The sequence below is a fragment of the Streptomyces sp. NPDC085931 genome (assembly GCF_044540565.1).
Lineage (GTDB): Bacteria > Actinomycetota > Actinomycetes > Streptomycetales > Streptomycetaceae > Streptomyces.
Genome location: NZ_JBITSK010000003.1, coordinates 57,008 through 113,474, shown reverse-complemented (window position 1 = coordinate 113,474; position 56,467 = coordinate 57,008). Strand labels below are relative to the sequence as shown.

Here is a 56,467-nt window from a genome sequence, read left to right as displayed (position 1 = left end):
CGGACAGCCGGTGCCGTACGTTGCCGGTGGGGAGGCCTGTGGTGGCTTCGCCGAAGGAGCGGGTATCGGGCCGGCCGCGGAAGGCCACGGTCACGGCCTCCCCGGAACTGGCGGTGGAACGGCTGGCGCACTGCGGGCGGCGACAAGTACCCCACGCGTCCCGGCAGCGCCCGCCCTTCCACGGGCTGACGAACCTGCTCGTCCCCGGACATCTCCTCCGCCCCTTGCGGGTCGAAGAGTGCGCTGTGGCCGTCACCTAGTTCGTCCAGAGCTGTCCTGATGGCCGGGTAGGTATCGGCAGGACGCCGCGCGTTGCCGGCCTCGGCAAAGGCCGCTCGCCGAGTTCCGTCCCAGTCGACATGGTCGCGGCGAAGCGCATAGTCCTCCATGAGGTCCAGCGCGGTGGACAGGTAGGCCCGCGCCTTTTCTGACATTGCAGGGCCGGGAGGCGACGCATCCCCTGCCGAGCACCCGGCGCCTGCAACGAGCGCACATGCCAACGCGGCAGCCCGTAAACGCGCCCTGAGGTCTCGGCAGGCGGGGAAAACAGACGCCGGTCAAGAGGCCTTGGCTGCTTCCGATACGACGCCGTTCTCTTCTCCAGCCGGATAGGGTCGGCGAGTTCGGTCAGCTCCTCCGAGCGCCGCACATCCGACCAGGCGTACGTTCCGTCCGTGCACGGGACGGCGCGTTCCTCGGGGCGTCCGACGTTCCAGGGTCGTTACCGGAACAACTGGCTCCGCGGCGCTGTCGAGTTGTCGTGATTCAATTCGCCTACTGCGAGCCTGACCAGCTCGTTCGCGCCGTCTGCGCGACAGTCGCAGGGAGCACGGTGAACTCACGGGGGATTCCATGGCCATCGGCCAGAGCCGACGTTCTGCGTCCGGCGCGACCTGGTACGGGATACTCCGTCCTCGTGGTCGGCGGGGCCATCGCACCGCAAGTCCGCACTACCGCCTGTCCGGTCGCCGCAGCGGACGGCGACTGCACCACCTGGGAAGCACGGCTCCATCAGCGGTGGAAAGGCCGGAGCCTTCCACCCCGGGTAAGCCGGTCCGCGGCAGGCGCAGCCTCTTGGTCGTACTGGCGGGCGCCGTGGCCATCAGCGTTGTGGCTACCTGCCGGCAACACACTCGACAGTGACATCCAGGCCGGGCTCGAGGTGACCAGCCCTCACGCTCAGGTTGGCAAGGAGTACTGGGTCGCACTGCCCACGGCCGACAACGTCTCCGGCCAGCCCTTGACACTGCTGCGCGGCGAAATCGCGCAGGTCCCCGACGGACTCGACATCGTCGCCTACAAAGCCTTCTGGGCGGCCCGCGTCCGCGTGACCGGCAAGGTCACCGGCGAACTGACCGGATGCCGCTACTACTACCGCCAGGACGACACGGAATACCGGCAGAACGTGGCCTGCATCTCCCGCATCCGCCTCGGACCACCTCTGGACTAGCGGCCGTTGTCCGGGGGCCCGCCGCACCCGTCCTCCTGGCGGCCGTGCCGCGTCATCCATACCGACGGCCCCGGGGCGTGCGAGTCCGGCACGGGTGTAACGCCTGCCGCCCGAAGCGCCAAGTACGGATGAAGCGCAACCGACGACGAGGGGATCCGAGTGACAGGGAACCGGGGCGGGCCTGCCGAGGCGGCGTGCGACCCACAGCTCTTCGAGGAGTTCTACCGGCGCCATGTGGACGCCGTGACATCGTTCGTGGCCCGGCGCGTCACCGACGCGCACACCGCGGCCGACCTGACCGCCGAGATCTTCCTCGCGGTCCTGGACTCGGCGCACACCTACCGCCCCTCCAGGGGCAGCGAGACCGCGTGGCTCTACGGCATCGCCCGCAACGTCGTCTCGTCCGAGTACCGCCGGGTCGCCCAGGAGGCCGAACGCGTCCGGCGGATCTCGGGGCGGCGGCTGCTCGAGGCCGACGACATCGTCCGGCTGGAGGACAAGCTCGACGCGCAGAGCCCGGCACGCCGAGCGCTGGCCGCCCTGAAGCGGCTTCCGCCGGGGGAACGGGCGGTGCTGGAACTGATCGTGGTCGACCAGCTCACGGTCACCGAGGCCGCGGCGGCACTCGGTATCCGCCGCACCACGGCCCGGGTCCGGCTGCACCGCGCCCGCAAGGCCCTGCGTCCGGAGGCCGCGGGGTTGCCGCCGGGACTGGGACCGGGGCCGCGCGGCGGGTCACTGTCGTTCGTCAACGGAGGAACAGGGGGAGAGGCATGACCGCGAGGACGACGTTCGAGGACCGCCTGCTGACGGAGCTTCAGGGGGAGATCATGCGGCGGGAACGAACGGCACCGGAGGCGGAGGGAACGCCGGCTGGCGGGGCCGCCGACACAACGGCCGGGCACGGCGCGGGAGGTGGCTCCGGGGCCGGCGCGGGGGGCCGGCCCCGGACCCGGGGGCCACGGCGCCGGCTGGTCACGCGTCCCCGGCTCGTCATCGCCGCCGGGGTCTGCGCGCTGGCGGGGTTCGGGGTGACCCTGGTGCCCGGCTCGCCCGCCGTCTCGCCGGCGTACTCCCTGGAGCACCACGACGACGGCAGCGTCACCTTCAGCCTTCACCGGGTGGGGATCGGCCCCGGCGCCCAGAAGGAACTCGCCGCGAAACTGCGGGCCGCGGGGATCCACGTCACCATCGACAACCTGAAGCCGGGCTACCGGTGTGCACCGGAGCGCGGCGAGTCCCTCGGTGTCGTCGGGGCCAGTGCCGTCCTCGACCTGCCCGGGACCGACGCCCCGAAGAGCGCGCCGTCCCTTCCGGACGACTGGCCCGGCATGAGCGTCACCATGCACCGCGGCGACTCCCTGGGCATCGAGAACCGGCCAGTCGGCGCCAAGGACGACAGCAGGCTCGTGCGGAGTGAGGCCTACTTCCCCTTCAAGGGCAGGATGACCCCGTGCGAACCGGAGCGGGACCCGCTGAACAGCTAGGGCCCGTCCTCGAACGGATCGTGCCCGCGGCGGGAACGACGCGAGACTGCCATCGCATCGTGCTGATCTTGGTGGCCCACCCCGGTCCTGCCGTTGCCGAAACCGTGCGGCAGGGACCGCGGGTGCGGTGGCCCGACCGGGCTCAGTCGATCGTTTTGATCACCTGGGCGGGCACTCCGGCGACCATGGTGCCGGCGGGAACATCACGAGTGACCACAGCGCCGGCGGCGACCACCGCCCCGGCACCGATGGTGACCCCTTGCGTGATGATGGCACCGGTTCCGATCCAGACGTGGTCCTCGATGACGATCGGGGCGAAGGAGAGGTACTCGCGGCGCTCGGCCAGGGGCAGGGGATGACCTCCGGTGATGAGGCTGACCTTCGGGGCGATCATGACGCCGTTCCCGATACGGATGCCTCCCTTGTCCATGAAGGTGCAGTTCTGGTTGACGAAGACGTTCTTCCCGAACGTCGTGTTCAGCCCGTACTCGGTGAAGAACGGCGGGTAGATCCTGACCGATTCCGGCAGCGGGCCACCGAACACCAGGGAGAGCAGCTGGGCGCGGCCCTCGCTGTCGCTGAACGGGAGCACGTTCAGCCGGGACGTCGCATCGGTCACCTCCGCGACCCGCTCCGCGAAGCGCGCGAACTCAGGCGTCCGGACATACATGACCTGCTCTGTACGAGTGCACATGCGCTGATCCCACCACCGCGCGCAGCACTCGATCAAACAACTCCGCGCTCATCGGAGACAACCCATGGTTGTGCGGCCGGGTGGGCTGGGGGAGCGGTCAGCGAGGCGGTCTCCAAGCGGAAGGTCTTGCCACCCCACGTTCCTCGTCGCGCCCCCGGCGTTCCTCGGGCCGTAGGATCTCCTCATGTCAGAGCTCAATCTGCGGCGTTTGCGGTATTTCCTGGCTGTCGCTGACACGCTGAGCTTCAGCCGGGCCGCGGAGGAGCTGCACATCGCCCAGCCCGTGCTCAGCCGGCAGATCGCGCTGCTGGAACGGGAACTCGGTGCCGTCCTGCTGGAGCGCTCGACGCGAGGAACCGCTCTCACCGACGCGGGCCGGCTCATCGCGGAGGACGGGCGCCAGCTGCTGAGGTCGGCCGGTGCCCTGGAACGGCGTGCCCGCCAGGCCGCCCAGGGCATCGAGCAGCTGGCCATCGGCTTCATGCCGGGCCTCCAGGTCACGCCGATCGTGCAGGGCCTGCGGCAGTCGTTCCCCGAGATCCGGATCGAACTCGTCCGCACGGGCTGGCACGACCAGGTGGAGACGATCCTCGACGGTCGCGTCGACCTGGGGTTGGTGCGCCTGCCCGTCCCCCGGCGGGGGCTCCAGGTCGAGCCGCTGTTCCGGGAAGCGCGGGTCGCCGTCCTGTCGGCTTCGCATCCCCTCGCCGCCGCCGAGGAGCTGAGTCCGCACGTCCTCGCCGAGTACGACCTTCTCCAGTCCCCGGACGCGGCTCCCGAGTGGCGTGAGGCCCGCCTCGCGCGCGGTCTGCCCGTGCCGACCGGAGGCGATCACCCGCATGAGGTGGAGATCAAGCTCGAACGGGTGGCCGCCTCGTCCGGGGTGGCGTTCCTCCCGGCCTCGACGGCCCGGTTCTACACCCGGCCCGACGTCGTCGTGCGCCCGGTGCCGGGGCTGGCGTCCGGGACGGTCGGTGTGGCCTGGGCGGCGGGGCGCGACTCGGCGGTGCTGAGCCGCGCCATCACGCTGGCTCATACCCTGCGGGCATCACTCACGACGGAAAAGGTCTTGGACGGGGAAACAGCCGCCCCCCGACCCTGAAGGCATGACCATCACTTCTTCTTCCCGCATCGTCGTCCTCGGTGGAACCAGTGGCATCGGTCTCGCCGTCGCCCGGCGCGCGGCCGCCACCGGGGCGGCGGTGACCATCGCCTCGAGCCGGGCGGCCTCGGTCGAGCGCGCTCTCGGGCAGCTCCCGGCCGGTGTCGTCGGACGGGCCGTGGACGCCGGTTCCAGCGACGCGGTCGCGGCTTTCCTCGACGAGATCGGCCCGTTCGACCACTTCGCCTACACCGCCGGTGAGAACCTCACCGGTCTTCCCCTGGCCGACTACACCGTCGACCGTGCGAGCGAGTTCTTCGGACTCCGTCTCTTCCACGCACTCGACGCCGTCCGTCTCGCCGTGCCGCACCTCGCACCGGGCGGGTCCGTCACCCTCGTCAGCGGCACCGCGGCCTTCAAGGGCGGTCCGGGGTGGACGCTGGGGGCGGCGGTCTCCGGGGCGGTGCTGTCCGCCGCACGCAGCCTCGCGGTGGAGCTGGCGCCGGTCCGGGTGAACGTCGTGGCCCCCGGTGTCGTGCGCTCGCCGTTGTGGTCCGGTATGAGCGAGGCGGACCGGGAGGGCATGTACGCCGGTCTCGCCGCGTCTCTGCCCCTGGGCCGCGTGGCGGATCCGGACGACGCGGCCAAGGCGTTCCTGGCCCTCATGGACCAGGATTACGTGACCGGCACGGTCTCGATCGTCGACGGCGGCACGCTCGCGGCCTGAGCGGGAGGTCCGGGCGGGGCGCCCCACGGGACGACTCCGCCCGGAACCGCGTACTCGTCGATCACCACGCGGCACAGAGGCAGGAAGCAGGCACTGGCATCCGGATCAGCGGCGCATCACCAGGGCATCTCCCCGTGACGGTCACGGAAGGTCCCGGTCGGTCCGTCCGCCCCGATGGTGGCGAGTTCGACGATCGCGTCGGTCCCCTCGGTCACCGTCTGCGTGCCGCTGTGCCCGTTGAAGTCGGTCGCGGTGTAGCCCGGGTCGGCCGCGTTCACCTTCACATCCGGCCAGGACTTGGCGTACTGCGTGGTCAGCATGGTCACGGCGGCCTTCGACGCCGTGTAGAGCGGCGCGAGGTAACGGCCCTCGGGGCGCCCGGGGTCATGGGTGGCCGCGAACGAGCCCATGCCACTGGAGACGTTGACGATGACCGGGTTGGCGGACGTGCGCAGCAGAGGGAGGAACGCATGCGTCACCCGGACGATCCCCACGACGTTGACGTCGAACACCTCGCCGGCGTCAGCGGCCGTGATCTGGTCGGCGGGCTTGTGTGTCCCGGGGACACCGGCGTTGTTGATCAGAACGTCGATGCCGCCCTCCCGCGCCCGGACGTCGTCGGCGGCCGCAGCCACCGACGCGTCGTCCGTCACGTCGATCCGGACGAAGCGGGCGCCGAGTGCCTCGGCGGCCGCCTGGCCGCGCTCCGGATCGCGAGCGCCGATGAGCACGGTGTGGCCGGCCTCGATCAAGCGGCGGGCGGTCTCATAGCCGAGGGACTTGTTGGCTCCGGTGATGAACGTTGTCGTCATGCGTTCACTCTCGGCTTGTGACGAGAGCACAGCCAGTGCCCTGGGTGACGGTAGGACGGCCAGTACCAGGCACAGCGGCTGTCCGGCGTCCACAATGGACGGGTGGACGAGACTCTGGGCACGGCATTGCGCCGCTGGCGTGACCGGCTGTCCGCTCTGGACGTCGGACGGCCTACGCGGCCCGGACGACGGGCGGTGGGGTTGCGGCGCGAGGAGCTGGCCGAGCTGGCGGGACTGTCGGTCGACTATGTGGTGCGGCTGGAGCAGGGCCGTGCGACGAGTCCTTCGGCGCAGGTCGTCGCGAGCCTGGCCAGGGCACTGCAGCTGCAGCCCATGGAGCGCGATCACGCCTACCGGCTGGCGGGCCTCCTCCCTCCCCAGGAGGGGATGATCTCCACGCATGTGCCGGCAGGGGTCCAACGGATGCTTGCTCGCCTCGGGGAGTTCCCCGTGGGCGTGTTCAGTGCCGACTGGACCTTGCTGTCCTGGACCCCCGCATGGGCAGCGCTGCTGGGCGACCCCAGCGCACGGACGCACGTCGAGCGGAACCTGGTGCGGGCGGTCTTCGCCACAGGGCCCTCGGGGCTCGCGGCCTGGCCCGTGCTCCAGGACGGCGACGCCCTGGGCCCGGCCCTCATCGCCGATCTGCGCTCGGCTCTCGTCAACTACCCCCGGGACAGTGGACTGATCGGCCTTGTCGAGGAACTGCGTTCCACCAGTGCGGAGTTCGCCCGGCTGTGGGACGAGGGCGCGGTCGGTCCGCACGTCTCGGCCCGCAAGACCATCGTTCACCCCCAGGTCGGCGAGGTGACGTGCGACTGCGACGTGCTCACTGTCCCGGGCTGCGACGTCCGCCTCGTCGTGTACACGGTTCCCGCAGGCTCCGTCGACGCGGAGAGGCTGGAGTTCCTGCGGGTCACGAACGGTGTCCGCGCCGACGGCTCCTCCCTCCGGAGCCCGGTCTGTTCTCCACGCCGTGACGACCGGGCCGGCCGGATCTCGGGCCCGGTTCCGCATGTTCTTCCTGACCGAAATGGCGAAAACTATGTGTGAGAAGTCCCGCCAGGGTTCGGAGGACTTGGCCGCCCCCTACACGCCGAGGACTTGACGCCGCACCTCCGGCTTCCATTCGACGTACTCCACCTCGACTCCCCCCTGGTGACGGGCGTACAGGAACCGGCCGGTCGCACTGGTCGCCTCCTGCGTGGTGATCTCGGCGCCTGCCTCGTCCAGTGCGACGCGCGCCTCGTCCAGGTCGGAGACGATCACCGTGGCCGTGGCGTGGGCATACCGAGCACGTTCTTCGGCGGGTCCGGCGATGACCAGGAAGTCACCGACGGCGGCGATCTCGATCTCGTCGAAGGCGAAGCGCAGGTGCGGACGCTTCCCCGTCAGGCGCTCAAGCAGGGGGAGGGTCGTGCTCAGGTCGTCGGCCCAAAGGCGGGCGTACGTCTTGAGGATCACCGTTGCTCCAGGGGTCCGTCCAGGCTGCCTCGGTCTCCGGCAGATACGGACCAACCGTAGGAGAGCATGCTTCGAGCTGGAAGAACGCACCTTTCGGTGAGAGGGGCACCTGGTGGTAACCGAGCAGCCCGCCCGTGATCCGGCCGACACGGCTCTCACCCGCGCCGACTCGTTGGCCTGTGAGGTGTTCGCGGGCGCGGGCGCGGCCAACAAGTAGGTGTTGCTCATCAACGTCGTGGCCGACCGCACCTTCCGGTTCACCGAAGCCGGCCAGGCACTGAGCACACGCTCATGCCGTTGATCGTGTGCCTGCTGCTTCCCGGCGAAGCGTTCCAGCGAGCCTCCTACGGGAACTGTTCCTCCTCGCGGCCGACGTCCTCGATCGGGCCGAGCATCGTCCAGCCGGGGCCGAGAGGGCGGGTGGAGCGGAAACCGTGGGCCTGCGCGTACTCCTCGGCCTCCTCCGCGGTGTCCTCGGGGGCGCGCATGATCGTGTAGCGCGGGGGATCTTCGTGGTAGAAGCGGTAGAACGTGCGGCCCTCGTCCTTGGACTGGTAGAGGATCACGCTGACGCCCCAGAGGGCGTCGTACACCTTCTGGTCGCGCGGGGGTGTCGTCGTGCAGGTGTCGGAGGGGCGGCCGGGCTCGCGCACGCAGGTCCGGTACAGGCTCCAGTCGATGCGTTCGGCGCGCGGATGTTCCGCGATCAGCCTTCGCATCCGGGCGTCGGCCCGGGCGAAGGCGTCCTCGCGGCGGTCGTACTCCTGCTGCAGCCGGTTGAAGCGCTGCTCGTCGAGGCCGCTGCCGAAGTAGGCCTGAAGGCCCGTGAGGACGGCGACCCGCCAGGCCAGGTACCCGGCCGTCACGACGAGCAATGTGACGATCAGTACCCGGCCCGGCGAGCGCCTGTGGGCCATCAGGCCGGTGAGGTCAGAACGTGCCGCTGATGGGGATCTCGATGTCCGCCTGCGCGATCGCCGGGGGGTACTTCCCGTCGAACCGGTCATAGTGCTGGAGCGTAAACCAGTCGATGAAGCCGTACTCCTTGATTTCGTCGTCCGGGTCGAGACCGAAGTGGTCGTAGGAGTGGAAGACGAGCTTGCCGGAGAACGAGTTGCCCTCGACCTTGTAGTCCTTGAGCGCGATCGTGTGGCCGTGGAACTGGTGGATCGCGATGGAGAGGGCGCGCTGGTTGGCGTCCCAGAGCGAGAAGTCGTACACCGGGTACTTCACGTCCTGGCGGAGGAACTCCTGGAAGAGGAAGTTCTTGGAGAGGTCCTCCTGGACCTTGAGGTGATCGGTGCGGCCCTGGTTGTCGATGAGGGACTGCCGGATGATCTGGCCGGCCTTGTCGGTGTACGTCTTCTCCTGTGGTGAGGCGCCGACGGCGCGGGAGAGAGCCGTGCCGGAGCCGCGGTAGAGGTAGCGGCCGGGGTCGAAGTTGTCGTCGACGGTGACCGTGCCCGCGCTCTGGCCGCCGCGGCCGTAGCGGAAGGCGTCGCGGAGGTCGTCGACGGACCGGGCGTAGTCGGCGTCGGCGCCGAGCTTGCCGAAGTTCATGATGTCGTTGAACTCGGCCCACATCAGGAACTCGGGTGTGATGCGGGCGACCCAGAACTCCCACCCGAGGTCGGTGAGTTCGTCGAAGTCGTAGTCGTTGAAGGTGAGGTCGTCGGCGACGCGCGGGTCGGCCGGGACGGGCGGGTGCTGGGGGTCGGGGGCCTTGCGGCGGCCCTCGCGGAAGGACGACTGGTGGATCAGCATGTCGGCCGGGGGCGGTTCGACCGGGTCACCCGGGTCCGTGTCGTCGGCGGGGCCGTCGGAGAGGGTCCGCTTGCCGGGGGCCTCGGGGCCTGCCTTGTCGAAGACGCGGCTGTCGAGGACGACGTACTTGGCGGAGCCGGCCGTGCCGGTGGCCGTGATCGTGCTGCCGCTGCGCTGCTGGCCCGGTTGCCTGACGAGGTGGCGGGCCTTCTCGTCGTAGCGGTAGAGGACCGGTGCCGTGCCCTCCGTACGGTCGGGGTCGAGGCGGAAGATGAGCCTTGCGGCGTCGTCCGCGGGGGCGGAGACCTGGAAGCCGTTGACGAGGTAGCCCGGAGTGGACGCCGGGAACTCCCGCTGCTCCGCAGGGAGCCTGGTGACCTGGAAGCCGCCGACCTGCTTGGGGCGCAGGCCCTCGAGGGTGACCTCGACGGCGGCGGTGCCGCCGTCCGCGCGGCGGGTCACGTCGAAGGCGGAGTTCTTGGCGCGGGGGGAGGCGTCGAGCTTCATCTCCTCGCCGTCCTGGACGCCGTCGCCGTCGGTGTCGGCCTTGGTGGGCTCGGTGCGCAGCTTCAGCTCGCGGGCGTCCGCGAGGCCGTCCTGGTCGGTGTCGGCGCGGGTGGGTGTGGTGCGGAGGCCGAGCTCGCGGACGGCTGTGAGGCCGTCCTTGTCGGGGTCCTCGGCGCCGTCCTTGGTGCCGTCGCCGTCGGTGTCGGCCTTGAGCGGGCTGCTGAAGCGGTAGCCGAGTTCGGCGAAGTCGGAGAGGCCGTCACCGTCGGTGTCCTCGGACTTGGGGTCGAGCTTGGCGCGCACCTCCAGGTCGTCGGGGAGGCGGTCGCCGTCGGTGTCCTCCGTCGGTGAGATGCCGTGCTGGGCGAAGGAGGCCCAGGTCGGGGTGTCGACCTGGGCGCCGGGCTCGGCGCGGTACCAGACGGTCTCGGTCCTGCCCGGCTGGAGGGTGTTCGTGGGGCCGACGCCCTGGAGCGTCGTGTGCGCGTCCTGGGGGGCGGCGAGCTTCGCGGCGGAGGTGTCCGTGATGCGGTCGGAGAGCTCGAAGGTCAGCGACCATCTGGAGACGGGATGGTCGGAGACGTTCTCGAACTGGAGCCGGGCGACGTACGAGCCCTCCGTCGCTCTCCCGCGGAGGGCGGCCGGGACCTGGCTCCATGCCGCGTCGCCGGGGGCGACCTGGCGGTAGGAGACGTCGACCGTGTTGTCGCGGTAGAGCGTCGCCCCGTCCGTGGCCGCGCCGTCGCCGGAGGTTCCCGCGGCGGCGGGCACGGCTGCGCCGAGGAAGAGGAGTAAGGCCGCGCCCAGGGGCACGGCGGCGCTTCTGTTCATGGGGCCTCCCATGTCTGAAGCCATGTCCGAAGACATGCCTGTTGTCTCGAAACTGCTGTTTCAATCACGGCAGTTCGGGATCGAACGGGGAAGCTAACACGCGTGGGTGATGGGCCCCAAGGTGTAATAGAGGCGAGATTGAGACGTTTGGGGAAGGCCGTCCGTCGTTCGTCAGTGAGCCTCTCGTTTTGGAGCCGGCTGGCCACGAGGACCCCGTACCTGCCGAAGACGGCGAGGCCGTGAGCCAGGTCCGGAACGATCAGCCGGCGGCCACGGTGATCATGGACTGTCCGGCAGGAGGCTGCCGTTTCCCTGCCGACTGGTGGGTGTTCACCCGCCGTGCGGCTGGAGCTGCCGCTGGTCGGGCGGCCGGGGTCGATCGGGGCTTTAGGGTCGGGTCGGCAGGGGGGGACGGCATGAGCGAAGGCGAGGCGGTACCCGGCGCTCACCTGCATGTCGTTCGTGATCGCGGGTATGGCGCTGGGCCGCCTCGACCTGTCCTCCGGCACCGTCCGGCGGCGCCTGGCCGCAGTCGGCGCCTCCCTCACCGTGGCTGCGTACGGCATGTCCTTGCTGCTCGCCGGCGGGAACGCGCTGAGGAGCACGGCGGAGGACGGGTCGTCGTCCGGCGGCTCCGGTTCGATGCCGCCCGGCAGCGGTTCGATGCCTCTCGACGGCGGGTCGTTCCCCGACCGGCCGGTGTCGTCGCTCCTGTCGGCCGGACCGCACAGCGGCACCACGTTCGACATCATCGGCAGTGTCGGAGTCGCGATCCTCGTGATCGTGGGCGCGACGGTGCTGATGGACCGTCTGCCGCGACTGCGGCGCCTCGCGAAGCCGGTCATCGCGGTGGGCACCATGTCCCTCACCGCCTACGTCGGCCACTTCGTCGCCCAGTCCGTGCTGTCCACGCCCGCCGGGACCAGCACGCAGCAGTCATGGTTGCCGCTGATCATGTACGTCCTCGGTGCGATCGTGTTCGCCACGACCTGGTCCCGCTTCTTCCGCCGCGGCCCCCTGGAGTACCTGCTCAACGCCGCCACCAAGCCGGCGCGGCACATCCGTTGACACCAGGCCGGGGTGGGACGCCCTCCCGTCCCACCCCGGCCCGGGCCGCTCATGGTCCCCGGGTCACGTCGTGCGGGGCCCTGACTCCCGCGTGAGTCGGGAGACCAGTTCGAGCCAGCCGTCCTCCAGCCGTCGCAGCGGGACGTCGCACTGGCTGTTCAGGTGCCGCAGAAGGGCCGGCTCGAGATAGCCCAGCAGGGCGTGGCTGAGCAGTTCTGCGTCTGCTTCCGGTGCGGCCAGGCTGAGCAGGGCGCTGATCCGCTCGTGATACAGGCGTCGCGGTGCGCGCTGGTAGCGCTGGTCGGGGGAGGGCTCGGCCGCGATGTGCAGCTCCATCTCCTCGGCGTAACGCCGTATCGCGGCCACCCCGAAGGCGTGAAGCCGGTCGATGGCCTGGTCACGGCCGTCTTCCGGGTTCAGGCCGCTGAGGTGAGCGGCGCGGAACGTCTCCTCGGAGCGCTGCAGCAGGGCCTGCAGCAGACCGGTGCGGTCGCCGAACCGGCGAAAGACCGTGCCCTTGCCGACGCCCGCCGCGATGGCCACCGCCTCCATGGTGAGGTGCTGCAGTCCGCGCTCGCGCACTATCCGTGCCGCGGCGTTCAGCAGCCGGGCGTGATTGCGTGCCGCGTCCACGCGCAGGGGTCTGCTGTCCTCGCGAGGTGAGCGGGGCGGTGACCCTTCGCTCTGAGCGCTGCCCGCCGTGCCCGGACCGGAGCAGGGGTGCGCCGGGGGAGCGGTTTGTCGGTGCGGTGCCGTGTGTGTGATCGTCTCGACGAGATCGAGGGCAAGGCCCGCGGTGTGCAGCGCGGCCGCGTCGGGTTTCTCGATCTGCGGCAGCAGGTCGGCCAGCAGGGTGAGGAAGCGCCCGCCGTTGTCGTGGATGGCCGCCATCGAGCCTTCCCACAGCGCGGCCCGGACGCTGACCGCGGTGAGCGACCCGGTCCCGGCGGCCGACCGCGCGAGCAGCTCGGCCAGACGATGCTCGAGGCCGGTCGGCTGCCATGTGCCGTGGCGGAAGTCCCGTATCAGTGCCGCGAGTTCTCCGGCGTTGTCGAGGGGGGAGTGCGCCCGAGGGTGGGGCGCATCAGGGGTGGTGGGCATGCGGAACGCTCCCGGGCGGGTACGGGGGTGCGGGCACCGTGGGCATGGGTGTGGTCAGCCGGTGGCGGTCGGGTGAGTCAGGGCGGTGCGTCGGGCGCGACCGTGTGGACCTTCGGCCGCGTGCGCGGCGGTGAGGCTGTGGCCCGCGGCACCGGGGAGGCGCTCTGCGGCTGCAGGAACGCCACCCCGGCCGGGCGGCCTGGCCCCGAGATCAGTCGCCGGGAAGCAGGACGGTCTCGTCGCCTTCGAACCAGGCGTTGTCGATCGTCAGCCGGCTGATGCGCCAGGTGCTTCCCTCGCGCGTCAGGTCCGCGTCGTAGCGGTTCATCATCAGCGCGTGGCGGGTCCGGTCCGGCTTGGGGCCTTCCCCCGGCAGGTAGTGCTGGGCCATGGCGTAGCAGTTCACGTGGGCGGTGTCGCCGTCCACGGTGGCGCGGATGTTGCTGATCACGTGGCTGGTGTCGAGCGGGCCGACCGCCGGGATGAGCGCTCCCACGACGGTGTCGCGCGGCTTGAGCGCGGGGAAGTCGAGGCCGATCTTGCTCGTGGCCGGTGTCAGGTCGACCATGGCGTCCTCGGTCAGGGACGAGGCGAGCAGCTCGGCGTCGCCGTGGTCGAGTCCGGCCGTGTAGCGGTGCAGTGCGTCGGCGATCGCGGCCTGGTCGGTCAGCAGTTGCAGCCTGTCGTCGGACATCGGGCGCTCCTCGGGGGGAATGTTGTGGTTCAGGCGGAAGAGGTTGTCGGGGTCGAAACGCGTCTTGATGCCGCGGAGCCTGCGGTAGTCGGCTTCGTCGTAGGCCGCGCGCACGTCGGAGGCGCTGGTGTCCTGGGCGGCCATGAAGTTCAGATACCGTCCGCCGGTGGACCAGGGGCGCATGCGCTGCACAAGCCCGTCGGCGTAGGCGTTCATCGTGATGAAGGCATCGGGTGCTCCGACGCCCACGATCCAGAGTGCGAACGCGGCGTCCCGGTGTCCGACGGCGTTGTCCGCGTCCCGGGCCAGGGCACCGCCGAGGTGACGCAACTCGACGAAGTGCACCGGGCAGTTGGCCGTCGGGCCCGCTGCGGCCAGGATCTCCTCGACGGCCTCGGCGGGCAGTGAGTGCAGCATCGCGGTGCGTTCCATGAACGGTGCCGGGTCCACCGGGTCGTTGTGGATCTGGGCGAAGGACGCGTACGGCATCGGCCCCAGAGTGTCCGCGAGGACGGGCGCGGCCGCCCGCAGCGGCGCGACCAGCCGGGTGGCCTCGTCTTCCGGGCCGAGGTAGGAGATGCGCACGTGCACGGCGAACCGGTCGGCGAGGAAGGGGGGTACGCCGGGCAGGGCCGGCAGGCGCAGCAGGGCGATCGACGAGCTCAGTTCATCCGGGGCCCCGGCCGTGACCTGCGCGTAGGCGTGCAGGACGGCTCGTGCGTCGGCACCGTCGAAGAAGAGGCCGCCCGCCCACAGCTGCTGTGCCGGGAAGAGGGCGAACTCCATGGCGGTGACGACTCCGAAGTTGCTCTTGCCGCCGCGCAGCGCCCAGAACAGGTCGGGTTCCGACGTGGCGTCGACATGGCGCAACTCGCCGTCGGCTGTCACGACCTCCAGGGAGGTGACGTGGTCAGCCGCCCAGCCGTGCGCACGGCCCATGGTGGGGCTCAGACCTCCGCCGAGGGTGTAGCCGATGACTCCGACGAGCGGTGAGGAGCCGTTGAGCGGGGCCAGCCCGAACGGGGTCGCCGCGTCTATCACTTGCTGCCAGCGGGCTCCGGCCGTCACGCGGGCGGTGCGGGCTGCCGGGTCGATGCTGACCTGCGCCATGCGGTGCGTGGTGATGAGGACCGCGTCGTCGGCCGGGACGGTCGCCTGGTGCCCGGTGGCCATGACGGCCACCGGCAGCCGCTGCTGGGCGGCGAAGCGAACGGCGAGCTGCACGTCGGCGCTGTCGGCGGCCCCGACGACGAGGCGAGGGTGGTGGGTCACGGCAAGGTTGAAGGGCGCGCACTCCGCGGCGAACCCTTCGTCCTCCGGTCCGAGTACGGGGCCGGTGATCTGCGCTGCCAGAGCGGCGCGGGTGTGTGAATCGAGCATGCGTGTATTGCATCGAGCCGCTGTCGACGTGGCGTCGATGGCGTGTCGACAGGCCGTTTCGCAAGGCCGTCTCGCACGCGGCGCAGGTCGTCATGCGCACGACTCTCACCCGGGTGTGGTGCGCGGCCCGTGCGGGTGCCTCGCCTCGCGCGGCCGCTGCGCGGATCAGGGCAGCGAGAGCGACACCATGTCCCCGAGAGCGTCCGGAAGATCAGTGATCTGGTCCAGTACCGCGCGCAGATCCTCTTCGCTGACCGTGGTCTCGCCGGTCAGGCAGTGGCGCAGCAGCCGGTGCAGCGCCTGCTGGCAGTGCTCGTGTCCCAGCCCGTTGAGGGCCTGGCGCCGCGCGAACGCCTTGACGAGCCCGAGGAAGTGGTAGTCGCCGTTCCCGCCGGCCTCGACCACGTGCGCGTCGACGAGGGCTTCCATGACGGCCGTGGCTTCGTTGAGGGGCAGGTCGAGCAAGGCCGCGGCCATGGCGGCGTCCAGCCGGCCGCAGTCGGGAACGGCGGCGAGATGGAAGGCGTTGCGGTGGAAGGTGTCCATGCGCGCCTGGGCCTCACGGAACGGTTTGTCGACGATCTTGCAGTCCTCGTGCATGACGACCGGCTGGCGCAGATCGTCCTCGAGTTGGGCCAGGATCCGGTCGATCGTCCACGACGGCCGGGCATCCAGCCGGGCGGCCGCCACGTGCACCGAGAGCGGCTGGTAGGAGCAGGCCTGCACCAGGCGACCGGCCGCGTCCCGCTCCGCGAACACCCGCCGCGTCCCGGAGATGGCGGCGAGCAGTTCCAGCGCGTCCTGGGGCTGCAGAACGCCGAGGCGCAACCAGGGGATGCCGGGCAGGTCGATGATGCGGCGCGCACTGGTCATGACGACGGCACAGCCAGGGGAGGCCGGCAGCAGGGGACGCACCTGCTCACCGCTGGACACCGCGTCCAGGACGATCAGCAGACGGCGGCCGGACACCGTCGTACGCCACAGCGCGGCCCGTTCGTCCAGCGATTCCGGCAGCCGGGACACCCCGACCGCACGCAGGAACTGGCCGAGCACCTCCAGCGGGCCGACCGGATCCTTGAAGCCGCCGAGGTCGGCGAAGAGCTGCCCATCGGGGAAGAGATGCCTCTGGGTGTGTGCGACGTGGACGACGAGCGCCGTCTTGCCCATCCCGCCCAGGCCGGTGATGCCGACGACCGGAGCGTGCGCGGCATCGCGCAGCAGCGAGGACAGTTCCGCGATCTCCGCCCGCCGCCCGGTGAACACGGCCAAGTCCGCCGGGAGTTGAGCCGGAACCGGCGCGGGCGCGAGGGGCGAGGACAGCTCACGGCCCGCACCGGCGGGCGCTTCCTCGTCCTCGCGCAGGATGCGGTCGTGCAGGGAGCGAAGGGAGGGCCCGGGGTCCACGCCCAGTTCTTCGCGCAGCAGCCGCCGTGTGTGCTGGAAGGCGGCCAGGGCCTCGGCCCGGCGGCCGGCCCGGAACAACGAGAGCATGAGCTGCTCGTGCAGCCGTTCCCGCAGCGGGTGCTCCACCGCGGCCGCCCGTATCTCGGACGTCAGGTCGGAGTGTCCGCCGACCTCCAGTTCCAGATCGAACACCTCCTCCAGGGCGGCCAGCCGCAGCTCCTCCAGCCGGTCACGCTCGAGCTCGAAGAAGGGGCCCCGGACACCTGCCAGGGCCGGGCCCTGCCACGTGCCGAGGGCCTGACGCAAAAGGTCGGCGGCACGCGCCGCGGCGCCGGCGCGCCGTGCCCGGTGCGCCTGGGCGGTCAGCTCCCGGAACCTCCTCAAGTCGTACGTCCCGTCGCGAACCGTGAGCCGGTAGCCACTGCCCGTCGATTCGATGACCGCCGTGTCGCCGAGAATCGGGCGCAGACGATAGACGTAGGTGCGTACGGTGCCCCGAGCGCCGCGCGGCCCGTGCTCACCCCACAGGGCCTCCACGATCGCCTCGGTCTCCACCGGGCGCCCTTCATGCAGGAGCAGCAGCGCGAGCAGTCCACGCTGCTGGGGGGACCCGAGGTCGACCTCCTCGTCGCGGCGCCATGCACGAACAGGACCAAGAACCGCAAGACGCATCACGCGACCGCACCCTTCTTTCTCATGCGTGCCCCGTTCCGGCCCGGCCGATGAGGCCACCGCGCGGAGCAGTCCGCCAATCCCTGCATTCAGGTCCGACCGGTATTCAGGTCCGACCTGCATTCAGGTCCGTCCCCGGCTGGACCACCCCACACCGGCGCGCCCGACCTCGCAGCATGGCCGGGCAGCAGGGCCAGTATCCATGCCCGCGGTCGTACCGGGGCCATCGCGCTTCCGCACGCGGAAGGGCGATGGCCCGTTGCCCGACCGTGCTCACCTGGCACCACCGCTCGGCAGGGCGGACACCACGGTCAGGTCCACCCCCGAAGCCGTCACGCGGCCGAGGAGGCGAGCGCTTCCCTCACGGCGGCGAGACCGGCGGCATGCGGGACGATGGGCCGGTATCCCAGCTCGGCCACGGCTTTGTCGGTGCGCAACGTGCACGACTGTCCGACGAACCACCGAGCGGGTACCGGCACCACCTTCGCCGCGGTCTCGGCGTCCATGTCGGGGATGGCCGCGTCGACGCCGTAGAGCGAGAAGACCGTCTCCAGGAAGTCCCGCAGGACGACCCGGTGCTGGTCGGTGACGAAGTACGCCTGACCCGGCCGGCCGTGCCGCCATCCGAGGATCAAGCCCTCGACGGCGTTGTCCACGTACGTCACGTCGGTGGTGTACCGGCCGCCGTCGATCCAGGCGAACTGCCCGGCCTTCGCCGCAGCGGCCAGGCCCTCCGTCAGGCTGCTGTCAGGACCCCAGACGAACCGCGGCCGTATGGAGACGGTGGTGAAGCCCGGGGCGTCGGCGTCCAGCACGATCTGCTCGGAGATGGCCTTCACCGCGCAGTAGTCGGCTTCGGAGTCCGGCCGCAGCGGTGCGGTCTCGTCCACGTCCAGCAGCGGTTCGCCGGCCAGGAGCGCGGCCTCGCTGCCGCAGTGGACGAACGTGGCGACCCCCGCGGCACGGGCTGCTTCCACAGCCGCTCGGGTGCCCCCGACCGTCACCCGCTCCTGGCGCTTGCGGTCGGCGGTGATGTCCGTCTCGGCCGCGAGGTGGAACAGCACCTCACTGCCGGCCACCGCGTCCTGCCAGCCGGCCGGCTCCGTCAGCTCGCCCTGCACCGGCTGCGCGCCGAGGGCCGCGACCTTGTCGGCCGACGCCGGGCTGCGGACCAGTGCGCGGACCGTATGACCGTCGCTGACAAGGCGACGGATCAGAGCCCGTCCGATGAAACCCGAACCACCCGTGACGAATGCCTGTGACATGGGAGCCTTCTCTCTCGTATAAGACGCTCTCCCGCTCGCTGCGGGCGGGAAGCCATGTGATGTTCAGCGATCACGGGTTGCCCGCTGTTCCCTCGAATTCATTCATAAATGAACGGCTATCCAAAGATTTTTTGGATACCTCATCCGCCCTGCGGTCACTCGCCCGTGACCACGACGCCTTCGTCGAGCTGGGTCTGCACGCTGCGGGGGACCCGTACTCCGCGACGGCGCAGCCCCGCGATGAACCGCGCGACGAGCGGATCGGGCTCGGCGGAGGTCACCGCCATCAGTTGCCTGGTCCACCGCGGTGAGAACGCGCGGACCGCGCCCGGAAAGCCCCCGCTGAGCGCACTCACCGGGCAGACCGCGACCCCCAGCCCGGCGGCGGCGAGCTGGGGTGCCGTGGACGTGACGGACGTCCGCATGACCGCCTCCGGATGGACCCCGGCCCGGGCGAAGGACTGGTCGAGCCAAGCTCCCAAGGCGTTGCTCGCCGTGTAGTGCACGAGCGGCGCTCCGTCGAGATCCTGGAGGCGTACGGAAGCCCGCTCGGCCAGCGGGTGGCCGGTGGGCGCGGCCAGCACGATCTCCTCCTCGGCGACGGCCGTGACCCGGAAACGGTCGGACGGAGGGTCCGGCAGCACCGCGACGTCGACGTCGTCGGCCTCGACCAGCCTCAGTGCCTCGTCCATGACGGCGAGCTCATGCAAGGTGATGGCCACTTCCGGGTGGCGCCGGCGCCAGTCGCGGAGCACCGGGGCGAGCAAGGCCACGGTCAGGCTTTGCGCACAGCCGATCCGCAGCGATCCGCCCCCGGCCTCTCCCACCGCCCGAGCCGACCGGACAGCGGCGGCGGCCGCCTCGACCGCCCGCCGGGCGTCAGCGACCGCGACCCGCCCCGCGGCGGTGAGCCGCACCCCCCGTGCCTCACGACGCAGCAGAGCCGTGCGGGCCTCGCGCTCCAGCGAGGCGATCTGGTGGGACACGGCCGGTTGCGAGGAGTGCAGCAGCAAGGCGGCCTGAGTGATCGATCCGGTGTCCGCGACAGCGATGAGGCATTCCAGCGCGCGAAGAGAAGGCATTCGGAAATTCTATGTGAGCCCCATGAGGTATCGATGGGCCGACGAAGGCGGCGCGACGATCAGTCATCCCCTGCTGACGTGGTGGGCGACCGCAGCCCGCTCGCTTCTATGGGGTGGTGGGGGGCGCTGTAAAGGGGTGCGTTGAGGGCTGATCCGGCTTCACGGCGGAAGCTGACGCTTCGTCATGAGGTTGCTGGCGGGCCTGCCGTCCAAACGCGGAGGGTAGTTGATCGTGTGCGTGAGGTCATTCCTCCGGCGGGGGTGCTGGGGGCGCTGGGGGTATTCGGGAGGGAAGACCATGACGATGCCTTGGACGCCGCGGCAGCGAGCAGAGGATCGTCCGTGCGCCCGCCTCGACGTGCCCCCACGACGGTCAGCCGAAGTGACCCACCGGTCCTGAGCGCCTCTGCGACCTCCGACCTCCGCAACCTCCGCGACCCATGAGTTTCAACCAACGGCCGCCCTCAGCAGGAGGCCGATCAACGGTGAAGGAACGAAGATGAGCACTGCTCAAGCGGGAACCGCAGCCGGCGGCGACTCCGCCTCCACGATCAGCACGTTCGCGGGGACCGGTACCGCGGGTGTGCCTAAAGGGGGCAAGGAGTCCGCTCGTTCGGCTCAGCTGAACGGCCCGTACGGCGTCGCGGTCGACCGCGACGGGACCGTGTACATCTCCGAATACAGCGGGCACCGGATCCGGAAGGTCACAACGGACGGCCAGATCAGCACGGTCGCGGGGACGGGAAGCGCGGGACGCGGGGCAGAGGGCGTCCCGGCCGTCTCGGCCCCGCTGCACACCCCGCGCGGACTCCTCGTGGACAGCGCGGGCGACCTCTACATCGCCGATTCCGGCAACAACCGCATCCGGAAGATCACGATGGCCGACGGCAAGATCCACACCGTCGCCGGCACAGGCACCGCGACCTACGGCGGTGACGGCCTCTCCGCCACCGCCGCCCATCTGAACCACCCGATGGGTCTGGCGGTGGACAGCGTCGGCGATCTCTACATCGCCGACTACAACAACCACCGGATCCGGAAGATCACCACGGCCGACGGGAAGATCCACACGGTCGCCGGGACGAGCACCGCCGGCTTATCCCCTGACGGCACCCTCGCCACCGCCGCCCAGCTGAGGAATCCGACGGCGGTGGCGGTGGACAGCGCCGGCGATCTCTACATCGCCGACCACGCCAACCACCGGGTGCGGAAGGTCACGAAGGCCGATCAGAAGATCAGCACGGTCGCCGGCACAGGCGCCACGACGTACGGCGGTGACGGCGGCCAGGCGGCCTCGGCACCCCTGTACTCGCCCATGGCGGTGGTGGTGGACAGCGCCGACACCCTCTACATCGCCGACACCAACAACCACCGGGTCCGCAAGGTCGCAGCGGACGGAACGATCAGCACGGTCGCCGGCACGAGCACCCCGGGCCCCGACGGTGACGGCGGCCCGGCCGTCAAGGCTCAGCTGAAGAGCCCGCACGGGCTCGCCGTGGACTGCGTCGACAACCTCTATATCGCCGACTACGCCAACCACCGGGTGCGGAAGGTCGCGTCGGCGAGGATGACCGGACTGCCCGAGTCGGGCACGGTGGTGTCCTGGGCCAACGTCCGCAGCAAGCTGCGGTTGGCGGTCGTGCGGGAGTCCACCGCGGACGGGGCCGAAGTGCACCAGACCCTCACCGCTCCGCGGGATCACCAGCGGTGGCGGCTGGTCGTGGCCGGCCAGGAGGACGGCGAGGTCCTGTACCGGATCGAGAACCTGCGCAGCGGCAAGGTCATGGAGGTCGTCGGGGCGCAGGAGAGGTGGGGGGCGGTCATCGCTCAGCGCGCTTACGAGGGTGCGGACGCACACCACCAGCAGTGGCGGCTGATCCCGGTGGGCTCGGTGACCGACACCCCGCGCACGTTCGAGATCGTGAACCGCAACAGCGGTCTGCTGCTGCGGGTCGACACCAACGCCCGTGCGGTGATCCGGCAGGACGCGGCGGAGGGTGATCACCGGGCGCGGCAGTGGCAGTTGCTGCCCGTCTGACACGAGAAGGGGGCAGGGGCGCCTCGCCCCTGCCCCCTCTCCCCGTGGAGCTACTCCGACGCGGGTGGCTTCTCCGCGGTGGCCTTGGGTGCCTTGGGCGCCTCCGCCTTGGGTTCTGGCGCCTTGGGGGGTTTGGTGAAGTCGCTCTTCTTCGGCTTGTCCTCCAGGTCCGTGTCCTTCTTCAGGCCGTCGTGCTCCGTCACCGTGGTGCTGGCTTGGTTCATGCCGGCGGACGCCGCGGCCGACACCGAGCCGGCATGGGGTTGCTGGGCCTGGGTGGTGGCTGATGCCTGGGTGGTCCGGATGAAGGAGCCGAGGAAGCCCAGCACGACCCGCGCTTCGGGCGACTCCTCCTGGACGACCTTCGCCCGGGCGGAAGCCCCGTGGATCGCGCGGGGCAGCAGGCTCGTGCTCGTGTCGTCGTAGGTGCCGTCCTCAGCGTCCTCGAACACGTCGAGGTCCGCACTCGGTTCTGCCTTGACCTGCTGGGCGTTCACGGCGAAAAGCCCGGCGCTGTTCTTCGCGAAGTCGAAGATGTTGTCGAACACCATGGTCGTCATCCTCGTCGTGGTCGTGGTCGTGGTCGTGGTGGCGGCGTGCCGCCCGGTCACGGCCCCTTGTAGAGCGCGCGTGGGCTGTGGGTGAGGCTCTCGGCTTCGAACATCGTGTGATGGACGTCCAGGGCGGAGACGACTTCCATTCGCCCTTTGATGCGGAACTGGCCGCCGGCCAGGTCGATGTCGCCGATGTCACGGGCGACGACATGGGCCGATCCCGGAGTTCCGGGCTGCGGGGGAGTCAGAACGGGAACCGGAACGGCGTACTGCACCGCGATGAACCCGGCGAAGGTCACGGGAATCTCATACTCGAAGTGCCTGTGAGCCCGCCGCTGGGTGGCGATGGTCTCCACCCGGGAATCTGCCGGGACCTTCCCGGAAATCTGCGATTTCGAGGTCCAACTGGTCGTCAGGGAGCCACCGACACTGGCCGCGAGGCCCAGAGCCAGTTGCGCGTTGAGCGACGCACTGCCGGTGGCGCTGCCTTGCGTCGTGAACGCCACCGAATTCGTCACCGAGTTCGACGCGGAGTTGCCCGCCGAGTTCGTCGTGGCCGTCTCGGTGGCGTTGGCGTTGTCGACGCCGACACTGTCCTTGCTGTTCTTGTTGGTGACCGTGTTGGCGTTCTTGTTCGCCATGTCGTTCCGCAGCTGCGTTCCGAGCTGAGCTTGGAGATCCATCTTGAGCTGGTTCTGCAACTGCAGTTGCAGTTGTGCGCCGACGCTGCCGCCGAAGGTGAGTTTGGCGTCCCCGTGCAGCGACCACGTCACCCCGTTCGACACGGTGAAGTCGACCGAGTCGGTGAAGGTCATCTCCTGCGCCTGGCTGCGGTTGACGTAGGCGCGCGAGGAGAACGTGTCGGGACGGGGCGGAGTGATGTCGCCCCGCTCCTCGATCAGCGGTTCACCGAGGTTCATGTAAGCGAGCCATCCCAGGTCGAATGCGGAGCCGGCGAACGCCGGGGAGCTCACCTTGTTGATGGAGATGCCGGTGGGGCGGTGCGTCACGCCGCTGTTGTCGGTGTGGACCAGACCGGCGTGGTTCAGCAGGGACGGCAGGTCGACGCCGAGTTCCCGCAGGTTTTTCTTCGTCAGTGGATGCCGCTTGAACCGTTCCAGGTTGTACGCCGTGGAAGGCATTCACCCGTCCTTGACTCATCTGGCCGAAAATAATCGGCGAAAAGGCAACAGGCATCTGCGCACTTTCTTCGGAGCCTGAAGGTATCAGGGTCTGAAAAATCCCGGAAGAGGATTTTTGTCATCGCGCCCGAACGGGTGAATGTGGGGTTGGCGGGGGTCCCAACTCGGCTATGCGGCACGTAAGTTGAAGCGCTGTCGGCCACCCGGTCGATGGCTTCCCGAGATCTCCTTGCACGCATGGATTCCGCGCTCACGAATGCGCCGTGTGTGACGTATGTGATGCGGTTCCTGTTCACGCCCGAAGGAATTGGGTGGAGGAGGTCAGGGGCAGGGGCGATGCCGCCCGGAATCACCGCACGGAGCGCATGACTCATTTTCCGTCACATCCACAAACAGGTGAGGTTCAGCGATGTACACCCAAGAACGCACCACGATGTCGAACCTCGTGGTCGGCGGCCCGGTGGCGGTCAACAGCTACGACAACGCGATCGTGGCCGCGCTGATCGAGAACCGGCCGGTCATGCTCGTCCACGCCTTCAACGGCGGCTATCTGCGCCCGGCCGAGCTGAAGGAGGACAACCACACCAAGGGGGTCAAGCTGACCACCACCCTCGACCCGGCGACCAAGGAGGCCAACGGCCACCTCTGGCACCTCACCCCGGCCGGCTTCTTCGGCCAGCGACCCCTCTACTTCCTCGAAAGCGCCGCAGGCCAGGTGACGCCCAAACCCGCCGGCGCGGGCACCGGCCCGGGCGCCGTGGACGCCGGGCGCGGTGACGACGGCGCGCCCAAGCCGCAGCGCCGGCGCATCACCGTCCACCAGGACGCCCCCAAGCCCACCTTCGACACCCTCCAGGTAGGCCTGCCGGACAAGGTGGGCGACCAGTGGCGCGGGAAGAACGGCGCACCCGAGGACACCCAGCTCTGGGTCGTCACGGTGACACCGTGGGGCGGGATCACGTTCGTGCCGATCACCCACCCCGACGCCATCCTCGGTTTCAAGGACCACACGGTGGCCGCCGACAGCGAGGTGCGCGTCACCTACAACTGGGGCGGTGACTTCACGGGCACGGTCATCAACACCTTCTACCCGCGGCTGCCCAACGAGTGGAACGTCCCCTACCACCACGTCTTCACGTGAGCCGCCACAGCCGACGCGCCGCATCCGCCCCACACCCACGCCCCAACCGCCTGGAAGAGGCACCACGATGCCCGTGCCCACGGAAGAACTGAAACTCCAGATCGTCAACGCCGCCACAGGGCAAGCCCTCGGCGCCAAGGCCGTACCGGGCGCGGACGGAGCACTCGTCGTCCGCGACTTCCCCGACGGCGGCCCGAGCCCGGAGCAGTGGCAGCTCAGCCCCGTACAGGCCGCGCAAGGACAAGACGACCAGAGCTACGTGATCCGCAACGCCGCCGGCGGCAAGGTGCTCGACGATCCCGCCGCCGCGGACCGCGGAGTCCGCCAATGGGATGCCGCAGCCGGCAGGAAGGGCCAGCAGTGGCACCTCGTGCCCGTCGAGGGCGAAGCGGGCCTCTACTTCATCGAAGGCGCCACCGACGGCAAGGTCCTCGACCTCGACGACCCCGGTACCGAGCACACACGGGTCGTCCTGCGCGAACGAGACGACAGCGCCGCCGGCCAGCGATGGCGGTTCGTGACGGCCGAACCCGAGCGCACCAGCGACCCCGTGCTGCGCTACGCGCCCCTGAGCCACTGGAACGGCCGCCGGTCCTGGCGCCTTGCCCGCTCGACCGCGCTGCGGCCGGCACCCGGCGCGTCACCCTCCTTCAGCGACGTGCTGCTCGTCCTCCGGCGCTTCGGAAGCGACCAGGACGCCGGCGGGTGGCAGCGTGCCGGAGATCCTCGCTGCCCCAGCGGACAACCGGGCTGGTGGGCCGGGCTCGGTGAGCGGGTCCTCGCCGACACCACGGGCGCGGGCCTGGCGGACATCGTCGGACTCAAGCCCGGAAAAGGGACGGTGGCGTCGGCCGGCCAGGGCGACGGGACCTTCGCCGACGACGAGCGCGTCCTGCACCCGCCCACCCCCTCCCCGAGCCCGAAGGACCTGTGGACCCTCGCGGACACGACGGGCGACGGCAGGCCCGACGGCGTCGTGCTCGCCGCCGACGGCGTCCGGCTGTTCCTCCAGGACGAGAAGGGGAGGTTCGCGCCCGCCGCTGGCGGCCAACCGGTCCTCAAGGCGTTCGGACACGGTCCGCAGGCCGGGGCCTGGCAGGCCGACAAGCACCCCCGTCTCCTCGCCGACACCACCGGCAGCGGCAGGCTCGACATCGCCGGCTTCCACGACGACGGCTTCCGGGTGTCGCTCCAGGACGCCGACGGCACCTTCGCGCCCCTCGCCGGCGAACCGGCCCTCAAGGCGTTCGGCCACGACGAGAAGGCCGGCGGCTGGCGGGCCGACAAGCACCCCCGCTTCCTGGCCGACACCACCGGCGACGGCAGGCTCGACATCGTCGGCTTCCACGACGACGGCGTCTGGATCGCCCTGCAGGAGGAGGACGGTACCTTCGCCGAACCGCTGTACGTCCTCGACGACTTCGGAACCGACCAGGAGTGGACCTCGGTCGAGGAGTGCCCCCGGTTCCTGATCGCGACCACCGGCGGTGAAGGAGTGGACATCGTCGGGTTCGGCCCGCAGGGCGTCGTCGTCGCACGGGGGCGCGGCGACGGCACGTTCGGGCCCTCCCGGCTCGTCCTCAACGACTTCGGGTCCGCCCAGGGCTGGACGGGGAAGAAGCACCCGCGCTTCCTCGCCGCCGTCACCGGTGACGGCACTCCGGACATCGTCGGCTTCGGCGACGAAGGCGTCTGGGTGTCGCACAACCGCGGCGACGGCCACTTCGAGCGGGCCCAACTGGTGTGCCGCGGCTTCGGGTACAACGACGACGCGGGCGCCTGGCGGGTCGAGCACCACCCCCGCTTCGTCACCGACATCACCGGTGACGGCCGCGTCGACATCGTCGGCTTCGGCGGCCCGGGCGTATACGTGGCCCGCAACCTCCACCGCCGCTTCCGCACCCGGTAAACCCCGAGAGGGACCTGCACCGCAAGCCCTGTCAGGCATCGACGGACGGGTGTCGCGCCCGGTGACCGCGGGGGAGAGCGTCGAACGACGCTCTCCCCCGCGCCGCTTACGGCGAAGCGGACTGGGCGCCGGACGATCAGGACCGGCCGGCTCAGTAGCCGTAGATCATCTTGTAGGCGACCTCGGGGAGGAACTGTCCGGCCGTGGAACCCTGCCCCACCCCGCAGTTGCCGTCCGACTCACCGGGCACCTTGATCCACAGGAGCATCTCGGCGCCTCCGCCGAGCCGGGTGGGTGTGCCGATGCGGCGGCCCGCGGGGTTGCACCACTGGCCGTCGGAGCCGTTGCCGTTGCGGCTGGTGTCGACGACGAACGGCTTGGTGTAGCCGTAGCGGGAGCTCAGTTCGCGGTTGACGGCGTTGCCGTAGGCGGTGTTCTCGGCGGTGGGGATGTAGTTGGAGATGTTGAGCGAGAAGCCGTGCGCCTGCCGGAGTCCGGCCTCGTGCAGGCGCCGGGCCATGGTGGCCGCGTCGGCCCAGCGCGGGTTGCCGGCGTCCATGTAGACCCAGGTGTTGGGGGCCTGGCGGCTGAACTGGGCGAGGGCACCGCTGAGCATGCCCTCGCGTTCGTCGATCTGTGCCTGGGTCATGCAGCCGTAGTCCCCGAGGGAGTCCGGTTCGAGGAGGACGAGGGCCGGGCGGTTGCCGATCCCGCCGGCGAACTGCGCGATCCAGTCGGCGTAGGCGGCCGGTGAGGCGGCCCCGCCCGCGGAGTGCCCGCCGCAGTAGTCGCGGTGGTAGATGTTGTAGGCGACCAGGAGCGGCAGTTTGTCGACGCGGTCCGCCGCGCCCACGTAGGCCCCCGTGGCGGTGCCGATGGTGCCGCTCCAGGAGCCGAACCAGCGGGCCGTCGGCGTGTTGGCGATGGAGGCGTTGATGGCGGCGGCGCGGCCGTCACCGGGGTTGGCCGCCACCCACCGCTTCGCGCTGGAGTCGGGGTCCACGTAGAACCCGTTGGTGAGGGTGGTGGGGTCGGCCGCGTGGGCGGAGGGCGCGGTGGCGAGGGCCAGTGGCACGGCGGAGACGGCAGCGGCCAGGGCGAGCAGTGTGCGGCGCAAGGCGGAACCTCGATTCGGGGTGGGGGTGGGGGCGATGAGCGGTGGTGCGCTCCACGCGTCGCTCAGGGCGTGGACAGGTCGAACCGCGTGACGCGGACCGCGCCGCCGAGCGCCTGGGTGGCGTGGTTGAAGAGGGCGAAGCGGTAGCCCATGAAGAAGCGCCAGTCGTTGCCCAGGGAGAAGACCGGGCCGAGACGGGTGAAGGTCGTGCCGTCGGTGCTGTAGGAGAAGGTGCCGGGGCGGGCCGAGCCTGGGCGGATGTCCGCGGCGGCGCGCAGCCAGATCCGGTTGCCGCCGGGCAGGGGCGCGCTCGCGCGTTCGGTGCCGGTGCCCGTGGTGTTCCAGTTGCCGTCCATGGTCAGCCCGTCCACCATCACCACGCGCGTCGTGCCGCCGTCACGTTTCAGCCCGATCCACGCGGAGGAGTCACGCAGCAGCGCGAGTCCGGCCCGGTCGCCGTCCCGCATGCCGGAGTGGTCGAGCTGGACCGTGGCGGTGGACGTCGGGCCCTGGATGCGGTGCGTGAGGGTGTTGCGGGCGCCGTAGAGGTCGTGGGTGACGGTGGCGGTCCGCAGCGTCAGGCCGTTGCCGGCCGACCACTTGGTGTTGTCCGGGTTGTGGTTCCACTCCCACCTCGTACCGAGCGCGGTGCGGTCGAAGGTGTCGACGCCGGTGAGGGGAGCGACCTGACGGGGTGGGGCGGGCACGGCCGGGTTCGGGTACGACGTGCCCCAGGCGCCGTCGACCAGTTGGACGACGGGCCAGCCGTCCGTCGTCCAGGTGACCGGCGCCAGGGCGGGCATCCGGCCGCCGGGGTAGGCGTCGACGAAGGCCAGGTAGTACCAGGCGCCGCTCTGCGTCCGCACCAGCCCGCCCTGGTGCGGCACACCACCGCCGGGAATCGGTCCGCGCAGGTCGAGCAGGACCTGCCGCACCGTGTACGGACCGAAGGGGCCGCTCGACGACTTGAGGATGTACTGACCGTTGGCGGGGCGGGTGAGGAAGATGTAGTACTGCCCGTTGATCTTGTAGAAGCGGGCACCCTCGAGCGTGCCGATGCTCGACGGTGTCGAGAACACCTGCTGCGATCTGACCTGGCTGCGGCCGTCGGGCGAGAGCTGGGCGACGTGGATGGTGGTGTTGCCGTAGGCCACGTACAGGGTGTCGTCGCTGTCGACGAGCAGTCCGGCGTCGTAGTAGGGCGTGCCGATGGTCGTGAGCCGGCTCCACGGGCCCTCGGCGGCGGTGGCCGTGTAGACGTAGGTGCGGGCGAAGTCGATCTGGCCGAGCCAGTAGAAGGTGCGGTTGCTCGGGCGGTAGGCGAGCGTCGAGGCCCAGATGCCGCGGACGTAGCCGCGTGCGCCGTTCAGGTCGTACTTGGCTCCGAAGTCCAGGACGGGCACCGAGTGTCCCGCGATCTCCCAGTTGACGAGGTCGTACGACCGCAGCACGGGTGCGCCCGGTGAGTAGTGCATGGTCGAGGCGGAGGCGTAGAACGTGTCGCCGACGCGGATGACGTCGAGGTCCGCGAAGTCCTGCCAGATCACGGGGTTGGTGTAGGAGGCGGCGGCCGCCGCATCGAGGGCGTGGGAGGCTGCCGGGGCGGCGGAGGCCCGGGTGGTTGCGGTCGGCGGCAGCAGTGCTCCGGTGACCAGGCCGGTGGCGGCCGTCAGCGCGTGTCGGCGAGTCACAGGATGACGAGGGCATGACATGTCTGTCTCCTCGGGCTGGGGTGCCGCTGTCCGGGGCATGGTGGAGCATGTTCGATATATAGAACGCCGATCGACTTATCGAGCACCCTGGATGATAGGAGGCCGGTCGGCGGCGTCAAGCGTTCTCGCAATATTCGGCACATACATCGAAACATTTCGAGCGGGCCGCGGGCACAGCCGCCCGCGGCCCACCCAGGCCGCTGTCTCCAGGTGACGGGTTACGGGTCGGGTGTCACGGGAGCGTGGTCCACTTCTGGTTGTTCTGGCCGTTGCAGGTCCACAGGATGACCGGGGTCCCGTTGGCGGAGCCGGCCTCCTTGGCGTCGAGGCACAGCCCGGCGCGGACGTTGCGAATCGACCCGTCGGAGCCGACCGTCCACTTCTGGTTGTCCTGGCCGTTGCAAGGCCAGATGACGACCGGCGTGCCGTTGGTGGTGCCACGGCCGGAGGCGTCCAGGCACTTGTCGCCGTAGACGCGGATCTCGCCTCCGGCCCAGCTGGTCCAGAGCTGGTTGGCGGCGGTGTGGCAGTCCCACAGCAGCGTCTTCGACCCGGCCGCGGTGGCGGCGCCGTCCACGTCCAGGCAGCGGCCGGACCCGCCGCCGCGCAGGCGCCCGGTGGTGGAGGCCAGTGGGCTGCCACCGGTCATCCTGTACACGGCGACACCGTGTGCCGGGACGCTCGCGGAGATCTGCCCGGAGGTGCTGGACGTGCCGCCGGTCCACAGGTCGGTGAGGGTGAACGACCCTCCGGCCAGGCCGACTTGGGCGGCGTCGGTCGTGATGGTCGTGGTGCTGCTGCCTCGGTTGAACAGGCCCACGGCGACCGAGCCGTCGGACAGGCGCTTGGCGAACACCTCCGTGTCGCCGTCGTCGCGCACCCGGCGACCGCCCGCGCCCAGCGAGTCCTGGTTCACCGCGAGCAGGCGCGGGTTGCGCAGGATCGCGCTCACGTCAGCGGACATGGTGCGGATGTCGTTGCCCGCGATGAGAGGGGCGCTCATCAGCGCCCACAGCGCGAAGTGGGAACGGGACTCGGTCAGTGACAGACCGGGGCGGCCGACCACGAGCATGTCCGGGTCGTTCCAGTGCCCCGGCCCCGACTGGGCCGCCAGCGGCGCGGTGACGTCCAGGACGTTGCCGACGCCCATGGGGTAGCTGTTGGTGTTGCCGTTCTGCCAGATGTCGAGCAGGTCCTCGGTCGTCCGCCACAGGTCGGCCACTTGGCCCCAGTTGTACTTGTCGCCGGTGGGGGAGTGGAAGCTGTTGGGGTTGATGCTGTAGACGATCGGACGGCCGGTGGCGCGCAGGGCGTCACGCATGAGGGTGAACTGCGCGACCTGCTCGCTGAGGGTGCCGCTGCCGGAGCACCAGTCGTACTTGAGGTAGTCCACGCCCCAGGAGGCGAACGTGGCGGCGTCCTGGGCCTCGTGACCCTTGCTGCCGGTCGAGCCGGGGTAGGTGCCCACGCCCTGGGCGCAGGTCTTCTCGTTGGGCGCCTGGTAGATACCGAACTTCAGGCCCTTGCTGTGGATGTAGTCCCCGAGCGCCTTCATGCCGCTGGGGAACTTGGTCGGGTTGGACCGCAGGTTGCCCGCCGCGTCGCGCTGGGGGTCGAACCAGCAGTCATCGACGACGACGTACTGGTAACCCGCGGCCTTCATGCCGGAGGAGACCATCGCGTCGGCGGCCTGGCGGACCTGGGCCTCGGTGATCCCGCACCCGAAGCTGTTCCAGCTGTTCCAGCCGAGCGGCGGGGTGAGCGCGGGGCTGCCCGGCGCGGCCTGGGCGGTCGTGCCGACGGAGGCCGTGACGCAGGCACTGAGCGTCAGCGCGGTGGCCGTGAGGAGCCGCAGCAGTCGTCTGTGCAAGGAAACCATGGGGTTCCTTCCTGGCCCGCGAAGCGGTCACCGCTTCGCGGGCCTGATCGACAGGTATCGACAGGTCAGGAGTGTGCGGTCATGTGCGCGCCGGTCAGCGTCGCAGGGTGAGGAGGCCCGGCCGGTACGGCAGTTTCACGTAGTCGATGCCGTCCGACGCGGGGCTCCTGCCCTGGTAGAGGAACTGCAGGTTGCAGGGGTCGACGGTCATGGTCTGGTCGGGGGTGGTGCGGACCAGGTCGCCGTGACTGATGTCGTCGGTCCAGGTGGCGCCACTGTTGGCCTTGCCGGCGAAGGGGCTGCTCTCGCTGCCGGCCTGCGGGGTCCACGGACCGTTCAGACTGGAGGCGGTGAAGGAGCGGAAGTAGCGGCCGTTCGCCCCCATCGCCTCGACGATCATGAGGTACTGGTTCTGGCCCTTGATCTTGTACACCTCCGGCGCCTCGAACAGCTTCTCCTTCGTGTCGCTCATCACCGTGGTGTACGACGAGCCGAAGCTGCCCGGGAAGGCGCCGATCGGCATGGTCGACTTGTAGATCTTGCCGTTGTCATCGGCGAAGAACATGTACATGTTCTGATCGTCGGCGATCACGGTCGGGTCGATCGGGCCGCCTTCGGGGAGGCTGCCGGTGAACAGCGGCTGCGGGGCGGACCAGCCGTTGGGGTCGGTGGGGTCGCTGGACGTGCGATAGGTGAACGGCCAGGCGGTACCCCAGCCGTTGGAGGTCAGCACCCAGATGTTCCTGGGCGCGAAGTAGAACAGCTTGGGCGCCACTGCCAGGCCCGGGTTCATCGCGGTCTGGCCGGCCGTCGCCATGTCCGACCAGTTGGTGAAGGGACGGAACGCCATCGTGCCCCACGACGAACCGTCCGAGGTGGTCGCGTAGACCAGCTGCTTGCCGTGGTACGGCACGGTGGTGAAGTCCTTCAGTGCGACCCAGCCGTTCGACGGTTGCGCCAACGGGCCGGTCGACGACCACCGGTACGCCGACGGAAGAGCACATGTGCCGCCCGGTGGCGCGGACAGCCCCGTCCACTTCTGGTTGGTGCCGCCGGTGCAGTTCCAGAGCTGCACCGGCGTGCCGTTGCCGGTGGCACCGCCGCTGACGTCCAGGCAGAGCCCGGACTCCACCGCGACGATCGTGCCGTCGGAGTTGACCCGCCACTGCTGGTTCGCGCCGCCGTGGCAGGCCCAGATCTGCACCCGCGTACCGGCCGTGGTGGCGTGGCCGGGCACGTCCAGGCACTTGTCGCCGTACACGCGCAGCCGGTTGTCGTCCGTCAGCGTCCACTGCTGGTTGGTCCCGCCCGTGCAGTCCCAGATCTGCAGCTTCGTGCCGTCCGTCCGGCCGGCGTTCGGCACGTCGAGACATCGGCCGGAACCGGCGCCGCGCAACGCGCCGCTGCCGGCCGCCTGAGCCGGACCGGCGGCGAGTGCCGTCGCCGAAGCGACCAGGGCCGCGAGCGCGACAGCCAGATGTCTGCGGCCGAAACCACGTGTGCGCATGGGGGGTCTCATTCCTTGAGTGAGCGGTTGCCGCGCTGCACCCCGGATGTTCGATATAGCGAACATTGGTCGAAGTGTCGCGCAAGCGGGAGCGGGGACAGCGATCACAATGCGTTTAGAGGGGGTCAGTCTTGAGCCGGGAACCGGCCGGCCGCGGTGGAAGTGCCCCCGCTGGCAGGCCACTTGCCGCCGCGCACCTCGCGGCTCGGCGTCGAGCGGACAGGCGGGGCGCCGACGGTGGCCCCGGCCATGTGCATGCGGCGCCGTCTGCTCACGGAGGAAGACATCTCACACCTTTCGACGGGGAAGGTGGCTGCCCGGTCTTCGGTGCGGGCACGTGCTCGTCCCTTGCTGCCTCCGTTCGATCGACCCTCTCGAGCGACGCATGGGATGGATTAACGGGTACGAACGTTGCTCCTGTCTAGTCTCGCGACGGGGAAGACTTGACTACCCGCGGGTTTCGTCCGACTTGAGCCCTGACACTGCGTCAAACATGGCTGTGCCATGCGGAGATGACCGGCGATGGTGTCGGAGAACGAATGTTGGCCGGAAACCGGCACCATCCCCTGTCTCGCACGGACCGTACGCCCCTGCAACTCGGCCCCACCGCGCGCGGACTTCTGCGGTCCGCGCGATGACGAGATCCGGCCGGATGCACACGAGTCGGTCCGCAACCGGGCGCCGGAATATCGAGTGGCGCCGCGCTTCCGCGGCGTGGGAGGCTCGGAGCACACCGAAGGGGTGTAGCTCAGCTGGTCAGAGCGCCGGTCTCCAAAACCGGATGCCGCAGGTTCGACTCCTGTCACCCCTGCTCGACGACCGACCCGCCGCCCGCCCGAGATGGCCGAGCGCTCCCCCCCCGGGGGCTACCGGAGGCTCCGTTCGGCGGGCCGGTTCCGCGCCGAGGGGATGCGCCTACTCCGCCGCCGTCGCAGCCGGCCGGTCCTGCCCGGCTGCCCACTCGGTGACGAGGGCGCGGAAGGCCTCCGGGTCGCCGATGACCTCTTCCACGCGGTCCCGCTGCTGGTACAGCCTGTAGTAGCGGGCACCGATGGCATCAGGGTCGGCCACTTCGTCGCCGGGGATGACGCCGGAGGCGATCGTCACCGTGGCCGCGTGGATGCCCTGGGGGCCGAGTTCGGCGTGCAGGGCGTGCGCCCAGTTGCGCAGGCCCGCCATGGCCAGGCCCACGTTGGCCAGGAACGGCGCGGCGATCGTGGAGGACACGCCGGTGGTCAGCAGCAGTGTCCCCACGCCACGGGCACGCATCTGCGGCAGTACCTGTCCGACGGCCGTCACCGCGCCCAGCACATGCAACTCGAACTGCGCGCCGGCGGATTCCACCGTGGTCTGCGCGGCGGCGGTGATCGGTCCGGTCGGGCTGGGACTGTACTCCAGGACATCGACCGGTCCCAGCTTCGCCGCAGCACTGCTGAGGGCGCCGGCCAGCGCGTCACGGTCCCGGATGTCGGCGGGGAACGCCGCTGCTGTGACGCCGAGTTCGGTCAACTCTCCCACCAGAGCGTCCAGGGTGTCCTTGCTCCTGGCGATCAGCCCGACCTGGAAGCCGTGGCGGCCGAAAGCCCGGGCCACGCCCATCCCCAGTCCTGGTCCGGCACCGACAATGACGAGCGTCTTCGCCACCACAACATCCCTTCCCGCCACAGCGGTTGGGCTGGGTGCAGCCGCGACCGGCCCGCCAGGCAGTTACTCTTTGTCAGTAGCAGCATGATTTGTCACCGCCCGGCCGGTGGCAAGACGGCACATTCATGTCGGTGACGCACACGGAGGTAACCCATGACGCCCCCCGGGAGCACCTCGTCGGCCGGGCAACACCGCGCTGCCACACCCCAGGGGCAAGAAGACGCAGACGGTCGCGAGCCGGACGACGAGGTATGCCGACAGGTACTGCGGATCCTCGCCCTCATCGGCGACAAGTGGAGCATCCTGGTCATCGGACAACTACGCGACCGCACCCTGCGCTTCAGCGAACTGCACCGCGCGGTCACAGGGATCTCACAGCGCATGCTCACCCTGACCCTGCGGCAACTCGAGCGCGATGGTCTCCTCACCCGGACGGTGCACCCCAGCGTGCCCCCGCGCGTCGACTACGCGCTCACCCCACTCGGCGCAACGCTGCTGGACTCCGTCGCCGCCCTCGCCGACTGGGCCACCACACACCGACGAGAGATCAACGACAACCGCCGCCGCTACGACGCCTCCCGCTCACCACGAACACAGCCGTGACCCCACCCGCCTCATTCCGCAGGGCGGGCATGGATGGCCTCGCTGATGGTCCGCACCGCCTGGTCGACACTGCGCACCGTGGACTCGGGGGAGAGCTGTTCGGATCGGTGGATGAATGCTGTGGAGCCGCGCCGGCTGCCGCAGTAGTCGACGATGCCGTGCTCGATCTGCGTGCGCAGGGCCTTCTCGTATCCGTGGCGCTCGTACGCACCGGAGTCGTCGCCTGCGATGGGGAGGAGATGGGTGGTGAGGTTCTGCAGTTTCGGCCGCAGGCCCGTAGCGGGGGAGTGCTCGAAGGCCCAGCCGTTGACGAAGACGCGGTCGATCCATCCCTTCAGCAGTGCGGGCATCGACCACCAGTACACGGGGAAGACCAGCACGAGATCGGTGGCACGCTCAAGACGACGGTGCTCAGCCGTCACGTCGGCCGGATACGTGCCGCCCTCCTGGTACGCCCGGCGATCCGCCGCTGTGAACCGGGGGTCGAACCCCTCCTCGGACAGGTCGGCGATCTCGACCGGGACCGGTTGCAGCGCCGCCTCGAGTCGTCCCAGCACGTAGTGCGTCAGGGACCGGGGGTCCGGGTTGGCGGCGACCAGCAGGGCGTGCATCGATGGCTCCAGTTGTGTGGTTGACAGGTGGTGAGGAAGTGCGGGGCGGTCCGCGGCGTTCCGCCTCGCGGGGTCCGGTACTCCAGGCGAAGGACCCGCGGGACTCAGCGCCGCCAGGCTTCCGCTGCCGCCGCTCGCAGGACGAAGTCCTCGAAGGTCCGCGGCGCGCGTCCCAGCACGGTGGCGACGTCGTCCGACATCCAGGCAGTAACCCCGCGCTCCAGCAGCACGAACATCTCGGCAAGGTGCTGGGCCTCCTCCTCGCGCCAGCCCTCCCGCACCAACATCGCCGTGTACTCGGCCGGGGAAACGCGCCGGTAGACGATGGGCCGCCCGGACGCCCGGGAGATCAGCTCGACCGCCTCCGCCCAGGTCAGCCCGCGCGGCCCGGTCAGCTCATAGACTCGACCGGCGTGCCGGCCGGACTCGGACAGGACCGCGGCCGCCACGTCGGCGACGTCCTCGACGTCGATGAACGGCTCGGGGACCGCGCCCGCCGGCAGCGCCAGCTCGCCGGCGGCCAGCGGGGCGCGGAAGGGGTGCCCGTCGAAGTTCTGGGCGAAGTTCGAGGCACGCAGGACGGTCCATTCCAGCGCCGAGCCACGTACGGCCTCCTCGGCCGAGCGCATGTCCAGTCCGAACGGGGAGTCGCCCCAATCGTCGGCGCCGTGGCCGGAGAGCAGGACCAGGCGCCGTACGCCGGCCGCTTCGGCCCGCACCACGAAGTCGTGCACCGGACCGGGCACGGGCGGGGGTACCACGTAGGCGACGGTGACGCCGCGCAGGACCTGGTCCCAGCCGGTCGGGTGGAACCAGTCGAAGGGGACCTGACTGGACCGGGAGGCGGCGCGCACGGGTGTGCCGCGAAGCCGCAGCCGGGCGGCCACCCGCCGGCCGGTGTTGCCCGTCGCGCCGAGAACGAGAGTGATGCCGTTGCTCATGCCAGCGAGTCAACGGCACCCACCCGGACGATTCCATGGGTGATGAGCCAGAACACCTAAGTGATCGTCTGAATCGCTTAGCCTTGGCGGGTGGATGCTTTCGGTGACCTCCTGCGCGGAGTGCGGGCCCAGGGCTCGTTGTTCGGCAGCTCGACCCTGACTCCGCCCTGGTCGCTGCACTTCGTGGACGGTGCGCCGCTGACCTTGTGCACCGTCCTCTCCGGAGGCGGCTGGATCGTGCCGGAGCGCCGCCCGCCCGAGCGTCTGGGCGTCGGCGAGACACTGATCGTGCGGGGCCCCGAGCCCTTCCTCTTCGTCGACGAGGTGGGCACCCGGGCCGAACCCGTCGCCTGCGGCGCGTTCTGCTCGACGCCCGAGCAGGGCGGGACCCGCTACCGGCTCGGCTGGCACGACGCCGGTACCGGCGGGGAGGACACCACGACCCTGGTCGTCGGTGCCTATCCGGTGCGCGGCGAGATCAGCCGCAGGCTGCTGGACGCGCTGCCCGCCGTGCTGCGCGTGGGGTCCGGCGACGGGCCCGACCCCGTGTGGGACCATCTCGCCGCCGAGGTCGCCGCCGACACGCCGGGTCAGCAGGTCGTCCTGGACCGGCTGCTGGACTGGATGCTGGTGTGCGCCCTGCGCGAGTACTTCGACCGGCCCGGCGGCACTCCGCCGGGCTGGTACTCCGCCGGGCGCGACCCGGTGGTGGGCGGCGCGCTGCGCCTGCTGCACGGGGAACCGTCGGCGCCGTGGACGGTTGCCTCGCTGGCCGACCGGACGGGAGTGTCGCGGGCCACGCTGGCGAAGCGGTTCACCGACCTGGTCGGCGAGCCGCCGCTGACCTACCTCACCCGCTGGCGCATGACGCTCGCGGCGGACCTGCTGACCGAGCGCGAGACGATGACCGTCGCCCAGGTCGCCCGCGCCGTGGGCTACTCCGACGCGTTCGCGTTCAGCGCGGCGTTCAAACGGGTCCGCGGCATCAGTCCCAGCGCATACCGGCGCACCGCGACGGCCCCACCCCAGCCGCGCTCCGCGCAGCAGGCCGAGGTCGCCTCCCATGGGCTTGGGCGGTCTGCCCAGCCGTAGTGCCCCGGTCGAGCGGCCTGCCGGTCCTTGCTCCGAACCGGAGCCGATGCCGGGCGGGCTGTCCGGCATCGTGCGGGGCCGAGCGGGTGACGTCCTGCCCTGCGCCGAGGTGGAGCCCGTCGACGCGTTTCAGCCGTGCGACGCGGACGCCGGTGCCACCGGGTCGAGTCGGTAGGCATTCCCGTGAGCGATGACGCGACCCGCGGTCGGTGGCGGGAAGTGGGTGCCCAGGACGAGGGTGTCGGTGCCGGCGACGGAGTCGAGCAGCCTGCGGCGGGTGGTCTCGGCGAGACCCGGGTCGATGTCGACGCAGCTGCCGATGCCGGGGTGGGCGAACTGCACGGGGTGGTGCACGCAGTCGCCGGTGATCAGCGCCCGCTCGCCGCCGTCCGTCAGCTCGACGGTGACGTGGCCGGGGGTGTGACCGGGGGTGGGTAGCAGCCGTACCCCGGGGGCCACTTCGGTGCCTTCCCCGGGGACGTCGACCAGGTCGAGCAGCCCGGCGTCCTCGACCGGCAGGACGGAGTCCCGGAACATCTGCCGGCGTGATTCGTCCATGGCGTACCCGGCCCAGAACTCCCGCTCGGTGCGGGAGGTGAGGTAACGGGCGTGGGGGAACGTCGGCACCCAAGTGCCGTCCTGTTCCCGTGTGTTCCAGCCGACGTGGTCGGTGTGCAGGTGGGTGAGGATCACCAGGTCGACGCTGTCGGGGGCGAACCCGGCGGCGGTCAGGCGGTCGAGGTAGCCGGTGCGCAGGTCGTTCCAGGCGGGGTTGGCGCGCGGCTTGCCGTTGCCGATGCCGGTGTCGACCAGGACGCGGAGGCCGCCCGCTCGCACCGCGAAGCTGTGGCTGTTGAGACGGATGCCGTGCTCGGCGTCCACGAAGTCGGGACGGAGCCAGCTCTGGCGGGCGACGACGTCCGGGGTGGCGTCGGGCAGCAGCCAGGGGCCGGTGGCGGGCGGAAGCTCGGTCTCGTCGATGCGGTGGACGGTGATGCGGCCGACCCTCCAAGCGGCGTCGAGGCGGGGCTGCGGGGCCGTGGCCGGGGGGTTCTTCATGCGCGGATGTCTTCCTGTGTGCGAAGCGGACGACCGGGCCGGGCGCACCCGGCGACGGTGAGGGTCAGGCGGACCAGCAGGGCGGCGGCCAGGACCGGGACGTGCGGCGCAGGACACGCCTTCCCCTTCTCGACGTCCGTGCGGGGCGCGAGTGCACGAACGATTAAAGCTATGCGTTTGATTTAAGGCACGGTAGGCCCTATCGTCCGTTAACGCAAATGATTGGCTTTAGGAGGCCATGTGTCCGCACCGGACCTCACCCCCCAGGAAGCGGCCCGCTGGGCAGAGCGCTGCGGGCAGCCGTTGCCCGCCGATCGGCACGCTCAGGTGGCTGCCACCGCGCAGTACATCCACTCGGTGGTGGCCCTCCTGCGCGAACTCGACTTCGGCGACGTCCCGCCCGCCGCCGCGTACCGCGTCCACGACCGCGAGGAGGAGCAGTTCGATGCAGCCGTTTGAGTTGTCACTCTCCTCGGCCGCAGAGGAGATCCGTCGCCGGCGGCTGTCGCCCGTGGAACTGGTCGACTCGGTACTGGAGCGCGTGGAGCGGGTGGAACCGCGGCTGGGGGCCTACGTCACCGTGACGGCCCACCGGGCCCGCCAGGCGGCCCGCGCCGCCGAGCGAGCCGTGAGCGAGGGCCGGGCGCTCGGTCCGCTGCACGGTGTGCCGATGGGACTGAAGGACCTCATCGACGTCGCCGACGCCCCCACCACCGCCAGTTCCCGCGTCCGGGCCGGCCATCGTGCCCACCGCGACAGCACGGTCGCGGCCCGGCTCGCGGCGGCCGGGGCGGTCCTGATCGGCAAGACGCACACCCACGAGTTCGCGTACGGCCTGACCACCCCGCAGACCCGCAACGCCTGGAACCCGGACCGCGTCGCCGGTGGTTCCAGCGGCGGATCCGCCGTGGCCGTCGCGGCCGGGGCGGCGACCTTCGCCCTGGGCACCGACACCGGCGGCTCCATCCGGGTGCCCTCCGCGCTCAACGGGGTCGTCGGGCTGAAACCGACCTACGGCCTGGTTCCCCGGCACGGGGTGACCTCACTGGCCTGGTCGCTGGACCACGTCGGCCCGATCACGCGCACGGTGGAGGACGCCGGGCTGGTCCTCGCCGCCCTCGTCGGCCACGACCCGCGCGACCCGGCCGGCCTGGACGGCGCCGCCCCCCTCGACCACCGGCCCGCAGGCGGAACCGACCTGGCGGGCCTGCGGGTGGGCGTCCCCGTCAACTACTACTTCGAGCACGTCGACCCGGAGGTGGAGTCGGCGGTACGGCGGGCCATCGAACAGCTGCGGGAGCTGGGTGCGCGACCGGTCGACGTCGAGATCCCCCTGACGCGGTACATCCAGGCCACCCAGTGGGGCCTGATGGTTCCCGAGGCCACCGCCTACCACGAGCGCACCCTGCGCGCGGCCCCCGACCTGTACGGAGCGGACGTGCGCATCCTGCTGGAGGCCGGTGCACTGATGTCCGCCGGGGACTATCTGCGCGCCCAGCGGGCCCGCACCCTGATGCGCCGGGAATGGGCGCGCATGATGACGGACATCGACGTGATCGCCGCGCCCACCGTCCCGCTGACCGCCGTACCGGCCGGCCAGGAAACGGTCACCTGGCCGGACGGTACCGTCGAAAGCGTCTCCGACGCCTACGTACGCCTGTCCGCTCCCGCCAACATCACCGGCGTTCCCTCGCTGTCGCTCCCGGTCGGCCGGGACCGGGCAGGGCTGCCGATCGGCATGCAGCTCCTCGGACGGCCGCTCGCCGAACAGGTCCTGCTGCGTGCGGGACACGCCTACGAAATGGCCTGCCCCGCTGCGGAGTTGGCGCCGGTCGCCTGACGCGCGGGTGCCGCCCCTCCGTCGGGGGAGGGGCGGCACCCGGCGCTCGGCTCAGCGTCCGTCGTCCGGCCACACGCCGGAGCGGAGCAGCTCCGCCAGTGCCCGCGCGCAGCCGTCGAGCATGCGCTCGCCCTTGGCCGCGGTCGCGCCCCGCGCGTCACCCGCCGTGCCGTTCGGCGCGAGGGCGTCGAACGGCACGGACCGGTACACCGGGGAGGCGTCTTCCGACTGAAGCCAGATCGCCGGTCCGACCGCCTGCGGCAGTTCCTCCTCGCGGACCAGGGAGGGGAAGGCGGCCAGCGCCATCGACGTCTCCCCCTCGCAGGCGTGCATGAGGGACTCCTGCGTCTCGAGAACGCCGGCGATCACCTCCCGGCCGGCGGTGAAGTAGCTGGTCACGGCCAGGGGAGCGGACAGCTCTGCGGTCAGTTCGTTGACGAGGGCGTTGAGGGCCGTGACATTGCCGCCGTGCCCGTTGACGAGCAGCACGCGGCGGAACCCGGCCCGCAGGATGGACCGGCACACGTCCCGCAACAGCGCGTGCAGCGTGGACAGGGACAGGGTCAGGGTGCCGCCGAACGGCATGTGGTGTTCGGCCAAGCCGCACCACACGGACGGCGCCACCACGACCGGCGTGGGTGCGGCCAGGGCGGCGGCTCGGCGGCAGACCTCGGCAGCGAGGAAGTCGTCCACGCCGGTCGGCAGGTGCGCGCCGTGCTGCTCGGTCGAGCCGACCGGCAGCAGCACGACCGCGTCCTGGGCGGCCAGATGCCGCAGTGCGGGCGCGGTGAGATGGTTCCAGCGGTGTTCACCGCTTTCGGGGGTGTTCGGCACGACGATGAGCCTTTCTCGGGGGCCTGGAGGAGGATCCTGTACACGCTAAAGCTAATATTTAGCCTTAGTGAGGCTACGGCGGATCCCGGCTAGACGCAACGGCTTTGCCTTAAGGTGGCTGTATGAGTCGAAAGCCGATGCTGCGCCCCGGCGGGCGCAGCGCCCGGGTCCAGCAGGCGGTGCACGGCGCCGTGCGCGAACTCACCGCCGAACTGGGCCGGGACGCCCTCACCGTGCCGCTGGTCGCCGCTCGCGCGGGCGTCACCCCCTCGACCGTCTACCGCCGCTGGGGCGACCTCCGGGAGCTGCTTTCGGACGTGGCGGTGGAACGCCTGCGGCCGGAGGCGCCTCCGACGGACCACGGGGACCTCTCCGCGGACCTGACCGCGTGGGCCGAGGAGTTCCTGGAGGAGATGTCCTCACCTCCGGGCCGCGTCTACATCCGCGACGCCCTGCTCGGCGACCCTGACGGCACCAATGCGGGCCAGTGTTCGGCCTACGCCGCCGAGCAGATCGACGTCGTCCTCACCCGGGCACGGGCCCGGGGGGAGACGACACCCGACGTCGAGACGGTGATCGACAAGGTCGTCGCCCCGATGATGTACCGCATCCTCTTCCGCCCGGAAGGGCTGGAAACCCCCTACGCCCGTCAGTTGGTGAGCGGTCTGCTCGAAACGCGTGAGCGGTCTGCTCGTAACGCGTGAGGGCGAGGCATCCACCGGCTCCACCGCCTGAAGCGGCGCCGCCGACCGGGCGAACAGGATCACGGGGACCCAGCCCCCCGCCTCGCCAGGTCCACCGCCGTGCGGACCCCGGTGGCGTACTCCGACGGGCACTCCCAGGCCGCGAAGTGACCACCGGCGGGCTCCTCCGTCCAGGACCGCACGTCGAAGAAGCGTGCCGCGAACTCGCGGGGCGCGTTGACGAGGTCCTTCGGGAAGATCGTGAAAGCCGCGGGGACGTCGATGCGCCCGGCCGGTTTCGGCCCGCTCTCGGCGTAAGGGGTGAAGGAGGTGCCGATGGCACCACTGACCCAGTACGCGGTGATCCACGTGAGCAACTCGTCCCGGGTGAACACCTGTTCCAGGTCTCCACCGCAGTCGGTCCACGCCCGCAGCTTCTCCACGATCCAGGCGGCCAGCCCCGCGGGCGAGTCACCGAGTGCCACCGCCAACGTGTGCGGCTTGGTGGCCTGTTCGTGCATGTAACCGCCCTCCGCGGCCTGCCAGCGATGACCGTGCCGGACGTACGCCCGCTCCGCGTCGGACAGGTCCGTCGGCGGGTCCACCAGGAAGCGGTACTGCGACACGTCCGTCAGGTGCAGGGCGGCGACGCGGTCGGGGTGAGCGGCGGCCAGTGCCTCGGCGACGTCGCAGCCCACATCACCGGCGGACACGACGTAGCGCTCGTAGCCGAGTTCGCTCATCGCGCTCGCGACCGCTTCGGCCATGTCCCCGGACGACATGCCGCGGCGGGCGACCGGTGCGGCGAACGGGAAGCCGGGCAGGGCCGGGACGACCACGTGCAGGTCGGACAGCAGGGGCCAGACCCTCTCGAACCGCAGGACGGAGTCGGGCCACCCGTGCAGGAGCAGCACCGCCACCGCGTCGGCGCGCGCCGCCCGCAGATGGATCGCCCGCACCGGCGCGTCGTCCCGGCCGGCGAGGACCCAGGGCAGGGCACGGAGCCGGGCTTCGTGCTCGCGCCAGTCGTAGGAGTGGGCCCAGGAGGAGATGAGATCCGCGAGGTAGTCGCCGTCGACACCGCGCGCCCATCCGAACCCGGTGGGGACGTCGACCCGGCGGTAGCCGCGCAGGCGCAGGCGCAGGTCGTCGAGCACCGACTGCTCCACGACAGGGGCAGCGGCCCGTTCCGTGCTGATCATGCTCGGTCGTCCTCTCGATCGTCTGAAGCGTGTCTCGATTCCACATCCCGGTGATGCTCGGAACGCTGTCTGGGAGGCGTCTGCCCCGGAGGGCGCACACCGAGACGATCGACCCCTCGGGTGTGGACCGGGGCGAAGCCCGGTTCATCGCTCCTCACCCTGCCCCCATCGGCAGGCACCAGTGGCCGGGCTCTGCCATTAGGCTCTCGTCGCTGTGGATGCCCGAGAGCCGCAGCTCGAGCTCCGCAGGTCGTGCGGACGGCCGGCGAACCGCCGCACCGCGGCCGTTCCGGGAGGGGAAACGTGATGATCGCTGAGGAGTACGGCTACGAGGTGCTGCCGGGCGTGGCAGTGGACACCCCAGGCGTCGAGGACGTCCTGCGGCGACGTGAGCGAGGCCTCCGGTGGGGTGTCCTGGCGCTGGCCGCCGAAGCGCTGCTGTTGGTGGCCGTCCTTTCCGTGGCCGGTCCCGGCTCGGCCCCGGGCTTGGTCACCACCGCTTGCCTGGCGCCCGTCCTCGCGGCCACGGCCGTCCTGACGCTGCTGTGGCGCCGGGCTCGGCGTCGGGAGCGGCTGGTGATGTCCACCTACGCCTGGCAGGTCTGGCCCGTGCGGACACAGGACGTCCGAGTGGTCGCCGCGGAGGGAGAGCGGGCCCAGGGCCGTCGCTGGGGGACGGACGGGCGGGTGGTGCTGCTCCAGCCGGACGGCCAGAGCCACTGCTCGTTCCCCGTCCCCGCGGACGGCTGGGACGGGCCCGCCCCGCGCGGCCCCCGTCCGGCGGACCGGGTGTGGTTCGCCGGCGACACCCGGTTCGGTGGCATGGTCGCCGAACCGGGAGGGCTGCCCTTCCGCTACGTCGTCCGTTCGACGCCGGGCAGGCGCCGTGGCATCGGAGCGGAAGACGAACTGGCCCGCCGAACGGGCCTGATGCCGCGGAGTCGGCGGCGGTAGGCGTCCCCGACGCTTCTCAGCCGATGCGGCAGCAGCGAGATCTACGCCGAACCGAACGCCGAACGCGGCCGCGGCACTTCACGTCAGGGCATCACGGCATCACGGAACCATGGCGCGGTCACTGCTTGCGGGCGAGACCGCCGTGTTCGGCGATGACTTCGGGGGCCGGGTCGGTGGGATCGGGTCGCCAGTAGGGGACTGGGACGACCGTCGAGCACGTCTTCGCCCGCATGAACGGGGCACCCCTTAGCGTCTGTCTCGCAGACGAGATAAGAAGTCCGGGTCACAACATAAGGTCCGACCCCTCTGACAGGTATAGCAGTTCAGTTCACGAACTCGGCGTGGTCGAGTTGGACGGAAGGCGGCTGAGAGGCCGTAGGCGGGGGTGACCACGGTCACGACCACATCGGCACGCGGCCGTCGACATCAGGTCGTGCTCTGCCCATCCGTTCCCGGCTCGCCGCCGCCCTCATACAACGGCTCTCCGAATCTGCGGTGCGTGCGCGCCGACCACTTAGAACGGCGGTCGGTCCTGTCGCGCCCGGGGCAGCCGACGAAGGGCATGAGGGGCAGGCAGTAGACGACTTTCACCGGGTTCGGCCCGAGCAGGCGCGCCTACGTCAACAGCCACAGCTGCCCCGGGTTCACGGTCGCAGCCCGGCGACATGCATTCTTCAAGGCGACGATGCGACGGGATGCGGTGCCGGGTGCGGACGTCGTCCCGTAGTGCCGCGATCAGAAGGCGGCGGCGACGCAACTCCGCCGCGTCTGTGTGATTGAGTCGGCGGTGGGCGTCGGATAGGAATACCGACCCAATAGAGCATAGTGATGCCCCTACGATAAACACCCATGTCATGGCATTCAGCATTTATTCTCCGTGGTCGAATGCATTCCGCTGAATTGTCATCACTGCAACTGGTCGGAAGGCGCCACGTCACGGCCAGGGGCTGAGTTTCTATCATTCGGTGCAATCGCTCAGGTGGGTGCGTGCGCACCTCCAGGAGGCACGAGTGGTTCGTCTTCGGCCGAGCCTCATCGCCCAGTTGGATCCGGGCCGCACCCCGAAGCCGCTGCTGCCCGGGTGAGCGTCGGCCGGATGCAGGGCGCGAGCTGCGGCCAAGGCGCTCTACGCAGAGGGCGCGTCACGGGCGCTCGGCGATGCGCCGACACCCGACGGAGCCTCGGCCCACTCGGTGAACCGGCGGAAGACGGTTTCAACCGACAACCACAAGACCGGGCGGCAGTTCATGCCGGCGGGCCACTGGTCGTGACTCCGGGGAGACAGGGGAACCGGGACCGGTGAGGGGGGCCGGCGGCTGTTCAGACTTGCTGCTCGAACTCCAAGGCCTCATACCGGCGGGCCGCGATGTCCTCGCGGGTGCCGACGACGAGGGTCTGGGTGTAGACGTCGAGATCGATCGACTGACCATGTATCTGCGCAAGGAGGACGAGGTCGCCCTCGAACGGAGCTGACTGCCAAGGCGTCGAGATACCGCCCAGTTGGACGGCGACTCCGTGTGAGGCGCCGCCCGCTGCCGCTTCGCGCACGGCGTCCTCGAAATCGTCCAGGACGTCGTCGCGGTCAGCGCCGCTGTCCAGGAACTGGCTGGTCGCCGGGGCGTCGCGCCAGTCGGGTGAGACGGTCAGCCCCGGCACTGGATACAGAACGTCCGGCTGGTAGACCCGGACCTGCTCCGGCTCCCCGTCGAGCTCGAATGCCGCCGAGCGTTGCGTGGTCCGCACGCCGGCGGGCACGTGGAGTATCACTGACGACTCCGGCTCGTACTCGATCTCGGTGAAGACCAACAGGCTGCCGTCGGGCGGCAATGCGATGTCCAGGGCGTCGTGGGGGAGCGCTGCACAATCGATGGTCAGTACCAACGGCTCGCGGCCATCGGGCCAGTCGACGCCGTCCGGCAGGCAGGGGAGGCCTCCGGTGCGCGCGCCGGGCCGGGCCTGTTGCTGCTGGACGGGCGTCAGGTCCTGGAAGGGCACCAGGTGGACGCACGGCCGGGAGCCGGCTAGCAGTTCCTGTGCTACCGGTCCGGGAACGCCATGCTTCTCGGCTGTCCTCAGAACGAGCTCTGCCGCGGTCGGAATGGTCATGTCCGCGAGCATGCCAGGCCCCACTGACACCGGCCGATTCAGTCCCACTGCTTATAGCAGCACAGGGTGGTGGCGAGGGAGTCCACCTCACCGTCCAGTTGATGCCGGCCCATTGCCACCCGGGGACCGGATCGGTCGGCATCAACGGCCCGATCCGGTCCCCCATCACGCCAGCGGTCACTGACCGGACAGACCCACCCGGTCAGCTATCCAGCCCAATCCGCAAGGAGACGCGCGCTAGTCCTGAGACTGGGCGATCCCAGGCAGCTGGCGCCGCCTGAGGTCCACATGCAGGTCCTGCCTGATGTAGATCTCGATGTACTCGTACAGCCACGGCTGGCCGGCGAGTTCCGAGAAAGTGCGAGTGAGCGCTTCTCTCGTCGTGCGGGCATCAGTCAGGTTGGCCACCCGCCACAGTGACAGCGGTCGGGAGTCCGTACCGGCCACCGCGTGCTCGACGTGGAAGAGAGGCTGGAGCGTGTCAGCCTTCACGAGTTCACCGGAGTCGTCGACGAGTTGCGTCGCGCCGATGAACGTGACGCGCTGTGCGGCCGGGTCGAGACGCACCTGCTCAAGGACCAGGCCGTACTCGGAGCCGCCGATCCACGGATGCTGCATCGATGCGCGTACGAAGACCTCCACCCCGTCGTCACCGGTCGGCTGCTCGCCCCAGATGCGCACGCTGCCGGGCTCCATCACGGAGGGCAGATACGGCGCGGGATTGCGGGCTTTGCGCACCTCCATGTCCCACAGCATGTCGCGGGTCATGGTGAAGGGGGTGGGTGTCTCGTAGCTGTTGGCGATCACCTCGTTCACATCGAGCGGAGGCAGTGCCGAGTGCGTGTAGGCCGGGTCGTTCCACACGCGCTCGAACTCCGCTACGTGGTCGAGTAAGTCGCTCTGCTCCATCGTTGTCCTCCTGCGCATGTCAGGCACGGGCGAGGGGGCCGGTGAGCGTGCCGCGTCCGTTCCGAACGGGACCGTCGCTCTCCTCGTGGTGTTTCCACGTCCTGGCCCGCGCTCCTCCCGATCTCCTCGGTGCTGGTCGCGTCCCGTTCTTCGCGGCCTCGATCCCTATGATGCAATGGTTGGGCGCCGGGGCGGGCGTGGTCGGAGATCACTCCGTCAGGTTTGGATGTGCACCCCAATCACCCGCCCGGTAAAGGGTGTTGACCGATTTTGACCCCATGCTGATGCGTGAGGAAAGAAGAGGACGGTCCTCACGAGGTCGGCGCTGCAGCGGGCCTTTGTAAGCACTTGTGGGGTCACCTCGATCGGCTCGACTGATCCGGGCTCGGTGACACGCTGCACTCGTCCCGCGCGGCAGTGGCAGTGGCAGTGGCCGTAGGCGCTGGGGCGACGTGCAGCGGCCGCAGCTGGTGCTGGTAAAGATGCAGGGCCCGGGCGGGAAGGCCGGTGGGCGGCCCTGTGCGGTCCCGGTAGGCCCAGTGCAGTTCCTCCACCCGGTCGCGAGCTGGCACGCCCGCGTCGTTGTGGGGCCGCGGACTACGGCGGGCCCACAACGACGCGGTGAGGCCGGCTCCCGCTGCTGCTGCGGCAGCGATGATCACAACATCGCGAGTCGAGACGACCTGCATGACGCTCCCCGATTTTTCCTTCAGCCGGCGTGTGTTCTGGCTGGGAAGGTGCCCTGCGCAGGGTGGCTCATTCCTGTGAAACTTCCGAGGAGGCAGACGCGCGTCGGCCAGTCACGGCCTCCTCTCTACCGGCAGCGGATCAACCTGTCATCACCCGCCCCTGCAGGCCGGTCAGGACTCCTCCATGCGGCGCATGTCCTGCTCGTCCCACTTCCGGGTGTCCCGGGGCTGGGTGTACGGCTCGGCCTCGGGCGGGTGCCCGCCGGCGATGGCCCGCTGCCGCACCGTCTCCGCGTCGAACTCCAGGCCCATCAGGATGGCCAGGTTGCTGATCCACAGCCACACCAGGAACACGATGACACCCGCCATCGTGCCGTAGGTCTTGTTGTAGGAGGCGAAGTTGGCGACGTAGAACGCGAACCCGGCCGAGGCCAGCATCCAGATCACCAGGGCCAGGAAGCTACCGGGGGTGACCCAGCGGAAGCCTTTCACCTTGGCGTTGGGGCACGCCCAGAACAGGATCGCGATCATCACCGTGACCAGGAGCACCAGCACCGGCCACTTCGCGATCGACCACACCGTCACCACACTGTCCCCGATGCCGAGGGCCTGCCCGGCCTGCTGGGCGACGGGGCCGGTGAAGACCACGATCAGCGCGCTGACCACGGCGAGGACCATCAGCACCACCGTCACCGCCAGCCGGACCGGCAGAACCTTCCACACCGGCCGGCCCTCGGGCATGTCGTAGACGGCGTTGGCGGTGCGGATGAACGCCGCGACGTAGCCGGACGCCGACCAGATGGCCAGTGCCAGGCCGACGATCGCCATGACCGATCCGGTGCCGGCGTTGCCCTGCAGCTGTTCCACCGCCCGGGTCATGATGTCGCGGGCCGAGCCGGGAGCGAGCTGCCGGAGATTGTCCATCACCTCGTCCGTGGCCGATTTGCCGGTCAGGCCCAGCAGGGAGACCAGCACCAGCAGGGCCGGGAACAACGACAGCACCCCGTAATACGTCAAAGCCGCGGCACGGTCGGTCAGCTCGTCGTCCTGGAACTCCTTCAGCGTCCCCTTGAGTACGTGCACCCAGGACCGCTTGGGCAACTGAGTGGGCCCGTCCGGCGCCGCCCGCTCCACCTCCCGGTCCGGCCCGGCCTCCTCAGGCTCGGGCGGTACACCACCGTGATCATTACTACGCCCTGGAAGATGCAGCTTCGCCATACGTCTCCGGGTAACCGCCATCGCCCCCTTAACGCCCCCGCAGCCGCGACCATCGGCTGCCGTCACCTTCACTCGCCGTACCGCCTGGTAGGCATGGCCGTTCGGGTGGGGGTCCTATGAGTCGGACTTGCGAGACAGCCCTTGGCAGGGGCTTCGAACGCCGCACCTCTCAACCGAGAATGACTCTGGCCGGATGTGCCCTCGGTAATCCCGGCCACGCTCGTCACACTGGTGCGTCGATGTCGCCCCCACCTCCCCGCGGAGGACCGTGCCCGGAAGGCCCAGGATGCTGCCAGAGACGACGCCGGAGGACAGTGGCACGACGAACCCGCCACCTGCCGGGGACAAGCGCCCTCCCGAGCGCGTCGTCCTGCGAGCCGACCTGCGCGCCGCGCTCCCCGACGCGAGCGCGGCCGTGCTGGTCACGGTGGCGGTCTTCGTGTTCCTGTACGCCCGCGTGGAGTCGGGGGACTCGGCGACGGTCGCCGTCATGCCGTTCATGAACGACGCCGGCACTTATTGGATGTACCTGCTCAGCCAGGCATTCGGCTGGTCGGGCCTGCTGTGGGCCTGGGGCACGGTCATGCTCGGCCTGCTGCTGTCAGGACCACGCCCCACCCGCCTGCCGGTGCCCCGGCAGGTGCTGGAACGCTGGCACCGCACCACCAGCCTGACCACGATGGCCCTGATGTCCGCCCACGCGCTGATGTTCGCGGCGGAACTCGTGCGCTACGAGGCCCAACTGGCATGGGCCCAGCGACTGTGGGCGGGATTCGCGGACACGTTCGTACCCGGCTGGTACGACTCCGGAACCGGCCGCATCGCCATCCCGCTCGGCCAGGGAGCCCTGTACCTGGCCATCCCGTTGGGCCTGTTGTTCTACATCCGCCACCGCATCGGCGCCAACACCTGGCGCCGACTGCACCGCTTCGTCATCGTCGTCTACGTACTGAGCGTGTGGCACACCCTGCTGTACGGCACCAACGTCTGGTACGGCGAATGGCCACGCACCTCCTGTGGCTGCTCCAACTCCCCGTCGCCGCCCTGCTGTTGCTGCGCCTGCTGAAACCCGCCCGGCGGGCCGAACGGCTCGGCGCGCCAAGACGCCGGGAGGGCGGGCCGCTGCCGGCCCGGGCGATGCCGGGCTGGGTGGCGCGGGCCACCGGCCGGGTGGCCGCCGTGGCCGTCGTGGTGGGGCTCGTCCTCGTCGTGGCGTCAGACCGAGACGGCGGCAGGGAACGCCCGGCCCAGCCGCCGACGACCAGCCCGCATGCACCCGAGACCGACTGACCCCCGGCCGCCCTCCGGACCGACCGGCACGGCCACCCGAGGGCCGTTGGTGTGCTGTGCCGTACCGCCGGGTACCAGGAGGGTTGCTGCGACACGGCGACGCCCATGCGCATTTGCGGCATGCCTGGACGCGCTTACGACCAGGCCGGCTTGGTCGATGCGCAGCGATCCTCCACACGGGGCGTGCGGCCCAGGGGGCGGCCGACGCTCGGGGCTGACCCGGACGCGACGGGGGACATCGCCGCCTGTGTCTGGGCGAGCGGCTCCGTCATCGCATCCCGGCTGGAGATTTTCGGCCTGTACGCCTTCGCTTCACCGCGTCGCCGCAGTGCTGCCTGAGCGACGCGGCCCGGCGCGGCTTAGGGCGGTAACGGGAAGATTCCTCTGGCGGGATGATGCGGGCCGCAGAAACGACGATGCCCTTGCCGTCGGTAGGCGGGTGAGTGGCCTGGGCCCAGCCTTGGCGGCGACAGGAGACCATCGCGCCAGGGGCCTGGAGGTGAGCAGGCAGCACCGGCCCGCGCGGGCGGCCGCAGCGACCACATCCAGCAGTTCCCGCGCCAGCCCACTGCCGTGTGCGCCGAGCCGCACGAGGAGTTCTTCACTCACGCCCAGTTGGGATGGGGATCGGTTGCCGGTGAGGGTTGGTGTCGTCTACGGTGGCGGTATGGGTTCCCTGTGATCGGTACGTGTGATCCGCTAGGGCGTGGGACGTCGAGCCTGGCTCCGTCACCGCGTCCGGTCGTGCACCCCTGAGGAAATGGACGCGCTGCGATTCTCTCGCCATGCGCTGTTTCCGCCGGATGGAGAACCGCTCCCCGACGGTCTGCTTCTGCGACTGTCTGCGCTTTCCTGACGGACTGCGGTGTGCGCGGCGACATCACGCAACCCGTACCGATCAGGAGGAACCGCGTGTCGATCGCGCAACTCGCTCTTCATGACGTCTCCAAGCGCTACCAGGACCAGGTCGTACTCGACCAAATCGACTTCACCGTCAAACCGGGTGAGAAGGTCGGTGTCATCGGGGACAACGGCTCCGGCAAGTCCACTCTGATCAAGCTGATGGCCGGGCGGGAACAACCGGACAACGGCGCGGTCACGGTCGTCGCGCCCGGCGGCGTCGGCTATCTGGCGCAGACGATGGAACTCCCGCCGCACGCCACGGTCCAGGACGCCGTCGATCTGGCCCTGGCTGACCTGAGGCAGCTGGAGGAGGACATGCGCCGGACCGAGGCGGAGCTGGCCGAACGGCCCCAGAGGACGGCCCGGGACCCCGAACTCACGGCCCTCCTCGAACGTTACGCCGCGCTGGTGGACCGCTACCAGGCGCGTGGTGGCTACGAGGCCGACTCGCGGGTCGAGATCGCGCTGCACGGACTCGGGCTGCCCGGGTTGGAACGCGGCCGGCGGCTGGGCACCCTGTCGGGCGGTGAGCGCTCACGCCTCGCGCTGGCGGCGACGCTGGCCTCGGAACCCGAACTGCTGCTGCTGGACGAGCCGACCAACGACCTGGACGACCGAGCGGTGGGCTGGCTGGAGGAACGCTTGTGCAAGCACAAGGGCACCGTCGTCGCCGTCACTCACGACCGACTCTTCCTCGACCGTTTGACCACCACGATCCTGGAGGTCGACTCCGGCAAGGTGGCCCGCTACGGCGACGGCTACGAGGGCTACCTGGCGGCCAAGGCGGCGGAGCGGCAGCGCAGGTTGCTCGAATACGAGCAGTGGCGTGCCGAACTGGACCGCAGCCGTGCGCTGATCGCGTCCAATGCGGCCCGGCTGGACGCCATCCCGCGCAAGCTGCCCTTCGCCGTCTTCGGTGCCGGACAGTTCCGGATGCGTGGGCGAGCCCACGGGGCCATGGTGCGAATCCGCAACGCCAAGGAACGGGTCGCGCGCTTGACCGAGAACCCGGTCGCACCGCCGCCCGAGCCCCTCACCTTCACAGCCGACATCGTCACCGATGCTGCGCAATCCCAGGAGACGGTGGCCGAACTCACCGGCATCCGCGTCGGGGACCGGCTGTGCGTCGATTCCCTGCGCCTCAAGCCCGGTGAACGGCTGCTGATCACCGGTCCCAACGGGGCGGGCAAGACGACGCTGCTGCGGGTGCTCGCCGGCGAGCTGGAACCCGACAGCGGATCGGTTCGGGTAGCGGGCCGCGTGGGACACCTGAGGCAGGAGCAGACGCCATGGCGGGACGGGTTGACGGTGCTTCAGGCGTTCAGCAGCGGACGCCCCGGTGACATCGACGAGCACACCGAACTGCTTCTCTCCCTTGGGCTGTTCAGCCCCGACGACCTCCGGCAGCGTGTGCAGGACCTGTCCTACGGGCAGCGACGCCGCATTGAACTGGCCCGGCTGGTGACCGAGCCGATCGACCTACTGCTGCTGGACGAACCCACCAACCACCTCTCGCCCGCGCTCGTCGAGGAACTGGAGGAGGCACTGACCAGCTACCTGGGCACAGTTGTCGTAGTGACTCACGACCGGCGCATGCGAACCCGTTTCGACGGTGCCCGGCTCACACTGAGGGACGGGCACGTCACCAGGTACGCAACCGCCTGATCGGCAAAGCGGCGCAAGAAAGGGGGCGGCCCGGAAGGGCCGTCCCCGCGGACAACTTCTGGAGGACGGCCACGCAGGACACCCGGCGCCAGGCCCGGACACCCGGACTCGCGTATGGCCTCTCCAGCCGGCCGGCCGACCGCCGCCTGGCTCAGGAGTAGGTCATCGGGCAGCCGTACCGCAGGGAGTACTGTGCGGCGCGCAGGTAGAGCGCCACGTAGAACGCCGCGTCCAGGTCCTCGGCCCACGGCCCCGGCCGCACCCGGGCGGTCCGCTCCGCCCCGCCCTCCAGGAACCACAGGCTCAGTGCGAGGTTCTCGCCCGCCGGTATCGCGTCCACGGGCAGTGTGACGGCACCGGCCAGCCGCTCGGCCAGGGCGAGCACCCGCGAGGCCCCGGCGACCGCTGTCTCCTCGCCGGAGTACGCGGTGCCGACGGGAAGCACGATCTCCTCCTCCAGCGCGACCGGCACCAGCACGCTCCAGTCGAGGAGAGCCGACAGCTCCGCCTCGGTCAGCAGCGTCCTGCACAGCGCCACGAAGCCGTCCATGGACGGGCTGACCTTCTCCTCGAACCAGCCCGGCGCCTCCCGTTCGTCCTGCCGCAGTTCGTAACGGGGCAGCCCTCGCCGCTCCAGCTCGGTGTTCAGCGCGGCGGCGACGTCCCCGTACCCGTCCTCTCCCGGCCGCGACCAGTCCTGCGCAGTGACACTCACCAGATAGACACCCATGAGCGCAACGTACCGGGCACCACCGACAACAGCCCGGCCCTGCGCGACAGGCCGCCGAGGCGAAGCTCGCCGTGTTCGGTCTCGACGCCTGCTTGCGATCGACGAGGGCGCCTCCAGCGAAGACGGGTAAGGGCGCGGCGAATCACTGCGGGGGCGCCAACGGGAGAGAGGGCGAGAAGAGGCAGGCCAAGCGCGAGGCGGTCGCGGCCGCACCGCGATGCTCGCAGACCTCGCAGCGGCCGCGGTTCGGAGACTGCGCGGCAGCCGGCCAGGACGTGACCGCCAGAGCGTGAGCGAAGGCGCACGCTTGGGAAGAGGGCCGCGTCCGGCCGGCCGTCGCTCGCGCGCAGACGCTGAGGCCGCGCATCCGGCCTCCAACAGCCCGTCCGCAGGCCGCCTCGCCGTCGTGCATCCTCGGACTGGCGTTGAGCCGTGCACGGCCGAGTGGGCGGGGCGGGCCGCAGCAGGCGACGGTACCGGTCTAAGGGTGGCCGGGCATGCCACCGCAGCAGGCGACGGTCTGTGTCTGGTCGGCACCGACGAGCGGTACCGCCGCGAGCACCGCCGCCAGCGCCATGAACAATCCGAGTACGGCTTTACGCATTGCGTCCCCTAGTAAAGGCGAGAAAGAACGATCCGACCGTTGCTGGCGACTGCCCTTAGGGCTGGCCGGGTGTGCCACCGCAACAGGCGACGGTCTGTGTCTGGTCGCCGGTTGCGAGCGGTGCTGCAGCAAGCACGGCCGTCAACGCGACGAACAGGGCCAGAACTGCTTTACGCATGTCTCCTCCTCCCGCAAGTCGCTGTTGCTCCGGCATGCGCCCCTGATCTGAAGGCGGTGTGCGGGTCCTTCGGTGTCGCCGTCTGACTGATCAGGTGACGGCCCGTCGACTATCACATGGACGGGATGGAGGCGTCAGTGATCCAGGGATGCATGATGTCTGGCGCTTGATAACGTGACATTTATGACCGCAGGTCGGACGGTGGAGGGGGACCTGTCCTTGAGTACGTCTGTGTCCAGGGAGCCGAGTATTCACCAGCTTCGGCTGTACCTGACGCTGAGTGAAGAACTCCATTTCAGCCGTGCCGCCGCCCGCCTGTTCATCACGCAACCGGCGCTGAGCCAGCAGATCAAGGATCTCGAGAAGCGTCTGGGGGTGCGCCTGGTGGAGCGCGGGCGCCGGGCGGTCACTCTGACCGAGGCAGGGCGCGCATTGCTCCCGGAGGCCCGGGCGGCTGTCGCCGCTGTCGACCGGCTGAGGAGCGCCGCCGACGCGCAGATGCGGCAGGTCTCCGGACGGCTCATCGTGGGAACCATGGGAGCCGAGGCGTCCATGGCACACACCCGCGCTGTACTCGGGCTGCTGCAAGACCGTCATCCCCACATGACGGTGCAACTGGTCAACCTCGGCTTTGGCGACCATCTGGCCGCGCTGGCCCAGCAAGAGGCCGACGTGGTCTTCCTCCGCCCCCCGGTGACGGACGACATCGAACTGCACCACTTGGCCACCGAGCCCAGAGTGGCCTGCCTCTCCGCCGACCATCCCCTGGCGACCCTGCCCCGGCTCACCCTGGCTCAGCTCTCCGGCATCCCCGTGGTCGACATGCCCGGTCAAGTCCCGCGGCTGTGGTGGGACTTCTGGGCAGTCGACCCCCGTCCCGACGGCAGCCCCGTCCACTACGGTCCCGTGGTCACCGACATGGAATCACTCCTGCACACGGTGGCCGCAGGAGAAGCGATGTGCTTCCTCCCGGCAGCCGCCCGTGAATACTTCCCACGCCCGGGTGTCAGCTACATCGACGTCATCGACCTCGCACCCTCCACTTCAGCCCTCGCCTGGCTGCGGCGCAGGCGCTCCGAACCCACCATCAAAGCCATTCGACAGGCCGCGCACGAAGCCGCGTCTGCGGCTAGGTAGTGGAGGACGCCCAGGGCGGTAACCAGACGGCGGTGAATGCAGGGCGGATCATCAGCGAGCTGGTCACCAACGCCTTCGAGTACGCCCCCGCCCGGTCCTGTTGGTCCTGCAGCTTGGAGTGCCCAGCTGCAGGGAGGGATCTGATGACGAAGGCCCGGAACATCATGACCGGTGGGGCTGAGTGCATCGGCACCGAGGCCGAGGTCGGTGCACTCCTTCAGGCCCTGTCCACCGACTGATCCCTGCCTCCCCGGGTCCGGGGCCGGCAACGGAAAGCGCCGGAATGACGGCCCGGGTCCGGGGCATACGGATGGGTGTAATACCCACGTGAATGGCGCAGCAGGGAGAACTCCGATGCTCATGGCACACCCCGCAGTACTGCGACCCCTGGTCGACCAGTACGAAACGCTGCGTCTCCTGCACGCCGAGGACAGCAGCGAAGAGGTACGCCGACGCATGGACGACGTCACTTACACACTGTGCGTGACGACCGGCACGCGCGACATCGACTCCGCCCTTGTCGCTGCCCGTCATCAGCTGGCCCGTGCCCGCGCCGACGACGACTCCCTGCTCACCGTTTGACCACGTGCGTGAGTTGACTCGACTGGTCCAGCCGCCGCGGGGTGTCCGTGCGCTGGTCCCGTAGTCCGCAGCAGACCTGCCCGATGAGACCAGCGCGGATGACGTGACCGGCGTGAAATCGCCAGGTCTCCCGGCCGGCCTGCTGGACGTTGAGGCCGAAGCTGCCGAGGGGGCTTGACGGCGCAGCTGGATCTGCCGGGAACGCCATCGCGACGCACTGTCCGGCACGGCTCAAGACGCGTCCGCGTCCCGGATCGTGAAGTGTTCGAGCGTACCGCTGAGTGCCAAGAGGCGGCTGACGGGCGGTTGGAGGGGCCCCAGCAGTACGAAGTCGCGGTCGGTCGCAGAGTGGCGGCGCCGGGCTTCGAGGAGGGCGTTGAGGAGCATGCTGTCGGCGAAGGTGACCTGCGACAGATCCACCGTTGTGGTGGGCAGTCCGGCCCGGTCGGCCGCCTGCCAGGCAGTTTCCATGCTTTCGGCGTCCTCGTAG

46 protein-coding genes, 1 tRNA gene and 2 pseudogenes (2 of these 49 cut by a window edge) are annotated in these 56,467 nt (G+C 70.1%); 21 read left to right on the top strand and 28 right to left on the bottom strand.

The genetic code is table 11. The annotated features are described in order from the left end of the window. Positions 1-94: the start of a hypothetical protein gene (locus ACIGAN_RS06725; RefSeq protein WP_399855543.1), read on the bottom strand. Its footprint begins 182 nt before the window's first position; only the first 94 of its 276 coding nucleotides appear in the window; the start codon lies at positions 92-94; its stop codon lies beyond the left edge, outside the window. Between the two features lie 1,068 nt (positions 95-1,162). Between ACIGAN_RS06725 and ACIGAN_RS06720 the strand changes: the two genes are divergently transcribed. From ACIGAN_RS06720 to ACIGAN_RS06710, 3 genes are all read left to right on the top strand, one after another. Beyond that, on the top strand, positions 1,163-1,450 hold the full coding sequence (locus ACIGAN_RS06720; RefSeq protein WP_399855542.1) for a hypothetical protein: 288 nt from the start codon (positions 1,163-1,165) through the stop codon (positions 1,448-1,450). Between the two features lie 159 nt (positions 1,451-1,609). Next, positions 1,610-2,227 (top strand): RNA polymerase sigma factor, encoded by a 618-nt coding sequence (locus tag ACIGAN_RS06715; RefSeq protein WP_399855539.1) that lies wholly within the window; start codon positions 1,610-1,612, stop codon positions 2,225-2,227. Then, entirely contained in the window at positions 2,224-2,937 is a 714-nt protein-coding gene (locus ACIGAN_RS06710) for a hypothetical protein (RefSeq protein ID WP_399855536.1), read from the top strand. The genes ACIGAN_RS06715 and ACIGAN_RS06710 overlap by 4 nt, the downstream gene beginning before the upstream one ends. 142 nt (positions 2,938-3,079) lie before the next feature. On the opposite strand, the gene ACIGAN_RS06705 is transcribed toward ACIGAN_RS06710, so the two are convergent. Beyond that, positions 3,080-3,607: a sugar O-acetyltransferase gene (locus tag ACIGAN_RS06705; protein ID WP_365742784.1), complete on the bottom strand. Its 528-nt coding sequence runs from the start codon at positions 3,605-3,607 to the stop codon at positions 3,080-3,082. A 208-nt stretch (positions 3,608-3,815) separates the two neighbouring features. On the opposite strand from ACIGAN_RS06705, the gene ACIGAN_RS06700 reads away from it, so the two are divergent. Together ACIGAN_RS06700 and ACIGAN_RS06695 are read left to right on the top strand one after the other, a co-directional pair. Continuing rightward, positions 3,816-4,733 (top strand): LysR family transcriptional regulator, encoded by a 918-nt coding sequence (locus tag ACIGAN_RS06700; protein ID WP_399855534.1) that lies wholly within the window; start codon positions 3,816-3,818, stop codon positions 4,731-4,733. Positions 4,734-4,737: 4 nt separating this feature from the next. Beyond that, on the top strand, positions 4,738-5,460 hold the full coding sequence (locus ACIGAN_RS06695; protein ID WP_399855531.1) for an SDR family oxidoreductase: 723 nt from the start codon (positions 4,738-4,740) through the stop codon (positions 5,458-5,460). A gap of 116 nt (positions 5,461-5,576) precedes the next feature. Here ACIGAN_RS06695 and ACIGAN_RS06690 read toward each other — a convergent pair whose 3' ends face one another. Next, positions 5,577-6,272 carry an SDR family NAD(P)-dependent oxidoreductase gene (locus ACIGAN_RS06690; protein WP_365742752.1) on the bottom strand — a complete coding sequence of 232 codons (696 nt, stop codon included), beginning with the start codon at positions 6,270-6,272 and terminating at the stop codon, positions 5,577-5,579. Between the two features lie 102 nt (positions 6,273-6,374). Between ACIGAN_RS06690 and ACIGAN_RS06685 the strand changes: the two genes are divergently transcribed. Next, positions 6,375-7,325 (top strand): helix-turn-helix transcriptional regulator, encoded by a 951-nt coding sequence (locus tag ACIGAN_RS06685; RefSeq protein ID WP_399855528.1) that lies wholly within the window; start codon positions 6,375-6,377, stop codon positions 7,323-7,325. Between the two features lie 36 nt (positions 7,326-7,361). Here the strand turns inward: ACIGAN_RS06685 and ACIGAN_RS06680 are convergent, their stop codons facing one another. From ACIGAN_RS06680 to ACIGAN_RS06670, 3 genes are all read right to left on the bottom strand, one after another. After that, positions 7,362-7,736: a VOC family protein gene (locus ACIGAN_RS06680; RefSeq protein ID WP_365095260.1), complete on the bottom strand. Its 375-nt coding sequence runs from the start codon at positions 7,734-7,736 to the stop codon at positions 7,362-7,364. Between the two features lie 344 nt (positions 7,737-8,080). Beyond that, positions 8,081-8,602 (bottom strand): hypothetical protein, encoded by a 522-nt coding sequence (locus tag ACIGAN_RS06675; RefSeq protein WP_399855525.1) that lies wholly within the window; start codon positions 8,600-8,602, stop codon positions 8,081-8,083. A gap of 64 nt (positions 8,603-8,666) precedes the next feature. Further along, positions 8,667-10,838, bottom strand: a complete 2,172-nt coding sequence (locus tag ACIGAN_RS06670) for a DUF3289 family protein (RefSeq protein ID WP_399855523.1) — start codon at positions 10,836-10,838, stop codon at positions 8,667-8,669. 435 nt (positions 10,839-11,273) lie between these two features. Between ACIGAN_RS06670 and ACIGAN_RS06665 the strand changes: the two are divergent. Next, positions 11,274-11,906: pseudogene (locus tag ACIGAN_RS06665) on the top strand (DUF418 domain-containing protein); the annotation flags it as partial. 63 nt (positions 11,907-11,969) lie between these two features. Here ACIGAN_RS06665 and ACIGAN_RS06660 read toward each other — a convergent pair. From ACIGAN_RS06660 to ACIGAN_RS06640, 5 genes are all read right to left on the bottom strand, one after another. Beyond that, positions 11,970-13,007 (bottom strand): TetR/AcrR family transcriptional regulator, encoded by a 1,038-nt coding sequence (locus ACIGAN_RS06660; RefSeq protein ID WP_399855521.1) that lies wholly within the window; start codon positions 13,005-13,007, stop codon positions 11,970-11,972. A 211-nt stretch (positions 13,008-13,218) separates the two neighbouring features. Continuing rightward, the gene (locus tag ACIGAN_RS06655; RefSeq protein ID WP_399855519.1) at positions 13,219-15,081 is read right to left on the bottom strand and encodes a nuclear transport factor 2 family protein; all 1,863 of its coding nucleotides are present in this window, start codon (positions 15,079-15,081) and stop codon (positions 13,219-13,221) included. A 165-nt stretch (positions 15,082-15,246) separates the two neighbouring features. Then, complete coding sequence (locus ACIGAN_RS06650; protein ID WP_399856206.1) at positions 15,247-17,157, bottom strand: AfsR/SARP family transcriptional regulator; 1,911 nt, start codon at positions 17,155-17,157, stop codon at positions 15,247-15,249. A 332-nt stretch (positions 17,158-17,489) separates the two neighbouring features. Then, positions 17,490-18,422 (bottom strand): NAD-dependent epimerase/dehydratase family protein, encoded by a 933-nt coding sequence (locus ACIGAN_RS06645; protein WP_399855517.1) that lies wholly within the window; start codon positions 18,420-18,422, stop codon positions 17,490-17,492. A gap of 155 nt (positions 18,423-18,577) precedes the next feature. Further along, positions 18,578-19,504, bottom strand: a complete 927-nt coding sequence (locus ACIGAN_RS06640; protein WP_399855515.1) for a LysR family transcriptional regulator — start codon at positions 19,502-19,504, stop codon at positions 18,578-18,580. Between the two features lie 499 nt (positions 19,505-20,003). Here ACIGAN_RS06640 and ACIGAN_RS06635 point away from each other — a divergent pair, with 499 nt between their 5' ends. After that, on the top strand, positions 20,004-21,542 hold the full coding sequence (locus ACIGAN_RS06635; RefSeq protein ID WP_399855512.1) for an NHL domain-containing protein: 1,539 nt from the start codon (positions 20,004-20,006) through the stop codon (positions 21,540-21,542). Between the two features lie 50 nt (positions 21,543-21,592). Here the strand turns inward: ACIGAN_RS06635 and ACIGAN_RS06630 are convergent, their stop codons facing one another. Together ACIGAN_RS06630 and ACIGAN_RS06625 are read right to left on the bottom strand one after the other, a co-directional pair. Then, a complete protein-coding gene (locus ACIGAN_RS06630; RefSeq protein ID WP_399856204.1) occupies positions 21,593-22,093 on the bottom strand; it encodes a hypothetical protein in 501 nt (166 codons plus the stop codon). Positions 22,094-22,149: 56 nt separating this feature from the next. Continuing rightward, positions 22,150-23,238: a hypothetical protein gene (locus ACIGAN_RS06625; RefSeq protein ID WP_365742732.1), complete on the bottom strand. Its 1,089-nt coding sequence runs from the start codon at positions 23,236-23,238 to the stop codon at positions 22,150-22,152. Positions 23,239-23,647: 409 nt separating this feature from the next. Between ACIGAN_RS06625 and ACIGAN_RS06620 the strand changes: the two genes are divergently transcribed. Both ACIGAN_RS06620 and ACIGAN_RS06615 read left to right on the top strand, forming a co-directional pair. Further along, the gene (locus tag ACIGAN_RS06620) at positions 23,648-24,379 is read left to right on the top strand and encodes a hypothetical protein (protein ID WP_399855509.1); all 732 of its coding nucleotides are present in this window, start codon (positions 23,648-23,650) and stop codon (positions 24,377-24,379) included. Positions 24,380-24,446: 67 nt separating this feature from the next. Then, positions 24,447-26,288: an FG-GAP-like repeat-containing protein gene (locus ACIGAN_RS06615; protein WP_399855506.1), complete on the top strand. Its 1,842-nt coding sequence runs from the start codon at positions 24,447-24,449 to the stop codon at positions 26,286-26,288. 151 nt (positions 26,289-26,439) lie between these two features. On the opposite strand, the gene ACIGAN_RS06610 is transcribed toward ACIGAN_RS06615, so the two are convergent. The 4 genes from ACIGAN_RS06610 to ACIGAN_RS06595 form a co-directional block, all read right to left on the bottom strand. Next, entirely contained in the window at positions 26,440-27,405 is a 966-nt protein-coding gene (locus ACIGAN_RS06610; RefSeq protein ID WP_399855503.1) for a glycoside hydrolase family 6 protein, read from the bottom strand. Between the two features lie 62 nt (positions 27,406-27,467). After that, on the bottom strand, positions 27,468-29,117 hold the full coding sequence (locus tag ACIGAN_RS06605; RefSeq protein ID WP_399855501.1) for a glycoside hydrolase 43 family protein: 1,650 nt from the start codon (positions 29,115-29,117) through the stop codon (positions 27,468-27,470). 232 nt (positions 29,118-29,349) lie between these two features. Beyond that, a complete protein-coding gene (locus ACIGAN_RS06600; protein ID WP_399855498.1) occupies positions 29,350-30,996 on the bottom strand; it encodes a glycoside hydrolase family 27 protein in 1,647 nt (548 codons plus the stop codon). 94 nt (positions 30,997-31,090) lie between these two features. Next, the gene (locus ACIGAN_RS06595; RefSeq protein WP_399855496.1) at positions 31,091-32,503 is read right to left on the bottom strand and encodes a non-reducing end alpha-L-arabinofuranosidase family hydrolase; all 1,413 of its coding nucleotides are present in this window, start codon (positions 32,501-32,503) and stop codon (positions 31,091-31,093) included. Between the two features lie 737 nt (positions 32,504-33,240). On the opposite strand from ACIGAN_RS06595, the gene ACIGAN_RS06590 reads away from it, so the two are divergent. Further along, positions 33,241-33,314 (top strand) — tRNA-Trp (locus tag ACIGAN_RS06590). Between the two features lie 104 nt (positions 33,315-33,418). Here the strand turns inward: ACIGAN_RS06590 and ACIGAN_RS06585 are convergent. After that, positions 33,419-34,147 (bottom strand): SDR family NAD(P)-dependent oxidoreductase, encoded by a 729-nt coding sequence (locus ACIGAN_RS06585; protein WP_365095217.1) that lies wholly within the window; start codon positions 34,145-34,147, stop codon positions 33,419-33,421. Between the two features lie 153 nt (positions 34,148-34,300). On the opposite strand from ACIGAN_RS06585, the gene ACIGAN_RS06580 reads away from it, so the two are divergent. After that, positions 34,301-34,750, top strand: coding sequence for a winged helix-turn-helix transcriptional regulator (locus tag ACIGAN_RS06580; RefSeq protein ID WP_399855493.1), 450 nt, complete (start codon positions 34,301-34,303; stop codon positions 34,748-34,750). 11 nt (positions 34,751-34,761) lie between these two features. Here ACIGAN_RS06580 and ACIGAN_RS06575 read toward each other — a convergent pair whose 3' ends face one another. Both ACIGAN_RS06575 and ACIGAN_RS06570 read right to left on the bottom strand, forming a co-directional pair. Next, positions 34,762-35,361, bottom strand: a complete 600-nt coding sequence (locus ACIGAN_RS06575; RefSeq protein WP_399855491.1) for an NAD(P)H-dependent oxidoreductase — start codon at positions 35,359-35,361, stop codon at positions 34,762-34,764. A 104-nt stretch (positions 35,362-35,465) separates the two neighbouring features. After that, positions 35,466-36,302 (bottom strand): NAD(P)H-binding protein, encoded by an 837-nt coding sequence (locus ACIGAN_RS06570; RefSeq protein WP_399855488.1) that lies wholly within the window; start codon positions 36,300-36,302, stop codon positions 35,466-35,468. Between the two features lie 90 nt (positions 36,303-36,392). On the opposite strand from ACIGAN_RS06570, the gene ACIGAN_RS06565 reads away from it, so the two are divergent. Next, positions 36,393-37,394 (top strand): AraC family transcriptional regulator, encoded by a 1,002-nt coding sequence (locus ACIGAN_RS06565; RefSeq protein ID WP_399855486.1) that lies wholly within the window; start codon positions 36,393-36,395, stop codon positions 37,392-37,394. A 129-nt stretch (positions 37,395-37,523) separates the two neighbouring features. On the opposite strand, the gene ACIGAN_RS06560 is transcribed toward ACIGAN_RS06565, so the two are convergent. Further along, positions 37,524-38,453 (bottom strand): MBL fold metallo-hydrolase, encoded by a 930-nt coding sequence (locus ACIGAN_RS06560; RefSeq protein ID WP_399855484.1) that lies wholly within the window; start codon positions 38,451-38,453, stop codon positions 37,524-37,526. 240 nt (positions 38,454-38,693) lie between these two features. Here ACIGAN_RS06560 and ACIGAN_RS06555 point away from each other — a divergent pair, with 240 nt between their 5' ends. Then, a complete protein-coding gene (locus ACIGAN_RS06555; protein WP_365742709.1) occupies positions 38,694-38,912 on the top strand; it encodes a hypothetical protein in 219 nt (72 codons plus the stop codon). Then, complete coding sequence (locus ACIGAN_RS06550; RefSeq protein WP_399855481.1) at positions 38,899-40,293, top strand: amidase; 1,395 nt, start codon at positions 38,899-38,901, stop codon at positions 40,291-40,293. The genes ACIGAN_RS06555 and ACIGAN_RS06550 overlap by 14 nt, the downstream gene beginning before the upstream one ends. Positions 40,294-40,344: 51 nt before the next feature. Here ACIGAN_RS06550 and ACIGAN_RS06545 read toward each other — a convergent pair whose 3' ends face one another. Further along, on the bottom strand, positions 40,345-41,127 hold the full coding sequence (locus tag ACIGAN_RS06545) for a creatininase family protein (RefSeq protein ID WP_399855478.1): 783 nt from the start codon (positions 41,125-41,127) through the stop codon (positions 40,345-40,347). Positions 41,128-41,249: 122 nt separating this feature from the next. Here ACIGAN_RS06545 and ACIGAN_RS06540 point away from each other — a divergent pair, with 122 nt between their 5' ends. Then, a complete protein-coding gene (locus tag ACIGAN_RS06540; RefSeq protein ID WP_399855475.1) occupies positions 41,250-41,831 on the top strand; it encodes a TetR/AcrR family transcriptional regulator in 582 nt (193 codons plus the stop codon). 59 nt (positions 41,832-41,890) lie between these two features. Here ACIGAN_RS06540 and ACIGAN_RS06535 read toward each other — a convergent pair whose 3' ends face one another. Then, positions 41,891-43,012 carry an epoxide hydrolase family protein gene (locus tag ACIGAN_RS06535; protein WP_399855473.1) on the bottom strand — a complete coding sequence of 374 codons (1,122 nt, stop codon included), beginning with the start codon at positions 43,010-43,012 and terminating at the stop codon, positions 41,891-41,893. A gap of 306 nt (positions 43,013-43,318) precedes the next feature. On the opposite strand from ACIGAN_RS06535, the gene ACIGAN_RS06530 reads away from it, so the two are divergent. Next, complete coding sequence (locus ACIGAN_RS06530; protein WP_399855471.1) at positions 43,319-43,966, top strand: hypothetical protein; 648 nt, start codon at positions 43,319-43,321, stop codon at positions 43,964-43,966. A 1,320-nt stretch (positions 43,967-45,286) separates the two neighbouring features. On the opposite strand, the gene ACIGAN_RS06525 is transcribed toward ACIGAN_RS06530, so the two are convergent. The 3 genes from ACIGAN_RS06525 to ACIGAN_RS06515 form a co-directional block, all read right to left on the bottom strand. Then, positions 45,287-46,072, bottom strand: a complete 786-nt coding sequence (locus ACIGAN_RS06525) for a DUF1963 domain-containing protein (protein WP_399855469.1) — start codon at positions 46,070-46,072, stop codon at positions 45,287-45,289. 237 nt (positions 46,073-46,309) lie between these two features. Next, complete coding sequence (locus ACIGAN_RS06520; protein WP_365095183.1) at positions 46,310-46,981, bottom strand: hypothetical protein; 672 nt, start codon at positions 46,979-46,981, stop codon at positions 46,310-46,312. Positions 46,982-47,841: 860 nt separating this feature from the next. Next, complete coding sequence (locus ACIGAN_RS06515) at positions 47,842-48,888, bottom strand: YihY/virulence factor BrkB family protein (protein ID WP_365095181.1); 1,047 nt, start codon at positions 48,886-48,888, stop codon at positions 47,842-47,844. Between the two features lie 286 nt (positions 48,889-49,174). On the opposite strand from ACIGAN_RS06515, the pseudogene ACIGAN_RS06510 reads away from it, so the two are divergent. Together ACIGAN_RS06510 and car(A) are read left to right on the top strand one after the other, a co-directional pair. Continuing rightward, positions 49,175-50,178: pseudogene (locus ACIGAN_RS06510) on the top strand (ferric reductase-like transmembrane domain-containing protein). Between the two features lie 912 nt (positions 50,179-51,090). Then, positions 51,091-52,746, top strand: coding sequence for an ABC-F type ribosomal protection protein Car(A) (gene car(A), locus ACIGAN_RS06505; protein ID WP_399855466.1), 1,656 nt, complete (start codon positions 51,091-51,093; stop codon positions 52,744-52,746). Between the two features lie 151 nt (positions 52,747-52,897). Here car(A) and ACIGAN_RS06500 read toward each other — a convergent pair whose 3' ends face one another. Further along, positions 52,898-53,476 (bottom strand): hypothetical protein, encoded by a 579-nt coding sequence (locus tag ACIGAN_RS06500; protein WP_399855463.1) that lies wholly within the window; start codon positions 53,474-53,476, stop codon positions 52,898-52,900. Positions 53,477-54,489: 1,013 nt separating this feature from the next. Here ACIGAN_RS06500 and ACIGAN_RS06495 point away from each other — a divergent pair. Together ACIGAN_RS06495 and ACIGAN_RS06490 are read left to right on the top strand one after the other, a co-directional pair. Further along, positions 54,490-55,395 carry a LysR family transcriptional regulator gene (locus ACIGAN_RS06495; protein WP_399855460.1) on the top strand — a complete coding sequence of 302 codons (906 nt, stop codon included), beginning with the start codon at positions 54,490-54,492 and terminating at the stop codon, positions 55,393-55,395. Between the two features lie 354 nt (positions 55,396-55,749). After that, positions 55,750-55,977 (top strand): DUF5133 domain-containing protein, encoded by a 228-nt coding sequence (locus tag ACIGAN_RS06490; protein WP_399855457.1) that lies wholly within the window; start codon positions 55,750-55,752, stop codon positions 55,975-55,977. Between the two features lie 231 nt (positions 55,978-56,208). Here ACIGAN_RS06490 and ACIGAN_RS06485 read toward each other — a convergent pair whose 3' ends face one another. Beyond that, on the bottom strand, positions 56,209-56,467 hold the 3' portion of the coding sequence (locus ACIGAN_RS06485; protein ID WP_399855455.1) for an STAS domain-containing protein. Its footprint extends 80 nt past the window's final position; the window shows 259 of its 339 coding nt (coding positions 81-339); its start codon lies off the right edge, out of view — the gene reads right to left on this strand; its stop codon occupies positions 56,209-56,211.

What these genes read in the sequence shown, in the direction of transcription:
- ACIGAN_RS06710 (WP_399855536.1), top strand. Translation starts at nt 2,224, where the DNA reads ATGACCGCGAGGACGACGTTCGAGGACCGCCTGCTGACGGAGCTTCAG.
- ACIGAN_RS06705 (WP_365742784.1), bottom strand. Translation starts at nt 3,607, where the DNA reads ATGTATGTCCGGACGCCTGAGTTCGCGCGCTTCGCGGAGCGGGTCGCG.
- ACIGAN_RS06700 (WP_399855534.1), top strand. Translation starts at nt 3,816, where the DNA reads ATGTCAGAGCTCAATCTGCGGCGTTTGCGGTATTTCCTGGCTGTCGCT.
- ACIGAN_RS06695 (WP_399855531.1), top strand. Translation starts at nt 4,738, where the DNA reads ATGACCATCACTTCTTCTTCCCGCATCGTCGTCCTCGGTGGAACCAGT.
- ACIGAN_RS06690 (WP_365742752.1), bottom strand. Translation starts at nt 6,272, where the DNA reads ATGACGACAACGTTCATCACCGGAGCCAACAAGTCCCTCGGCTATGAG.
- ACIGAN_RS06670 (WP_399855523.1), bottom strand. Translation starts at nt 10,838, where the DNA reads ATGAACAGAAGCGCCGCCGTGCCCCTGGGCGCGGCCTTACTCCTCTTC.
- ACIGAN_RS06660 (WP_399855521.1), bottom strand. Translation starts at nt 13,007, where the DNA reads ATGCCCACCACCCCTGATGCGCCCCACCCTCGGGCGCACTCCCCCCTC.
- ACIGAN_RS06655 (WP_399855519.1), bottom strand. Translation starts at nt 15,081, where the DNA reads ATGCTCGATTCACACACCCGCGCCGCTCTGGCAGCGCAGATCACCGGC.
- ACIGAN_RS06650 (WP_399856206.1), bottom strand. Translation starts at nt 17,157, where the DNA reads ATGCGTCTTGCGGTTCTTGGTCCTGTTCGTGCATGGCGCCGCGACGAG.
- ACIGAN_RS06645 (WP_399855517.1), bottom strand. Translation starts at nt 18,422, where the DNA reads ATGTCACAGGCATTCGTCACGGGTGGTTCGGGTTTCATCGGACGGGCT.
- ACIGAN_RS06640 (WP_399855515.1), bottom strand. Translation starts at nt 19,504, where the DNA reads ATGCCTTCTCTTCGCGCGCTGGAATGCCTCATCGCTGTCGCGGACACC.
- ACIGAN_RS06635 (WP_399855512.1), top strand. Translation starts at nt 20,004, where the DNA reads ATGAGCACTGCTCAAGCGGGAACCGCAGCCGGCGGCGACTCCGCCTCC.
- ACIGAN_RS06630 (WP_399856204.1), bottom strand. Translation starts at nt 22,093, where the DNA reads ATGGTGTTCGACAACATCTTCGACTTCGCGAAGAACAGCGCCGGGCTT.
- ACIGAN_RS06625 (WP_365742732.1), bottom strand. Translation starts at nt 23,238, where the DNA reads ATGCCTTCCACGGCGTACAACCTGGAACGGTTCAAGCGGCATCCACTG.
- ACIGAN_RS06620 (WP_399855509.1), top strand. Translation starts at nt 23,648, where the DNA reads ATGTACACCCAAGAACGCACCACGATGTCGAACCTCGTGGTCGGCGGC.
- ACIGAN_RS06615 (WP_399855506.1), top strand. Translation starts at nt 24,447, where the DNA reads ATGCCCGTGCCCACGGAAGAACTGAAACTCCAGATCGTCAACGCCGCC.
- ACIGAN_RS06605 (WP_399855501.1), bottom strand. Translation starts at nt 29,117, where the DNA reads ATGTCATGCCCTCGTCATCCTGTGACTCGCCGACACGCGCTGACGGCC.
- ACIGAN_RS06600 (WP_399855498.1), bottom strand. Translation starts at nt 30,996, where the DNA reads ATGGTTTCCTTGCACAGACGACTGCTGCGGCTCCTCACGGCCACCGCG.
- ACIGAN_RS06595 (WP_399855496.1), bottom strand. Translation starts at nt 32,503, where the DNA reads ATGCGCACACGTGGTTTCGGCCGCAGACATCTGGCTGTCGCGCTCGCG.
- ACIGAN_RS06580 (WP_399855493.1), top strand. Translation starts at nt 34,301, where the DNA reads ATGACGCCCCCCGGGAGCACCTCGTCGGCCGGGCAACACCGCGCTGCC.
- ACIGAN_RS06575 (WP_399855491.1), bottom strand. Translation starts at nt 35,361, where the DNA reads ATGCACGCCCTGCTGGTCGCCGCCAACCCGGACCCCCGGTCCCTGACG.
- ACIGAN_RS06570 (WP_399855488.1), bottom strand. Translation starts at nt 36,302, where the DNA reads ATGAGCAACGGCATCACTCTCGTTCTCGGCGCGACGGGCAACACCGGC.
- ACIGAN_RS06560 (WP_399855484.1), bottom strand. Translation starts at nt 38,453, where the DNA reads ATGAAGAACCCCCCGGCCACGGCCCCGCAGCCCCGCCTCGACGCCGCT.
- ACIGAN_RS06550 (WP_399855481.1), top strand. Translation starts at nt 38,899, where the DNA reads ATGCAGCCGTTTGAGTTGTCACTCTCCTCGGCCGCAGAGGAGATCCGT.
- ACIGAN_RS06540 (WP_399855475.1), top strand. Translation starts at nt 41,250, where the DNA reads ATGAGTCGAAAGCCGATGCTGCGCCCCGGCGGGCGCAGCGCCCGGGTC.
- ACIGAN_RS06535 (WP_399855473.1), bottom strand. Translation starts at nt 43,012, where the DNA reads ATGATCAGCACGGAACGGGCCGCTGCCCCTGTCGTGGAGCAGTCGGTG.
- ACIGAN_RS06530 (WP_399855471.1), top strand. Translation starts at nt 43,319, where the DNA reads ATGATCGCTGAGGAGTACGGCTACGAGGTGCTGCCGGGCGTGGCAGTG.
- ACIGAN_RS06525 (WP_399855469.1), bottom strand. Translation starts at nt 46,072, where the DNA reads ATGACCATTCCGACCGCGGCAGAGCTCGTTCTGAGGACAGCCGAGAAG.
- ACIGAN_RS06520 (WP_365095183.1), bottom strand. Translation starts at nt 46,981, where the DNA reads ATGGAGCAGAGCGACTTACTCGACCACGTAGCGGAGTTCGAGCGCGTG.
- ACIGAN_RS06515 (WP_365095181.1), bottom strand. Translation starts at nt 48,888, where the DNA reads ATGGCGAAGCTGCATCTTCCAGGGCGTAGTAATGATCACGGTGGTGTA.
- ACIGAN_RS06500 (WP_399855463.1), bottom strand. Translation starts at nt 53,476, where the DNA reads ATGGGTGTCTATCTGGTGAGTGTCACTGCGCAGGACTGGTCGCGGCCG.
- ACIGAN_RS06490 (WP_399855457.1), top strand. Translation starts at nt 55,750, where the DNA reads ATGCTCATGGCACACCCCGCAGTACTGCGACCCCTGGTCGACCAGTAC.